A 42,196-nucleotide genomic window follows, 5' to 3' on the forward strand; every position below is an offset into this window, starting at 1 on the left:
CTCGGCTCGTCTGTCGGCTGGTACCCGCAGATATCATGTTGACGGTCCCTCCACCCTAGCTCTTACATACCTCGTAGGAGCCGGGAGGAACATACAAGCCATGCTCGGCTGGGGCGTTACCGGGAAAGCCTCTGCCGAGCATGGCTCGGCACTACGTTGGGTTTGCTTGTGAGGCCTCTGCCGAGCATGGCTCGGCACTACGCTGCTACGGTTTTCCTGCCTGGCGCTTGCGTTGCTGCCGGATGTAGGTCATTTCGTTTTCGGCGACCTTGTTGCCGGGTTCCAGTGCCAACGATTCTTCGTAAGCGGCCTGGGCTGCGTCCAGGTCACCCAGTTCAATCAAGGCGTATCCGGTTCCGCGTAGTGCCAGCGCCTCGGCGTGCGCCGCTTCAGGATGGCTGCGGGTCAATGCCAATGCCTGCTGGTAGCTGCTCAGCGCGCCGGACCAATCCTTGGTGATGTTCAATGCCGCGCCGCGTTCTGTCAGTGCCTCGGCTTCATAGGGTGCGCTGGCATGGGCCTTGTCCAGCCACCGTATTGCCTGCGTTGCATCGCGCAGTTCCACGGCGATGTATCCCAGTTGGACGTAGGCATCGGCACAGGCAACATCCAGCCAGTCGATGGGTTCGGCGTCGCCATGCTCACGCAGGTAGAGCTCGTATTGCCGCTGTGTGCGGAAGCTCAGCGAACGTCGCCCCGGTGCGGCACGGTAAGCATCACATTGTCGTGCGGCATCGAGCAGCAGGGCTTTGGCCTGCGCGTGCTCGCCTTTGAGATTCAGTGCCCCGGCTTCACGCACGGAGGCCCGTAGTTCCTGCCCCAGGGCTGGCTCGCTGGGGCTGGAGTAGATTTTGGTAGTGGTGAGCCTGAGTGGATCGACCGGATCCTCGGCCAGAGCGTCCGTGCAAGCCAAAGCTAGAGCGACACACAGCAGATAACGCATACGACCCCTCCGCAGCGATGTGGGCACCAGCGTAGCCGGAGCCGCAGCGGATCGGTAGGGGATGGGAATGCTTAGTCGCGCGGCGCCATTGCCAGGATTGCCAGCTGTTGCTGGGCTTCTTCATTGCCGGCTGCGGCGGCGGCCTGCACCTGGGCCAGGTCCGGGTGTTGCACTACCAGCAGCGGGTATTCGCATTCGGGACAGGCATATTCGGTCTGCTCGTCGTGCAGTTCCATTTCCATCTGCCGTGAGCTGCCTTTCCATTCGCAGGCGGGGCAGTTGTGCAGGTCTTCGCGCCAGCCGGTCTGGTAGTAATCGCTGACAGTGATGGTCATGGGCAAGGCCTGAAGCAAGGGCGGTGAAGTGTAGCTCGGGTAAGCGCAGCGCACCCGGGGCGTTGTGTAGAGCTCCAGGGTGCGTTGCACTTACCTGGGTTACGGTTCTGCGATCAGTGCAGCAGCACCAGCGTGGCCAAGCCGAGGAAGGTGAAGAAACCCATCGAATCGGTGACCGCAGTCAGGAAGATGCCGCTGGCCAATGCAGGGTCGAAACCCAGCCGCTTCAGCGTCAATGGCACCAGCACGCCGGCCGATGCGGCAAACAATAGGTTGAAGGTGAGCGCGATACCGATCACCAGCGACAGCCCGGGCATATGGAACCACGCCAATACGATCAGGCCGAGCACGGTGCCCAGCACTACGCCGTTGAGCAGGGCCACGCGCAGCTCTTTCCACAGCAGGGTGCGGGCATTGGAGGCGCCGACCTGGCCCAGCGCCAGGCCGCGGATCATCAGCGCCAGCACCTGCGTACCTGCATTGCCGCCAAGTCCGGCGACGATCGGCATCAGCACTGCCAGCGCGACCAGCTTGTCGATGGTGCCTTCGAAATGACCGACCACGCTGGAGGCGAGGAAGGCGGTGCAGAGGTTGACCGACAGCCACATCAGGCGCCGGCGCATGGCGCGCCAGACCGGGCTGAACAGGTCTTCGTCTTCGTCCAGACCGGCCGCGCCCAAGGCCTGGTGATCGGCCTGGCCACGGATGATGTCGACCACGTCATCGATGGTAATGCGGCCGATCAGGATGTTGTTGTCATCCACCACCGGTGCCGAGACCCAGTCATGATCGGAGAACTGGCGGGCCACTTCGTCGGCGCTTTCACCGACGTCGATGGCTGGCTGCTCGTCGTCGATCAGGCGGTTGATCGGGGTGGTGTCTTCGTGGGTGACCAGCGAGGCCAGCGAGAGCCGGCCCAGATACTGGTGGCGACGGCTGACCACGAACAGGTGATCGGTGTGGTCGGGCAGTTCGCCGCGCAGGCGCAGGTAGCGCAGCACCACGTCGACGTTGACGTCGGCGCGCACGGTGACCACATCCGGGTTCATCAAACGGCCGGCGGTGTCTTCCGGGTAGGACAGCACCTGCTCAAGCCGCTCGCGGTTCTCGCGGTCCATCGACTTGAGCACTTCGTCGATGACGGTATCGGGCAGGTCTTCGACCAGATCGGCAAGGTCGTCGATGTCCAGGTCTTCGACCGCGGCGATGATTTCGTCCGCGTCCATGTCCGCCAGTAGGCTTTCGCGCACGTCTTCACCGACATGCACCAAGACCTCGCCGTCGTCCTCAGGGTCGACCAGGCCCCACACCACCTCGCGCTTGCCCGGCGGCAGCGATTCGAGCAGGTTGCCTATTTCAGCCGGGGACAGGGTGTTGACCAGGCGACGCACCGGTCCCAACCGGCCACTGTCCAATGCATCGGAAAGCAGGCGCAGCTGGCGTGCGGTCTTGTCGTGGCGTACGGCTTCAGCCATGCGCAGCTCCCGGTATGGTGATGGCCGCTGTCCGTGGCGACTGGACGCCAACGGCGGTGTTTAGCCCGCCATTATCACGTGCCACGCGCGGGCTTGCATACAACCGTTGCGCCCGGAATCAGTTTCCGGCGCTGCCGGTGATCCAGCGTTCAATGCCGCGGCGGTCGCGTGCAGCCAGCAATTGCGGGGCCTGCAGGCGCAGCTCGGCCAGGTTCACCTCACGGATTGCGCGCCGCACTTCCAGCAAGGTGGCCGGGTGCAGACTGAACTCGGTCAGTCCCAAGGCTAGCAGCAGGGCTGTCATGCGCGCGTCACCTGCCATTTCACCGCAGACCGCCACCGGGGTTTCATGCCGCTGGGCGGTTTCAATCACCTGGTACAGCAGCCGCAGCACCGCCGGGTGCAGTGGCGAATACAGCTCGGCCACGGCGTCGTTGTTGCGGTCGGCGGCGAGCAGGTACTGGACCAGATCGTTGGTGCCGATCGACAGGAAGTCGACCTGGTCGATGAAGGTTTCCAGTGCGATTGCGGCGGCCGGCACTTCGATCATCGCCCCGACCGGAATGTTCTCCGCCACCTCATGGCCGTCATTGCGCAGGATCGCGGCCAGCCGTGACAGGCGCCGCCGTACCGCCATGATCTCCTCACGAGTGGTCAGCATCGGCACCAGGATGCGCAGTGGGCCGTAGCCGGAGGCACGCAGGATCGCCCGCAGCTGGGTGTCGGACACTTTGGGGCGGGCCAGTGACAGGCGTACGCCACGCAGGCCCAGGGCAGGGTTTTCTTCGCTGCTGAGTACCAGACCGGTGCGGTCGGCCTTGTCGGCGCCCAGGTCCAGGGTGCGGATGGTGACTGGCCGGCCGCTCATGCCCAGCACGGTGTCGCGGTAAACGCGGAACTGTTCTTCTTCGTCAGGCAGCTGGTTGCGCTGCATGAACAGGAATTCGGTGCGGTACAGGCCTAGGCCACGGGCTCCCAGCGCATGCGCCTGGGCGACGTCGTCATGGGATTCGGCATTGGCCAGCAGGGTGATCTCCGCGCCATCCAGGGTGCGGGTGGGTTTGGCCCGCAAACGGCCAAGCTCGCGTTGTTCACGCGCCAGCTCGCGCTGGCGCAGACGGTACTGGCGCAGATCGTCTGGGGCCGGATCGACCACGATCTCGCCGCTGACGCCGTCCAGGATCAATACATCGCCATCGCTGACTTTCTGCAGCACCGCGGTTGCAGCCACTACCAGCGGCATATGCAGGCTGCGGGCGAGGATGGCGCTGTGCGAGAGCACGCTGCCGGCACTGCTGACGATGCCGACCACGCCTTGCGCTTGCAGTTGGGCCAGCTCAGAGGGTGCGACGTTCTCGCAGACCAGGATCTCGCCGGCCAGCCCCTTCATGGTGGTGGTGCGCTTGTGCAGGAAGGACTGGATGCGACCGATCACGTGGTCCAGATCATCCATCCGACTTTTCAGGTAGGCATCTTCCATGCCTTCAAATACCTGGGCCAGACGGTCGCGCTGCACGCGCAGAGCATGGCTGGCGCTGTAGCGCTTGCTGCGCACCAGCTCATCCAGTGCAGCCAGCAACTCGGGGTCGTCCAGCAGCATGGCGTGCAGGTCGAGAAACTCACCTACTTCCGCCGGTAGTGCACCCTGTAGGCGGGTGCGCAGCTCGCGCATTTCCTGGCGCGCCGCATCGGTGGCGCGGTGCAGGCGTTCCAGTTCGTGTTCCACCGCAGCGGCGGCGACGCGCTTTTCACCAATGTCCTGCACATGCGGCAGGCGTACGCGGGCACGGCCGAGCGCGCTGCCACGGGAAGCGGGCAGGCCCGATAAACGGGTCATTGCTGCCGGCTCCACACGATGGCTGCAGCTGCGCGCGCGGCCTGTGGCATCAGCTGTCCTCGTCGAAACGACGCTCGAACAGCGCAGCAACCGCCTCCAGTGCGGCAGCTTCGTCTTCGCCATCCACGCGCACCGTTACCGGCGTGCCTTGGGCGGCGGCCAGCAACATCACGCCCATGATGCTTTTGGCGTTGACCTCGCGGCCCTTGGCCACAAGCGTGGCGTTGGAGCGGAAGGCGGACAGCACCTGCACCAGTTTGGCGGTGGCCCGGGCGTGCAGCCCCAGCCGGTTGGAAACCATGAGTTCTTGTTCAAGCATCGTCTGTGATGACTCCGTTGCGAGCGCCCGCCGCCGCAGTGGCGGGCAGTTGGTCCAATCCCTGTTCCGGATAGTTCATTACCCGCAGCAACATCGCCAGACTCAATCCCGATACACGGCGGGTTGGGGTGCCCAAGCGGGCCAGTTGCCCGGCAAGATTGCTTGGGCTGGCGCCGTACAGATCGGTCAGTATCAACACGCCGCCGTCGCCTTCCACCCTGCGCATCGCCGCCGAGGCGGCGGGCAGCAGGGCATCCAGGTCGGCGTCGAACGGCACTTCGAACGCTTCTGTTTTCAGCGGCAATTGCCGCAACAAGGCGGTCGTCACTTCCAACAGGGAAGTGCCGACACCGGTATGAGTAACTAGGAGAATGCCGCAGGTCATCCCTGAACGTTAACAGGTCAGGGCAAGTCCGCGATAGCGCTTAAAACTGTCTTCTGTGTGCCATTCAGGGCATGCGCGTTGAACGCGCGCGCCCATTCAATCCTGTTCGCGATGGAAGGTGGCTACGTCCTGCCAGCCTTGCTCGCGCGCATGCCGGGCCAAGCGTTCGGCCAGATAGACCGAGCGGTGTTTGCCGCCGGTGCAGCCAAAGGCCACGGTGACATAGCTGCGGGTCTCGCTGCCCAGCTTGGGCAGCCAGGTGTCGAGCAGATCCTGCAGTTGGGTGACGTAGCGCACCACATCGGGTTGCGCGTCCAGATACTCACGGACTTCACGGTCGCGTCCGGTCAGCGAGCGCAGTTCCGGGTCCCAGTGCGGATTGGGCAGCACCCGCGCGTCGAAGACGAAGTCGGCTTCGGCCGGCACGCCGCGCTTGTAGGCGAACGACTCGAACAGCAACGACAGTTTGCTCTCGTGGCTGAGGGCGAACTCGGTGATTACCCGGCGGCGCAGCTGGTGTACGTTGAGCCGGGTGGTATCGATGATGGCATCGGCTTCGCGGCGCAGTGGCGCGGTCAGCTCGCGTTCGCGGCTGATGGCCTCCGGCAGTGACAGGCCCAGATGACTCAACGGGTGTCGGCGGCGGGTGTCGGCGTAGCGTGCCAGCAAGGTGTCGTCGTCGGCTTCGAAGAACAGCAGGCGCACGTCAATGCCGTAATTCAGTGCGGTTTTGCGCCATGCAGCCAGCTGGCTGAGGTCGCTGCGACCGCGGACATCGATGCCGACCACTAGCCGCGGTGGGCGGTTTTCGTCGCGTTCGCCGAGCACGCCGCGCACGAATTCCGGCAGCAGGTTTACTGGGATATTGTCCGAGCAGTAGTAGTCCAGATCTTCAAAGGTCTTCAAGGCCACTGATTTGCCCGAGCCGGACAAGCCGCTGACGATGATCAGTACCGATGTCGGTTGCGCACTCATGGACTGCGTTGCTCCAGCAGGTTGCTATGGCGGGCGATGAACATCGCTGCCGGGTCGATGCCCTTGGTACGCAGGATATGCAGGCGGGTGGCGGCCTCGGTCAGTACGGCCAGGTTGCGCCCGGGCATCACCGGCAGGGTGATCAATGGCACATCCAGATCCAGTACGTGTCGCTTGCCGGAATCGCCGGTCAGGCGCTCATAGCCGTAGCTGCTGGGTTCGGTCATCGGCTTGGTCAGGTGGACGATGAGGCGAAGGTACTTGTTCTTCTTTACAGAAGTGTCACCAAACATCTGACGGACATTCAGTACGCCCAGCCCGCGTACCTCCAGCAGGTCCTGCAGCAACTCCGGGCAGGTGCCGTCGAGCACGTCTGGGGCGATCTGGGTGAATTCGGGGGCGTCGTCGGCGACCAGCCGGTGGCCGCGTGACAGCAGTTCCAGCGCCAGTTCGCTCTTGCCCGAGCCAGCTTCACCGGTGATCAGTACGCCGATGGAGTAGATCTCCATGAATACGCCATGCAGGATCACCCGCGGCGCCAGCGTGCGGGCCAGGTGGTAGCTGAGGTGGTTGAGCAGCTCGTGGCCACGGCGCGGCGACACCCACAACGGGGTCTGCGACTCGTCGGCGGCCGAGCGCAGGTCTTCCGGGCAGCCGTGGCTTTTGGTGATGACCATCGCCAGCGGCCGGGCCTGGATGATGCGCTCGATCACTTCCCAGCGCTGGCGCGCATCCAGCGAATCCAGCCAGGTCAGCTCCTCGGTGCCGAGGATCTGCACTTTGTTCGGGTAGATGGTGTTGAGATAGCCTGCCAGCGAGGGCCGTCGCGAGACGGTATTGCCGGCCTCCAGTTCACGTTGCGCACCGGCATGGCCGGCGACCCAGCGCAGGTCGAGCTTCTCGCGCTGGTGGTCGAAGAGTTCCTGGGCGGTGATGCTGGTATTCATCCGCTACGCGCCTGCTGCGGGTTGATGATGATGTTCTTGAGGGTCTGCGCATCGGGGGCAATACGCAGCGCTTGACGGATGTCGGGGTCGGAAAAAATCTCCGCCAGCTCGGACAGCAGCATCAGGTGTTGATGGGTGTAATGCGCTGGCACGGCCATCGCAAAGACCAGGTCGACCGGTTCGTCACCGCCGAAATCAACGGGTTGTTGCAGGCGTAGCAGGGCGCCGCGTGGCTCCTGCAGGGTTTCCGAACGCCCGTGGGGGATGGCGATGCCGTGGCCAATGGCGGTGCTGCCGACGTTTTCACGTTCGCGCAGGCTTAAAAACAGGCTGTCCGCACCGGCCTCACGACAGGCAAGCAGGCGCGAGGCGGCAATCAGTGTGCTGTCTCGATCAGCGACCGCGAGTACCTGGGTACTCACGGCCGCCATCAGGTCGGTCAACGGCATGTTGGGCTTACGGCTGGGTTAAAGATCAGCCATTGTCGCGCAGAGCATGCGATGCGTGGGGAAGATGCTTTTCCTTGTGCTTTATGACCAGTCGGTCGAGCTTGTCGGCGAGCACGTCTATGGCTGCGTACATGGTGGGTTCGGCAGCATCAGCGTGCAGGGTGCGCCCGGGTAAATTCACCGTGGCGACGACGAGGTAGTCAGGCTTGCGGGTGGACAACTGGACTCGTACTTCGCAGTGCTGGTCGAAGTGCCGACCCAGCCGCTCCAGCTTTGTTTCCACGTACTCCTTCAGGGCAGGCGTGACTTCAACTTGCTGGCCATACGTCTCGATACGCATCGGATTCCTCCTGTGGTTCGGGGTTGCCTAGATGAACCCTGCGCTGCTCAACGAATGCTTCAGGCGATGCGGACGCGTTCGTGAGAGGCACAGATGTTCATGGCCTCACGATACTTCGCAACGGTGCGGCGCGCTACCGGTATGCCACTTGTTTTGAGCATCTCAGCCAGCTTGGCGTCAGAAAGCGGTTTGCGCGGGTTTTCCGCATCGATCAGATTGCGGATCATCGATTGGATCGCGGTGCTCGAAGCCTCGCCGCCGCCTTCGGTATCTATGCCGGAGGCGAAGAAGGCGCGCAACGGCAGGGTGCCGCGTGGGGTACGCACGTACTTGCGGGCGATGGCGCGCGAAATGGTGGATTCGTGCAGTTCCAGTTCGCCGGCGATTTCACGCAGCGTTAGCGGACGCAGCGCCTGTTCGCCAAACTCCAGGAAACCGGCCTGGTGATGCAGCAGGCTGCTGACCACCCGCAACAGGGTTTCCCCGCGTGCCTGCAGGCTCTTCAACAGCCAGCGCGCCTCCTGCAGCTGTGCGCGCAGATAGCTGGCATCGGCGTCGCCGCAGCGGCGGATCAGTTGCTCGTAGCTTTGATTGATGACCACCCGCGGACCTGCGTGGCCGGCCAGCGCACAGCGCCAGATGCCGCGTTGGCGCCAGACCACGCAATCGGGCACCACGTAGGTGTCCGAGGTCATCTGCCCCAGCTGTTTGCCTGGACGCGGGTCGAGCGAGCGCAGCAGTTGGACGGCTTCTTCGACATCGGCAACAGGCTGCTTGAGCTCCTGCGCAATGCCATTGATGCCGGCGCGCGGCAGTCGCTCCAGCGGGCCATCGGCGATGCGCCGGGCCAGGGCAAGGGCCGGCGTTTGGCAGGGTAATACGTCCAGCTGCAGGCTCAGACACTCGCCCAGGCTGCGTGCGCCTACGCCGGCCGGGTCGAAGCGTTGGATCTGGCGCAGTACCGCCACGATCTCGTCTTCGTCGGCGCGGATTTCCGGCAGCAGGGTCTGCGCGATCGCCGACAAGGGCTCGCGCAGATAGCCGTCTTCATCCAATGCATCGATCAGGGCCACGCCGATGGCGCGATCACAGGGACCAAGATGGGTCAGGTGCAGCTGCCACAGCAGGTGATCGGCCAGTGTGTCGCCGTCTTCGGCCTGTTCGCGTTCGCCGTTGTCGCCATCGTCGTCGAACGAGCCGGAACGGCCACTGCTCCAGTCTTCATCACCGCCGTCCCAGTCTTCGCCTTCGGCGTTGATATCACCTTGCGCAGGATCGATCGGGGTTTCTTCGCTGGAGCTGCTGGGGGCTGCGTCGTCGCTGTCGCCACCTTCGCCATTCTCGGCCCACTCCAGCAGTGGATTGGTTTCCACTGCCTCGGTCAGTTCCAGTTCGAGCTCGGTGCTGGACATCTGCAGAAGACGAATGGCCTGACGCAACTGCGGCGTCATGACCAGATTCTGTCCCATCGATGTCTGCAGCCGAGCTTTCATGCCTGATCCGTTCGGGTAGGGGCCCGACGTGGCGCTGCGACTCAGAGGGTGAAAGCGTCCCCGAGGTAAACACGGCGTACGTCAGTATTGGCTAGCAGATCTTCCGGTGCCCCCTGCGCCAGTACGCTGCCTTCAGCGAGGATATACGCCCGGTCGCAGATTCCCAAGGTTTCGCGCACATTGTGATCGGTGATCAACACACCGATGCCGCGTTGCTTGAGGTGGGTCACGATGCGCTGGATCTCGCCGACCGAGATCGGGTCGACGCCGGCAAACGGTTCGTCGAGCAGGATCAGGCGCGGTTTGGCAGCCAGTGCGCGGGCGATTTCGCAACGGCGACGTTCGCCGCCGGACAGGCTGGCACCGGTTTGATCAGCAACGTGACTGATCTGCAGTTCCTCCAGCAGCGAGGACAGTTCGCGCTCACGGCCGGCGCTGTCCAGGTCGGTACGAAGTTCCAGCACCAGGCGGATGTTGTCTGCCACGCTGAGCTTGCGGAACACCGACGGCTCCTGCGGCAGATAACCCACGCCCAGCTTGGCGCGCTCGTACATCGGCTCGGAGGTGATGTCCTTGCCATCGAGCACGATGCTGCCGGCATCGGCGGCGACCAGGCCGACGATCATGTAGAAGCAGGTGGTTTTACCGGCACCATTGGGGCCGAGCACGCCGACCACTTCGCCAGCATCCAGGGTCAGCCCGAAGTCCTTGACGACTTCGCGGTTCTTGTAGCGCTTGCGCAGGCCTTGGGCAACGAGCATTACTTCGCCTCTCCCGCCGCTGCCGGCGCCTTGTTCTTGGGTTGGATCACGGTGCGCACGCGGGTGCCGTCGCCGCCGCTCTGCATCGCGCCGCTGCGGGTGTTGTAGACCATGCGCTGGCCAGCATTGGTGCCGCGCTCGGACTCAACCTTGTAGTTGCCGGTCAGGACGATGACTTCGCTGTTGATGTTGTAGTCCATGTTGTCGGCACGGGCATTCATCCAGGTGTTGTCGTCCATCTGCTGCTTCAGCGTGGCTTGTTTACCGGTGAGGATCACCCGCTCGGTTTCGCCGTTCTTGCGGATCACATCAGCGGTATCGGCATGGATCTCCATGGAGCCCTGGGTGATGATCACGTTGCCGCTGAACTGGCATTTGCCGTTGTCGCTGAAATTGCAGTCATTGTTGTTGGAATCGATGGTCATCGGCTGATTGCGATCCGATGCTTTGGACCACGCCAGGCCGGGTGCGAGCAGGGCGGCGAGCAGCGCGATCGACGCGAGCTTAGCGGGCAGCTTTGGGTTCATAGCGGGTCTTGACCTGGGAAAGGAGTGAATACTGCTGGGATTTGAGGTTGGCGCGGAAGCCGACACCGGTCTGCGACAGGCCCGGTCGGGTCAGCGTCACTTGTGCATCGGTGCGCGCCAGATCCTGCTCGGCGAGCACATCCAACGCGCTGGTACGGAAGGTGGTTGGCGGGGTCTTGCCGTCGGTGGGACTGTCACCAGCAACATTGCCGCGCAGGCGCAGCTCCTCACCCTTGGGGCTGACCCAGCCGGTATCGGCGCTTAGTCGCCAGTGCTGCCCGGCGGTGTCGGGCAGCAGGAACAGTGGCTTGGTTATGTTGGAGGTCTGGTCGGCGCGGTTGCGCACCATCGACGGTGCGCGCAGCGTCATCGACTCGCGGCCATCCTTGTCCAAGGTGACGATCTCGAAGTCGGTCAGGGTGAAGTCGGTGCTGCCTTCTTCAACAGCCGTTGGCGCGGTGTTGGCGCGATTGCGCCATGCCGACCAGCCGCTGAGCAGGGCGGCCAATAGCAGGCCTATACCAAGAACCGAACGCCAACTCATCAGGAAAACCTCGCCAGGACTGCATCCAGTTTGCCCTGCGCGGCCAGCAGGACGTCACACAATTCGCGCGCTGCGCCACGCCCGCCTTGGGCACGGGTCTGCCAATGCACGCGTTCGGCGATCCAGGGGTGTGCATCGGCTGGGGCTACCGCAAGGCCGACCGCGCATAGCGGCGCCAGATCGGGCAGGTCATCGCCCATGAAGGCGACCTGCTCCAGGCCGATGCCGTGCTGCTCGCACAACGCACGCACGCTGGCGAGCTTGTCGCCGACCGCGATCTGGGTGTCGATGCCCAGATCGGCCCCGCGCCGCTGCGCTGACAGGCTGTTGCGCGCGGTGATCAGCACCGGATGGATGCCGTGCTGTTGCAGCAGCTTCAGGCCCAGCCCGTCCTGCACGTAATACGCCTTGCTCTCATTGCCGGCATGGTCGTAGAACAGCCGGCCGTCGGTCAGGGTGCCGTCCACGTCAAAGCAGGCCAGGCGGATGGCGCTGGCGGTGGCGTGCAGATTGGCGGGGAAAAGCGCTAGCGGCGAGTAAGGCATTTGCAGGCAGTATCCGTTGCGGCAGGTCGAGCGTTGGCCCGAGGTCGTTGATTGTGCGGGGTTTAGACGACTTTTGCCCGCAACAGGTCATGAATGTTCAGGGCGCCGACGGGGTGATTGTCACCATCGACCACGATCAAACCATTGATCTTGTGGGTTTCCAGCAGCCGCGCGGCTTCTGCGGCCAGTTGGTCGGCACCGATGGTGCGCGGGTTGCGGGTCATCACCTGGGCGATGCTGGCGGTGCGAACGTCCAGATCGGTATCCAGGGCGCGGCGCAGGTCACCGTCGGTGAACAGGCCAACCAACCTGCCTTGGGCATCGACCACAGCGGTCATACCTAGCCGCTTGCGGCTCATTTCCATCAGCGCCTGGCTGAGGCTGGCGTCGTCACTGACGCTGGGCAGATCGTCGCCGGCATGCATCACGTCGGTGATATGCAGCAGCAGGCGCCGGCCCAGGCTGCCGGCAGGGTGTGAGCGGGCAAAGTCGTCGGCGGTGAAACCGCGCGCGTCCAGCAGGGCCACCGCCAGCGCATCGCCCATCGCCAGTGAGGCGGTGGTGCTGGAGGTCGGGGCCAGGGCCAGCGGACAGGCCTCATGGTCCACGTTCACGTCCAGATGCACATCGGCGGCCAGCGCCAGGCTCGACTGCGGCCGGCCGGTCATGGAAATCAACGGGTTGCCCTGGCGCTTGAACACCGGCAGCAGGGTCAGTACTTCGTCCGACTCACCGGAATAGGACAGCGCCAATACCACGTCATCTTCGGTGATCATGCCCAGATCGCCGTGCCCGGCTTCGCCCGGGTGCACATAGAACGAGGGCGTGCCGGTCGAGGCCAGGGTGGCGGCGATCTTGCGCGCGATATGCCCGGATTTGCCCATGCCGGTGGTGACCACGCGGCCGCGCGAAGCCAGTACCAGCCGGCAGGCGGCGGCGAATTCGGCACCGATGCGACCGCCTACCCGGTCCAGTTCGTCGCGCTCGATCTCGAACACACGGTGACCACTGGCCACCAGATCGGCGTCGCGCAATGTATCCAGGGAAAGCGGGGAAGCAGCCATACGGATGCCACTCGGAGAGTAGAATGGGGGTTCATTTTATTAGGAAAGTGCTTTGGACGCCGAGACCATCCGAAATCTGATCGAAGCCGGCCTGCCGGGCGCTCGCGCCGACGTGCAGGGCGACGACGGGGTGCACTTCGAGGCCACGGTGGTCTGTGAGGCATTTGCCGGCAAGATGCCGTTGGCGCGTCACCGCATGGTGTATGCGACGCTGGGCGATCTGATGGGCGGTGCGATCCATGCGCTGGCGCTGAAAACCATTACCCCGGGTGAAGCCGGCTGAGCCGGCGCACTCTCTTCTCCTTTATACCGGCCTTAAATCCATGGCAAAAATCGTAGTCACCGGCGGCAATGCGCTGAACGGTGAGGTTCATATCTCCGGCGCCAAGAACGCCGTCCTGCCGATCCTGTGCGCCACCTTGCTGGCCGATGCGCCTGTGGAAATCACCAACGTGCCGCATCTGCACGACGTGATCACCACCGTGAAGCTGCTCGGTGAGCTGGGCGCCAAGGTCACCGTCGATCAGGGCACCCTGTCGCGCGGCAGCGCGGTGGTGGTGGACCCGCGTACCGTCGATCAACACGTTGCGCCGTATGAGCTGGTCAGGACCATGCGCGCCTCGATCCTGGTGCTGGGCCCGTTGCTGGCCAAATTCGGCCAGGCCGAAGTATCGCTGCCGGGCGGTTGCGCCATCGGCTCGCGTCCAGTCGACCAGCACATCAAGGGTCTGCAGGCGCTGGGTGCGGAAATCACTGTTGAAAACGGCTTCATCAAGGCCCACGTCGATGGGCGCTTGAAGGGCGGCCGTTACACCTTCGACATGGTCAGCGTCACCGGCACCGAGAACGTGCTGATGGCGGCTGTGCTGGCCGACGGCACCACCGTGCTGGAAAACGCCGCGATGGAGCCGGAAGTGGCCGATCTGGCGCATTGCCTGATTGCACTGGGCGCCAAGATCGAAGGCGTGGGCAGCTCGCGCTTGGTCATCGAAGGCGTCGAGCGCCTGCACGGCGGCCGTCACGCAGTGCTGCCCGATCGCATCGAAACCGGTACTTTCCTGGTTGCCGCAGCGATGGCTGGTGGTCGTGTGACGGTGCGCAATGCGCGCCCGGATACGATGGATGCAGTGCTGCAGAAGCTGACAGAAGCCGGCGCTGAAATCAGCACCACCGAAGACAGCATCACCCTGGACATGCACGGCAAGCGGCCCAAGGCGGTGAACATCACGACCGCGCCGCACCCGGCCTTCCCGACTGACATGCAGGCTCAGTTCATGGCGATGAACTGCGTGGCCGATGGCGTCGGCGTGATCACCGAAACCATCTTTGAAAACCGCTTCATGCACGTCAACGAGCTGCTGCGACTGGGCGCCGACATCCAGATCGAAGGTCATACCGCGATCGTGCGTGGCGTTGAGAAGCTCAGTGGCGCGCCGGTCATGGCGACCGATCTGCGCGCCTCGGCCTGCCTGATTCTGGCCGGTCTGGTGGCTGCTGATGAGACCAGCATCGACCGCATCTACCACCTGGATCGTGGCTACGAAAACATTGAGGAAAAGCTCAGTGGGCTCGGTGCCAACGTGCGGCGGATCGCGTGATCCTCAAGGGCCGTTTCACCCCGCGTCGCAAGGCTCTGCTGGGTCTGGTGCTGCTTGCCCTGGCCTGGTTGGGCTGGGGCTGGTACAGCGGCGTGGCCATCACGAAGGGCGTTGAAAAGGAGCAGATGGACTGGAATGGCGATGGCCAGGTCAGTCGCGACGAGTTCCTGCAGGCGTTCTATGCAGTGCAGGTGAAGGACAGTGAAGAGGGCGATCGCCAGTGTCGTAGCTTCATCTGGCGCAGCAGCGGTGAAGAATTCCGTCGCGATTGCCGCACGGTGTTCAAGAAGGCCGCCGCCGAATAGCAGGTTTGCGCCGCAGTGTTGCGGCGCCTCTTGCTGGCAAAGCAACCCGGGTAGGCGCAGCGCACCCGGGATGATGCGCCCAGGCAGGGCGCAGCTCACGCTTGAGCCCTGCCGTTACTTATTACAACTGTTGCGTAGATCTCCGGTCCCGGGTTCGCTGTTGCTTGCCCGGGCTAGGCTTGGGTACCGCTGTGCGCTGTGCTTCAGCGCGACCAGGAGTTCATCTGCAGGCTGATCGTGGTGGTGCCGTTCTCGCGCTGGACGATGCGCACCGGTGCCGGAATCCCGGCCACGATCCAGGCGATGGTCTGCTTTTCAGCGCCGCCCTGGGCAACCTTGGTGGCGTCGTAGTTGCGGCCGGCGATGGTGACCCGCTCGCGACCAATCACCCGATAGTTCATTGGCCGCGCGCGCCCGTTTTCGATCATGCGGTAGGACAGGGAGTGGCCAGCGGGCACGTCGCGTGCCAATGCCAGGTTGATCAGCAGCGCATCCATGTCGCCAGCGCGCAAGGCTACCGGTCCGGCGCGGCTGGGTTTGACGTCGCCGCTCCAGCGCGCCTGGCCAGCGGCCCAGTTGTAGTTGGTGATGACACCGCGCTGGACCGAGGCATAGTTGGTCCGGTCGCTGCCGCCCAATGGCCGGTACTGCGTTCCCATGTCCTGGAACACGGTGGCTTGGCTCAGCTTGGCCAGCATGTGATCCACGGTCAGCAGGTACATCCAGGAGCCATTGCGTGCCGGGGTCAGGGTCATCCGTGCGGAAGCACTGAGGCCCTTGTAGCTGGCGGTGTAGCGGCCATCGAAACGCTGTACGGCGGCATCGGCAGTTGCGGTCATGGATACCAGCAGGCCAGCTGCAAGCGGGAGTAGGGCGAATTTACGAACAAGGGTCACGGCGGCTCATCCATGAACGCGCCCGGCATCAGACCGGGCGCGTCGGGGTGGGGGGCTAGGGTCAGTTGATCGAGCGGATGGTCAGGTCCAGTGCGTCCTGGCCGTTCTCGCGCTGCAGCAGGCGTGCCGGTACCGGCATGCCGGGGACGATCCAGGCGATCTGTTCCTTGTTGCCATCCACGCGTGACACCTTGGTGGCTTCCTGCTGCTTGCCGGCGATGGTCATGTTTTCCTTGCCGATCACCCGGTAGGTCATGGGCTTGATGCGGCCATCGTCGACCATGCGGTAGGTCAGGGGCTTGCCGGCGGCGACATCGCGGGCAATGGCCAGATTGATCAGCAAAGCATCCATGTCGCCGCTTTGAAGGCGGATCGGGCCGCTGCGTTCGGGTTTAACATCGCCGGACCAGGTGGCTTGGCCGCTGTTCCAGTCATAACGCGCATCCACCTGCTTGCGCTTGATCAGTACCACCGAGCGGTCATGGCTGCTGAGCGGGCGCAGCTTGCCGCCCTGTTCGTCGAACACAGTGGCCTGGCTCAATTCCGCCATCGGGTTCTTGATCTGCAGGCTGTAGCGCCACTGGTTGTTGCCGGCAGGAGCTACCGACATCACGCCATTGGCCTGCATGCCCATGTAGCTTGCCTGGTAGTCGGCGGTGAACGGCTCAAATGCCAACGCTGGCAAACTGGCCGCGACCAGCGCGGCGGCGGCGAGGTAACGCAGGGGGCTACGGGTAAGCTTCATGCTCAGGCTCCTTGATATTCGATCAGGCGCAGGTCGATTTCGTCCTGCCCGTCTTTGCGTTGCAGTATGCGCACCGGGGTGGGCACGCCGTTGGCAATCCACAGGATGGTTTCATCATTGCCGCCATTGGTGCGGTAGACCCGCAAGGCGTCATAGCTGAGATCGCCCACCTGCACGTTTTCGGTGGTGTCGGCAGCACGGTACTCGTACTGGCGCACCCGGCCGACATCGACGTAGCGATACTGCAATGCCTGTCCCGGCCGTGCATCACGCATCAGCGACAGGTTGAGCACCAAGGCGCTCTGGTCGCCGCGCTGCAGGGTAATGGGTCGCTGCCGTTCTTCCTTCAGGTCGCCGTGCCACTGCGCGGTACCTGCCTGCCAGTTATAGACGCCGGTGACCTTTTTGCTCATGAACAGGGCTTTCTTGACCGTGCTCTGGCTCAGTGGCGTGTAGACGCTGCCTTCGTTGTTGAACACGTTGCTCTGTTCAATGTTCAGCCCGAGGATGCTGGCAAAGCCGCGCTTGCCACGCACCGCCATGTCCACCCGCCACTGACTGTCGCTGTTATGGACCACGCGCATGGTGGCATCACCGGCTTCCTTGCCCTTGTAGAAGGCTTGGTAGGTGGCGACGAACGGCTCCAGTGCCGGCGGAGTCCACTCCAGCGCCGGCGGCGCCAGCGTAACCGGTGCCTGTGCCTGTTCCGGCGCGGTCGCAGCTGCAGGCGTTTCCTGAGCGTGGCTGACCGCTGATACCAGCAGTGCGGTCAGAACCAATGGTTTGAGAAGCGCTATGGCCATGTGAGGACTAGGGCAGAAGAAAGAGGGGATCTTGCCAAACCACACATCAGCAGCATGTGCGGATCAGCGACGGAGGGTTCCGGCGGAATCTAGGCGCAGTGGACTAAACACAGACTGACCGTCGTAGTGGACCACGCCGTCCTGTTCAGCAAGTCGGCCGGCGACCAGCAACTGTACGCTGGCCAGCAGCAGCGGATGTTCGACCGCCAGCACCCGTTTGGCCAGCGCTTCAGCACTGTCCTCGGTCAGCACCGGGACCCGTGCCTGGGCGATGACCGCGCCTGCATCCAGTTCAGGTACGACGAAGTGCACGCTGGCACCGTGCTCGGCATCGCCGGCCTCGATGGCGCGGGCGTGGGTATGCAGGCCCTTGTGCAAGGGCAGCAGCGAGGGGTGGATGTTCACCAGACGGCCGCTGAAGCGTTGCACGAAGGCGGCGCCGAGGATGCGCATATAGCCGGCGCAGATGATCCAGTCCGGCTGGCTTGCGGCCACCGCATCGGCGAGCGCGCTGTCAAACGCTTTGCGCTCGGTGAAGTCCTTGGGTGAGCGCGCCCAGCGCTGTCCGGGTGCCACTTTTTCCAGTGCGGCGGCACCCGGCTTGTCGGAGAACACGCCGACAATCTGCGCATCCAGCTGGCCGGCGGCAATCGCGTCCTGCAGGCATTGCAGGTTGCTGCCGCGCCCTGAGGCAAGCACGGCGAGACGGGGCAGAGGGCTCATGCGCGCGATTTCCGCAGCAGTGGCCATAGCGCCAGACTGCCAAGGGTGGCCAGCAACATATCGGCATGCGCGTCCCAGATGTCGCCCTGCTGGCCGTTATAGGCTTCCGCAGCTTCGGGGGACAGGGCCAAGGCGATGCCCCATTCCAGCCATTCGTAGGCCAGGCTGGAGCACATGATGGTCATCACCGCCAGCGTGAACGCCTGGCCCTGGCGCAGCGCCGGCCAGCCATGGCGGGCCAGCTGGGTCAGCGCCGGGGTGAAGCAGATGCCGTACAGCAGGTGGATCAGGCGATCAAAATGATTGCGTTCCCAGCCGAATACAGCGTTCGGCGACCAGCCAAACAATGCCTGCGCCCATTGGTCATAGGGAATGTTGGAGTACAGCCAACGGGCGCCAATGCTGTGCAGGATGATGAAGCCGCAGATCGCTGCGAAGGCGCCGCTGCTCAAGGGCCAGCGGCGGTCCACCCACCACAGCGCCAGCAGGCCGAGCACGGTCAGCGAGCTGTGCAGGGCCTGTTCCACAGGCCATAGCGGTTTGATCCAGGTAAGCGCGAATACAACAAGCACGCCGATGAAGGCGGCCTTCTTGGCGGCTGTCATGTAGTCGTTGGCTCAGCCGATGTGGACGCGTTCGGCGCCGTTTTCAGCCACCACTTCACCAATCTGCCAATGCGCCAGTTCCAGCGACTCCAGCGTGGCGTTGATGGCAGCGACCTGGTCGGCCGGTACCAGCAGCACAAAGCCGATGCCGCAGTTGAAGGTGCGCCACATCTCGCTGTTGGCCACATTGCCTTCGCGCTGCAGCCACTGGAACACCGGCGGCAGCGGCCAGCTGCTGGCGTCGATGGTCAGGCCCAGGCCTTCGGGCACCACGCGGATGATGTTTTCGGTCAGGCCGCCGCCGGTGACGTGGGCCATGCCGTGCACGGCTGCGCCATGGGTCTTGAGCAGCGACAGGATCGGCTTGACGTACAGGCGGGTCGGCGCCATCAGCGCATCGACCAGCTTGACGCCGTTCTCCAGCACCAGATCGGCCGGGCTGCCGGCACGTTCATAAATGCGACGGACCAGCGAATAACCGTTGGAGTGCGGGCCGGAGGAGGCAATGCCGATCAGCACGTCGCCGAGGGCAACGGCCGAGCCGTCCTTCAATTCGCTTTTTTCGACGCCGGCGACAGTGAAGCCGGCCAGGTCGTACTCGCCCGGGGCGTACATGTCGGGCATTTCAGCGGTTTCGCCGCCGATCAGCGCGCAACCGGCCTCGGTGCAGCCATTGGCGATGCCGCCGACCACGGCCGCAGCGGTGTCGATGTCGAGCTTGCCGGTGGCGAAATAATCCAGGAAGAACAGGGGCTCAGCGCCCTGTACCAGCACGTCGTTGACGCACATGGCGACCAGGTCGATGCCGATCGTGTCATGGCGGCCGAGCTGTTGTGCCAGCTTCAGCTTGGTGCCGACGCCGTCGGTGCCGGACACCAGGACTGGCTCGCGGTACTTGTTGGAGAGGTCGAACAGGGCACCAAAGCCACCCAGTCCGCCCATCACCTCCGGGCGGAAGCTGCGCTTTACCAGCGGCTTGATGCGCTCGACCAGTTCGTTGCCTGCGTCGATGTCGACACCGGCGTCACGGTAGGTCAGGGGGGAGTTGGCAGAGGTCGAGGGGCTGGTCACTGGCGGCTGCACTGGCGGGGTGAACGGTCGATTTTAACAGGCCACGTTGGCGTGAAGGCCCCATTCGGGCAACAATTCCCTCCGGAATCGTCGAGCAATGGAAATTTCAATGCGCCGCAGCCTGGTCACAATCCTGTTTCTGGCGCTCTGCCTGCCTGTTTCACTGGTGCAGGCACAGTCGTCCGGCATGCGTACCGAAGGGGACGTGGCCGGCGCCAGCAGTGCCTATGAGGCCGAGGTACCGGTCAACAGCCAAAGCGAGGTCGATCGCAACGGCGGGCTGGCACGCGCGCTGGGCGCGGTGCTGGCCAAGCTGTCCGGCGACCGCAGTGCGCTGGCGCGCCCGGGCGTGGCGCAGGCCCTGCGCAGCGCCAAGGACATGGTCGAGAGTTACGACTACCGGCAGGATCAAAGCGTCAGCGCCAGTGGCGCGCCGAGCTTCCGCACCATGCTGGTGGCGCGTTTCCGCCAGGATGACGTCGACGGACTGGTAGCCGCGCTGGGCTTGCCGGTATGGCCGCAGCCGCGCCCGAAGCCGGTGGTGTGGCTGGCGATCGACGATGGCAGTGGCCCGCGTCTGGTCGGTGTGCCGCAGTCCAATGCGGCGCGGCCCTTGCTGGATCGGGCGGTTGAACGTGGCTTCAAGCTGGGGCTGCCGGCCGGCGGCGCGGCTGAGCAGGCCTTGGTCGGTGCGATCTGGCGCCAGGACACCGCAGCGGTAGCGCGGGCTTCGTCACGCTATTCGCCGCCGATGCAGCTGATCGGCAAGTTGTACCGCGGCAAGGGCGGCGGCTGGGTTGCCGACTGGGTGTTTGTCGACAACGGCCGCGAGCTGTCCAAGTGGACCACCAACGACGCCGATGCACGGCGGGCGATGATGGCCGGTGCCGATGGTGCCGCCGATGCGCTGGTACGGCGTTATGCCAAGGCGCCGGTCGGCGGCGCGGCGGGTGTTTACCGGATCGTGGTCAGCGGCATCCGCAGCGCGGATGACTATCTGCGCCTGGCGGCCACCTTGCAGAGCGTGGCCGTGGTGAAGGCCATCACGCCAATCCAGGCCTCGGGCGACCGGCTGGAACTGGATGTCGAGCTGATGAGCGGTCTGCCCGGCTTCAACCGCATGCTGGGCCGTGATGCCGCCTTGCAGCCAGTGGGCGCGGTGGACGATGGTGATGCGGACGCATCAACGGATCAGAACAGCGGCAGCCGCCGCGCGGAGTACCGCATTCGATGAGTACTGATACAGCGGAAATGGAAATCGCGCTGTTCCTGCGCCGCCTCAAGTGGGTGGTGTTGAGCGCCTTCGGGCTGTGGGTGATGTGGCTGCTGGCACCGGTGTTGACCCCGTTCGTGGTCGCGTTGATGCTGGCCTGGCTGGGCGATCCGCTGGTTGACCGGCTGGAAGCCCGGGGCCGCTCGCGCAACACCGCGGTGGTGCTGGTGTTCGTGCTGATGATCCTGCTGCTGGCCTTGGCGCTGCTGATCCTGGTGCCCTTGATCCAGCGCCAGATCATTACCTTGGTTGCCGCCTTGCCCCAGGGGCAGGAGTGGCTGATGAACACCGCGATTCCGTGGATCGAGCTGAAGACCGGTCTGGAAATCATGGCCTGGCTCGACCCCGGCCGTCTGTTCGAGTGGGTGCGCAGCCATTGGCAGCAAGCCGGTGGCGTTGCGACCACGTTCTTTGGCTACGTGTCGCGCTCGGGCTTTGCGATGGTGGCCTGGGTGATCAACCTGGCCTTGTTGCCGATCCTGGCCTATTACTTCCTGCGCGACTGGGACAAGTTGGTCGAGCGGGTTGCATCGATGATCCCGCGCAACCATATCGAAGTGGTTACGCGCTTGGCGCGCGAGTCCAACGACGTGCTGGGCGCCTTCATCCGCGGCCAGATCGTGGTGATGATCGCGTTGGGTGTGGTGTATGCAGCCGGCTTGACGCTGGTGGGCTTGAACCTGGGCCTGTTGATTGGCCTGGTCGCGGGCTTGATCAGCTTCATCCCCTATCTGGGGGCGACCACCGGCGTGGTGATGGCGGTGCTTGCGGCACTGGTGCAATCGCAGGGCGTGGACCTGCAGTTGCTGGTGTTGGTTGGTGTTGTTTTCACCGTCGGCCAGTTGCTGGAAAGCTATGTGCTGACGCCGCGCATCGTCGGTGACAAAATTGGCCTGCACCCGGTCGCGGTTATTTTTGCAGTGATGGCTGGTGGCCAGTTGTTTGGATTTTTGGGAATGCTGTTGGCCTTGCCAGCGGCGGCGGTGATCAACGTGCTGTTGCGCTATGCGCACCAGCGTTATCGCCAAAGTGAGTTGTATGCCGGCCACGGGCCGACGATTGTGTTGGACCCGCGCAGCATTCAAGTGCCGGCGGATCTGAGCATCGTGTCGAAGGATGTAGAACCTAAGTGAGTGTGCCGCAGTTACCGCTGGCCTTGCGTTACCCGCCAGACCAGCGCTTTGAAACGTTCATCGGTGCGCCGGAAGGTGCGCTGCCGCAGTTGCGTGCCGTTGCCAATGGCAGTAGCCAGGACTGGATCTATCTGGTTGGCGCCGGTGCCACCGGCAAGACGCATCTGGCCCTGGCCACCTGTGCTGCCGCGTTGCAGGCCGGGCGCCGACCGGCTTACCTGCCATTGCAGGCCGCGGGGACGCGCCTGCAGGACGCATTGGAAGCGCTGGAAGGCCACGATGTGCTGGCGCTGGACGGGCTGGAATACGTTGCAGGCCGACGCGAGCAGGAAGTGACCCTGTTCGAGTTCCACAATCGCGCGCGTGCTGCCGATGTGACCGTGATCTATACCTCGCGGCTGCCGCCTGATGGTCTGGGGCTGGTGCTGCCGGATCTGCGCTCGCGGCTGTCACAGTGCAGCCGCATCACCCTGGAGCCGCTGGATGCCGAAGGGCGTGGCGCGGTGCTGCGTGAGCGTTCCGTGCGCCGTGGATTGGTGATGGATGAGGCGACGCTGGATTGGTTGCTGACCCGCACCGGCCGCGACCTGAGCGGGCTGGTGACCTTGCTGGAGCGACTGGATCGCGAATCGCTTGCGGCAAAGCGGCGGATCACCGTGCCGTTCCTGAAGCGGGTGCTGGAGAACGGGCCGGGTTGATTGTGGTTTTGTAGGAGCGGCGTCAGCCGCGAAGCAGATGTCATATCCGCAAAAAGAGATGCCTGCAATTGCAGGCATCTTTGTATCCGAGCTTTCAGCGGCTTCGCGGTTTACACCGCTCCCACAACGGATGCGACAGCGCGGCTTTTGTAGGAGCGGCGTCAGCCGCGAAGCCAGTGCCGCACCAGCAGACAAAATGCCGCAATTACAGGCATTTTGGTGTCTGATCTTTCGTCAGCTTCGCGGCTTACGCCGCTCCTACAAGTTCGGCTTCAAGCTGCTGCAAGCGCTCGGGGGTGCCTACGTCGGTCCAGCGGCCTTGGTGATGCTGGCCGCTGATGCTGTCGCTGACCATCGCCGCGCGCAACAATGGCGCCAGCTTGAAGCGCGGCGGTGTTTCCGTGCTGCCATCGGCATCGCCAATCACTGCCTGCCAGCCCTGCAGCAGCTGCGGTCGATACACGCCGATGCCAGCAAAGGTCAGTCGCGCTTGTTCGCCGTTGTCGTGCAGCAGACCATCGGCATCCAGAATGAAATCGCCACGCGGGTGCTGCACTGGATTGTCGACCATGACCAGATGCGCGCTGCCCTTCGGTTCCTGCGGCAAGGCAGCGAAATCAAAATCGCTCCAGATATCGCCATTGACCGCCAGGAACGGCGCATCGCCGAGCAGCGGCAGCGCGTTGTGCATGCCGCCGCCGGTTTCCAGTGGCACCGGGCCTTCGTACAGATAGTGCAGGCGCAGGTTCCAGCGGCTGCCATCGTCCAGTTTTTCCGGGAACTGCGCGGCCAACCAACTGGTGTTGATCACCACATCGCGGATGCCCAGCGCAGCCAAACGCTGCAGATGCCATTCAATCAGCGGCACACCGGCCACCGCCAATAGCGGCTTGGGTGTGTGATCGGTAAGCGGGCGCATGCGCTCGCCCAGTCCGGCGGCGAAGATCAGGGCCTTCATGCTGAAGCCTTGGCAGCCATCGCCGGTTTGAAGCGGCGTTCGAACAACTCCTGCAGCGGCGCCAGTTCCGGATAACGCGGCAGCACTTCATCCAGGTAGCGGATGAAACGCGGTGCGTCCTCGAAGTAGTGGCCCTTGCCGTCGCGATCGCGCAGGCGCACGAAGATGCCGAGGATTTTCAGATGGCGCTGTACGCCCATCCAGTCGGCATCGCGCAGGAACTGCGGCCATGGCCGTACCTGCAGGCCCGCGGCCAGTGCCTGTGCGTGATAGCGCGCAAGCCAGGTGTCCACTTTTTCCAGCGGCCAGCTCAGGAAGGCGTCCTTGAACAGGCTGGCCGGATCGTAGGCAATCGGTCCACTGACCAGATCCTGGAAATCCAGCACCGCCAGGCCGCCTTCGACCGGCATCAGGTTGCGCGGCATGAAATCGCGATGCGTAAGCACCTGCGGCTGGTTCAAGGCGTTGTCCATCAAACGCCGTTGCACCAGCTGCAGTTGTTCGCTCTCGCCACAATCCAAGGTCAGGCCCAAGTGGCGTTGTACGAACCATTCTTCAAACAGGCCAGCATCACGCTGCAGCAGCGCCTCGCCGAACGCGCCCATGCCTTCGGGTACCGGGATCGACTGCAGGCGGATCAGCTGCGCGAAGGTCGCATCGAACCAGGCGTCGGCATTGTCGTCGCTGATGAAGCGGGCAAGGGTTGGTCCGCCCAGGTCTTCCAGCAGCAGGAAACCGCTGTCGACATCGCGCGCCAGCACCTGTGGTACGCGCACGTCGTTGGATTCAAGCAGGTCGTGCATGCGCAGCCAGGGGCGTACATCTTCCAGCGCGGGCGGTGAGTCCATAACGATGTGGCTGCCGCGCGCGCTGGTGCTGCGCCAATAGCTGCGGAAACCAGCATCGACCGATGCGCGTTCGAGAGTGGTGGCAGGGTCGCCAAGTGCGGCGGCGGCCCACTGCAGGCGTTGTTCGGTGCGCAGTGGATCGGAAGCGGGATCGTTCATGGACACTACAAGTAAAGCGGCGCCCGCAGGCGCCGTTGGATGGAGTCAGCGCTTGCCGCCGCTGATCAGGCGCAACAGGCCGAGCAGGGCGATCGCACCGATGATGGAGCCAACGAAGCCGGCCGGCTGACCTGCCGAATACCAGCCCATCTCACGGCCGAACCAGCCAGCAAATACCGCGCCGGCCACGCCGAGCACGATGGTCAGCAGGCAGCCCATGCGGTTGTTGCCGGGCATGAAGAAGCGACCCAACAGGCCTACGAAGAAGCCGATCAGGATGATGTACAGCCAGCTGTCGCTGCCAAACAGTCCGCTCATGTTCTTGTCCGTGGCAAAGAAAAACGCAGCCTAGCAAGGCCAGGCTGCGTTCGTCATCAAACCATCAACATTCGACCAACCGCGTCGGACCGATCAGCAGCAGCCGTGGCCACCGTGACGGGTGCCGCTGTCGGCGGCCACCGGCGAACCGCTGGTTTCGCCACGCAGGCTGGCGGCGTAGTGGTCGAACAGCACCTTGGACACGCAGGAGGTGACGCGCTTGCCCATCGGGATGTGCAGGAACTCGTTCGGGCCATGTGCATTGGAATGCGGGCCGAGCACGCCGGTGATCATGAACTGCGCACCCGGGAACTTCTCACCCAGCATGCCCATGAACGGGATCGAGCCGCCTTCGCCCATGTACATCGCCGGCTTGCCGAAGAAGGCCTGGCTGGCGGCGTCGATGGACTGCTCCAGCCACGAGGCCATCGCCGGTGCGTTCCAGCCAGTGGAGGCTTTTTCAAGGTCCAGGGTGACGTGGGCGCCGTTCGGCGGATCGCGCAGCAGGGCTTCCTTCAGCAGCTCGCCGCAGGCCTTGCCATTGGCGGTCGGCGGCAGGCGCAGCGACAGCTTCACCGAGGTTTCCGGACGCAGCACATTGCCGGCCGATTCCAGCGGCGGCATGCCGCCGATGCCGGTGACCGACAGGGCAGGGCGCCAGGTGCGGTTGAGCACCAGCTCGGTCAGTTCGTCGCTCATCGGCTTGAGGCCGTCGACCAGCGGGAACTTGTCGAAGATGGCGGTATCGACCACGTCGGCAGCACGCTTGGCCTGCTCCAGACGCTCGGCAGGCACTTCCACGTGCAGGCCATCGAGCAGGATACGGCCGGTCTTCTCGTCTTCGATGCGCGACAGCAGCTGGCGCAGCAGGCGGAAGCTGGACGGCACCACGCCGGAGGCATCGCCGGAGTGCACGCCTTCGTTGAGCACCTTGACGGTGAAGTTGCCGCCGGTCAGGCCGCGCAGCGAGGTGGTGCACCACAGCTGGTCGTAGTTGGCGCAGCCCGAATCCAGGCACACCACCAGCGACGGCTGGCCGATGCGGTCGGCCAGATGGTCGACATAGGCCGGCAGATCGTAGGAGCCGGATTCTTCGCAGGCTTCGATCAGGATCACGCAGCGGGCGTGCGGCAGGCCTTGTTCCTGCAGCGCCAGCACCGCGGCCAGCGAGCCGAAGATGGCGTAGCCGTCATCGGCGCCGCCGCGGCCGTACAGCTTGTCGCCGCGCAGCACCGGAATCCACGGGCCGAGGTCGTCGTCCCAGCCGGTCATTTCCGGCTGCTTGTCCAGGTGGCCGTAGAGCAGCACGGTGTCGTCGCCGGTTTCCGGGCCGGTGGCCGGGATTTCCAGGAACAGCAGCGGGGTGCGGCCTTCCAGACGAACCACCTCGACCTGCAGGCCGGGGATGGTCTGCGCCTTGGCCCAGCTCTCCATCAGGGTTACGGCTTGTTCCATGTAGCCGTTGGCGACCCAGTTGGCGTCGAACATCGGCGACTTGTTGGGGATGCGGATGTAATCGACCAATTGCGGGACGATGTCGTTGTCCCACTTGTCGCTGAGAAATTGGCCGATCTTGGCGCTGTCCATCTGGATCTCCGGTAGCAATGTCAGGTGTAACCATTCTACGCCGCTCCCTTGTTGAGGGGGCTTGCGGCGGTTTCATCAATGAATTTTGTAGGGCTTTTCCTACAAGAGCTCGGGGGGTTGGCTGGCTGCCCGCCCGACCTGCTCCGGATATTCTAGGTTCATGTGGCGCGGGACACTGATTCGACCGGCGGGATAGCCAGCCAATCAGCCAACAAGCCACAAGGAGTACAGCGATGAAGCTTTTTACCGTAACGCTGCAGTCTCTGATTCTTGCATTGATGTTGACCCTTACGGCGCAAGCCAAGGACAAGGACAAGGTCGATATCAATACCGCCTCCGCGGCGGAGCTGAATCAGGTGTTGGTGAACGTGGGCCCTTCCAAGGCGCAGGCGATCATCGAACACAGACAGGCCAACGGGCCCTTCAAAAGTGTCGAGGAACTGGCGCTGGTGAAAGGAATCGGATTGAAGACGGTCGAACGGAATCGTGACCTGATCGAAGCGAGGGCTGGAACTGCCCCCGCCAAGAGCGCTACCGGGACGGTAGCTGCGCAGCCGGTTGAGAGGCGCTGAGCGGAAGGAATCGAATAGTGAACCGCCAGGATTGCGGATCACCAGGAACCCGGAAAGGGCAGGATGCTGGGGGCTGGCAGGAAGCCAACAAGGATGTGAGGTCGTCCGGTGTTGCACAGTGACGTGCAGCCGGGCGATTTTTCTGTCTGTGCTCTTTGGAAACGGCAAGGCCCGGGGAAACCCGGGCCTTGCTGGTTTCTGGGTGTTGAGCAGGAAATCAGGATGGGATATCCGGATCCGTAAAAGCCGTGATTCAGGCTTTTCGGGTCCGCTGCGCGGTTGCTGCCGGGGCTGCGGCTGTTTGTGGGAGCGGCGTCAGCCGCGAAGCTGATACAAAATCAGATCGCCCAACTGCCAATTGCCCCAGTACTACCAGCTTCGCGGCTGACGCTGCTCCTACAAAAAGTGAGTCCGTGCGTAGTCTATTTGGTCTGGTTGATTCGGCTGCGAAACGGTATCGCAGTTGACTGCCTCGGTTTTGGGCCAGGGCAAGCCGCTGCTTAAACCAAGCCGGTTGTGTAATACACGCCGATGATCGCGAACACCGCCAAGGTCTTGATGATGGTGATGGCGAAGATGTCCTTGTAGGACTGGCGGTGGGTGAGGCCGGTGACGGCCAGTACGGTGATAACCGCGCCGTTATGCGGCAAGGTGTCCATGCCGCCGGAGGCCATCGCCGCCACGCGGTGCAGCACTTCCATCGGAATGCCGGCCGCCTGCGCGTTGGCGATGAAACTGTCGGCCATTGCTGCCAGCGCGATGCTCATGCCGCCCGATGCCGAGCCGGTGATGCCGGCCATGGCGGTGACCGAGACTGCTTCATTGACCAGCGGATTAGGAATCGAGCCCAGCGCATTGGCTACCACCAAGAAGCCTGGCAGGGCGGCAATGACCGCACCGAAGCCATATTCTGAGGCGGTGTTCATCGACGCCAGCATGGCGCCGCCGATGGCTGACTTGGTGCCCTCGGCAAACGAAGCCACCACCGGCTTCCAGGCGAAGGCGATGACGCTGAGGATGCCCAGCAACAACGCGCCCTGCACGGCCCAGATTGCGCCCAGCTTGGAGACTTCCTGCACCACCGGTGCCGGGTTGCCGATCACCGCCGGGATGAAGGACTGGGTTTCGCCATAGAAGCCGGGAATCCAGCGGGTCAGGAAGAAGTTGGCAACGCCGACCAGGATCAGCGGGGTGATGGCTACCAGCGGGTGGGCGAGATTCTGGCCTTGGAAGGGTTCCGGCTCGTTGCGTAGTTCCTCGTTGGCACCGGCATAGCCCTCGCCATTGCGCACGGCGACGCGGCGGCGCCATTCCAGATAGCTCATGCCCAGGATCAGGATCACCACGGTACCGATCACGCCCAGCCACGGTGCGGCCCAGCTATTGGTGCCGAAGAACGCAGATGGAATGATGTTCTGGATCTGCGGCGTGCCCGGCAGCGCATCCATGGTGAAGGTGAAAGCGCCCAGCGCGATGGTGCCAGGGATCAGGCGCTTGGGGATGTTGCTCTGACGGAACAGCTCGGCGGCGAACGGGTAGACCGCAAATACCACCACGAACAGCGACACGCCGCCGTAAGTGAGCAGCGCGCAGACCAGCACGATGGACAGCATCGCGCGCTTGGCACCGACCAGCTTGATGGTGGCGCTGACGATGGACTTGGAGAACCCCGAGACCTCGATCAGCTTGCCGAACACCGCGCCGAGCACGAACACCGGGAAGTACAGCTTGAGGAAGCCGACCATCTTGTCCATGAACAGGCCGGTGAACATCGGCTGCACCAGACTGGGATCGGTCAGCAGCACCGCGCCCAGCGCCGCAACCGGCGCGAACAGAATCACGCTGTAGCCGCGGTAGGCGACAAACATCAGGAAGCACAGGGCCGCCAATACGATCAGAAACGACATTCACAGCTCCCCGGCCAATACATTGCCGGCGAGTATCGGGATCAAGGACGGCCCGGCCCACTGTACGAAGGGACTATACGCGGCCGGCTAACGCTCCATTAACGTGCGCTCCATGGCGACATTCGTGTGTCGCAACGTCATACCCGGGAGGAGGGAGACCAATGAAGCGCAAGTATCTGAGTATCGCCATCGGTGGCATTCTGTTGGCACCGGCCGCCTTCGTGCAGGCCCAGGAGCAGCAGGCGGTGCCGGCCGGCACCAAGGCTACGCAGCTGGACGAAGTGACTGTAACCGCGCGCCGTCGCAGCGAGTCCATCCAGGACGTGCCGGTGGCGGTCAGCGCCTTCGGTGAGGAGCAGATCAAGGATCTGCAGGCCTCGACCGTGGAAGGCTTGCAGGGCGCCGTGCCCAACATGAACATCGCCCAGGGCCGTGGTTCGGCCAACAGCGTCAACGTCTTCATCCGCGGCATCGGCCAGCCCGACGCGCTGCAGACCTTCGACCCGGGCGTGGGCATGTATGTGGACGATGTCTACTACTCGCGCATCAATGGTGCGCTGTTCTCGCTGTTCGATATCCAGCAGCTGGAAGTGCTGCGCGGCCCGCAGGGCACGCTGTACGGCAAGAATTCCACCGGCGGCGCGATCAAGCTGACAACCAAGAACCCCTTCGACAACGAAGGCGGCGCAGTGGAAGTAACCGCCGGTGACTACGGTCGCCTGGAAGGCCGCTTCTATGTCTCGGGCAAGCTGAGTGACACGCTGGCTGCGAGCATCGCCGGTGCCAAGATCACCAACGACGGTTACGTCAAGGATGCGGTCACCGGCAAGCGCTACAACGACGACGATACCGAAGCGCTGCGCGCCAAGCTGGCATTCCAGCCGACCGACAACTTCAGCGCGGTGCTGTCGCTGGATACCACCAAGCAGGATGCCGCACTGACCCTGGGTCGGCCGATGGCGCCGCTGCTGCAGACCAGCCTCGCACCGACCGGAGTGATCGTGTTGCAGCCGGGCGAAACCGGTGAGTGGAACCGTCGTGCACAGACCTCGTTCCAGAACGGTGAAGGCCAGTACTTGAAGCACTCTGGCGCATCGTTGTCGATGAGTTGGGACATCAATGAACAGTTCACGCTGAAGAGCATCAGCTCCTACCGCAAGCTCAAGACCAAGTCCTACATCGACATCGACGCCTCCGAGTACGAGCTTGGCGACGTGCTGGTGGCGCTGGACCAGAACCAGAAGAGCCAGGAATTCCAGCTGCATTACGACAACGGCTCCAATCTGCATGCCACCTTTGGTGCGTACTACATGAAGGAGAACGTGCCGTCCTACCAGGAAGCCTACGCCGACGATCTGTTCTCGTTCCTGGGCGGCAAGGTGCCGTTCCTACGCACCATTGAAGATGACCTGACCACCACGTCCACGGCGGCATTCGCGCACGTGAACTGGGAGTTCGTACCGACCTGGACCGTGGCTGCTGGCGTGCGCTGGACCAAGGACAAGAAGGATTACGATCGTTCCACCAGCACCTTCTGGGGCGCTCCGTTCACCGGGTTGAACGGCACGGTTGCGTTTGATGCGAAGGCATCGTGGACTGCGGTAACGCCGTCGATCAGCCTGCAGAAGGAATTCAGTGACAACCTGATGGGCTATGTGTCGGCCAACCGTGGCTTCAAGTCCGGTGGCTTCAACGGCCGCGCCAACACCGTGTATGACACCCAGCACGCCAAGTTCGATCCGGAGTACGTGTGGACCTACGAGCTGGGCCTGAAGGGCAGTTCGGCCGATCACCGTTTGCGTGGTACCGCCACCGCGTTCTACAGCAACTACAGCGACTTCCAGGCACGCGTATCGCAGGACGTGGGCACCTTCCCGGTGTTGAACGCGGCCAAGCTCAACATCAAGGGCATCGAGCTGGAAGGCAGCGCGTTGCTGGGCGAGTCCACCACCTTGAGCGCACAGCTGGGTTGGATGGACGCCAAGTACGACAGCTTCGAAGACTTCCGTCTCGATCCGTCCTACGCCGGCTACGATCCGACCGTGAACCACGACCACGTGCCGTTCTCGCCGGACGTGACCGCCCGCGTGGCCCTGCAGCACGTGTTTTCGCTGGGAGACAACGGCAGCCTGACCTTTGGCGGCGATGTGTCGTATCGCAGCGACACCTGGTTGTCGGTGGACAACCGCAAAGTGCTGAGCCAGGACGCATACACGTTGGTGGGCGCATACGGCGTGTGGGATTCGTCGCAGCTGACCTGGCAGGTACGTGCAGGCATTCGCAATCTCACCGACAAGCAGTACAAGACCGAAGGCCAGGAGTTCGCCAGCGTTGGCAACATCCAGACCGCGTACTACGGTCTGCCGCGCAACTGGTATGTGTCGGTGCGTTACAACTTCTGATGATGGAGCCCGTGACGGCTAGCTGACAGATACGCAAAACAGCCCTTTCCCGCTTCGCGGGGGAGGGTTTTTTGCGTTTGTTGCTGGTGCTCTGGTTGTATCTGCGGCGGTTGCCGGAGCAGATGCTGTTGCTTCGGCTTCGGCTTCGGCTTCGGCTTTGGCTTTGGCTTTGGCTTTGGCCTTGGCTCTGGCTCTGGCTCTGGCTCTGGCTTTGGCTGTGGCTGTTGCTGTGGCTGTTGCTGTTGCTGTTGCTTGAAGCCCCTCTCCCGCCTGCGGGAGAGGGGTTGGGGTGAGGGCAGCCCTTGCTGTTGGCTTTTAAGCTCTGGCTTTTGATGCAAAAGCTAAAAAGCCAATTGCTAGCGAACCACACCCTCACCCCAGCCCCCGCGCTAGCGCGAGGGCGCTCGAAGACTCGCGAACCAATGGTTCGCAAACGCCTCTCCTCGCCCCGGAGGGAGAGGTGCTTTGAGCATCCACCGCTTCATCCCTATCGCTTAACTCCGTATCCTGCCAAGCAGCTTCCGGGAAACGCATTCCATGTTGAGTCTGGTAACAGTGGCCTTGGCGGGTCTGGCCTGGCTGGCCTTGATGTTCGGTGTGGCCCTCTACGGCGAACGCCGGCCAGCCGCATTTGCCCGTCACTGGCGGCATATCTATGCACTGTCACTGGCGGTGCACTGCACCTCGTGGACCTTCTACGGCACCGTCACCCAGGCCGCGCGCCATGGCTGGCCGCTGCCGCCGACCTTCGTCGGCGCGATCCTGTTCTATGCGTTGGCCATCGGCGTGATGATGCGGCTGGTGCGGCTGGCGCGTGAAACCAATGCCACTTCGCTTGCCGATTTGATCGCCGCGCGGCTGGGCCGTGATGCCTGGTTGGCGGCAACGGTGACGTTGGTGACCGTGCTCGGTTTGATTCCATACATCGCGCTGCAGCTCAAAGCGGTGGCGATGAGCTTCGGCATGATCACCTCGCGAGCGGTGGAAGCCGGGCAGGCCGGCTCAATCTGGCAGGACAGCGCTTTGTATGTGGCACTGGCGATGGCTTTGTTTGCCATGCTGTTCGGTGCGCGCCGCGCCGATGCCTCCGAGCACAACCGCGGGCTGGTGTTGGCAATGGCGGCCGAGTCGGTATTCAAGCTAGGCGCGATGCTGGCGCTGGGTGTGTTCGTCTGGTTTGGTTTGAAGGGTGTGCCCGCGGCTCCGGTGGCGTCTGTGAGCGCGCCAGAGGGCGGCTTCATCCCGCTGGTGATACTCGGTGGACTGGCGATGTTCCTGCTGCCGCATCAGTTCCATATCGGCGTGGTGGAGTGCCGCGACCCGGCTGATGTGCGCACCGCGCGCTGGTTGTTCCCGCTATACCTGCTGCTGATCGCGCTGCCGATCCTGCCATTGGCGCGCGCTGGCACCGCGTTGCTGGGTAACAGCGTTCCCTCGGATATGTACACGCTGGCACTGCCGTTCTCGGCCGGCCATGAAGGTGTGGCCTTGTTCGCCTTCCTCGGCGGCCTGAGTGCGGCCACCGGCATGGTGGTGGTCAGTACGCTGACCTTGAGTCTGATGATCGGCAATCACTGGTTCGCGCCTGGTCTGGTGCGCAGCGCCTGGGCGCGTGCCGGCGGCGGCGATCACCGCCGCGAGCTGGTGTGGCTGCGCCGCGCGGGCATCTGCGTGATCATGCTGCTGGCCTGGGCTTACAGCCGCTTGATTGGCGGCAGCAATGTGCTGGCCGATATCGGCGCGGTCTCGTTCTCGGCAATGGCCACCTTGGTGCCGGTACTGGCATTCGCCATCTGGCGTCCGCAGACGCCGCCGCGCGCCGCCATTGCTGGCGTACTTGCCAGCTTCGCCACCTGGGCGTGGGTGTTGTTGCTGCCTTCCTTGCTGGAAAGCGGTGGTCGTACGCCGACCTGGCTGCTGCAAGGACCGTTCGGTTGGCAATGGCTTGCGCCGCAGGGCCTGTTTGGCCTGACCGGCTGGACGCCGCTGGGACGCGCGGTCGGCGCGAGCCTGTTTGTCGGCACGGCAGTGACCTTGCTGGCGATGGCATGGCGTCGCGATACGCCGGATCGCACCAGTCGCAATCTGGATGCCGATACCTTGCGCAATGCTGGCCGTCGCTTCCTGCCTGACGAGCGCGTGCAACAGTTGTTGACCGATGCGCCACGCAGCGGTGCGGTGCCAGCATCGATCGAGGCCAGCATCGAACGTGAGTTGTCGGCGGTCCTCGGTGCTGCGTCCGCACGTTTGCTGCTGGATGCCGCACGGCGCGAAGGTAACGAACTTGCCACAGTCGCAGCCATCGTCAGCGAAGCCTCACAGGATCTGCGCTTCAGCCAGCAGGTATTGCAGGCCGCACTGCAGAACATGAGCCAGGGCATCAGCGTGATTGATCGCGAGCAACGGCTGGTGGCGTGGAATCGCCCGTATGCGCGCATGTTCGGTTTCCCGGATGAGTTGTTGCAGGTTGGCCGGCCGATCATGGACCTGACCCGCTGGGCGCTGCAGGCGATGCCCGCGCGTGGCGGCGATGAGCGTGCGGTGGACCGGCGTCTGGCGTTCATGCGTGCAGGCACGGCGCACCTGACCGAACGCGTATTTCCTGACGGCAGCATCGTCGAGATTCGTGGCAATCCGATGCCGGGCGGTGGTTTTGTGGCCACTTTCACCGATGTCACCGAATTCCGCCGCAGCGAGCGCGAACTCAAGCGTAGCAACGAGACGCTGGAGCAGCGCGTTGGCGAGCGCACCGCCTTGCTGGAATCGGCCAAGCGTGAGGCCGAACGGGCAAACGATGCCAAGAGTCGCTTCCTTGCTGCCGTGGGTCACGACCTGCTGCAGCCATTGCATGCCGCGCATCTGTTCACCGATACGCTGGCGCAACAAGTGGAATCCAGCCAGCAGCAGCAGGCGGTGGTGCAGATCCGGGGCGCCTTGGATTCCACCACCGATCTGTTGACCGGGTTGTTCGATATGTCGCGGCTGGAGGCCGGTGGTCTGGTGCCGCAACCACGCGATCTGCCGCTGGCTGAAGTGCTGGATCCCCTGGTCTCCGAATTCCGCGCGCTGGCCACCGAACGTGGGCTGGCGTTCCACTACGTGCCTACTCATGCATGGGTGAACAGTGATCCGCAGCTGCTGCGGCGGGTGCTGCAGAACTTCTTGGCCAACGCGGTGCGCTACACAAACCAGGGCGGCGTGTTATTGGGCGTACGCCGCGAAGCCGACTGTCTGCGAGTTGAGGTGCACGACACCGGTCCAGGTATTGCCAAGGAGGAACAGCAGCGCATATTCGAAGAGTTCCGGCGTGGCGAGGACAGCAGTGGCCAAGGACTCGGCCTTGGTCTGGCGATTGCCGATCGCATCGCTGGCTTGCTGCACGCACCGCTACGCCTGCGTAGTGAGAAGGGGCAGGGCACTGTCTTCTCGGTGACTTTGCAGCGAGTGACCTCACCGCAGCTGGCGAACCTGCCACGCATGCGCAACGCGGCAACCTCGGGTGGCGTGCCGGTGCTGGTGGTCGACAATGATCCCGCTGCTTTGCAGGGATTGGCTGGGCTGTTGCGCGGTTGGGGTTACAGCGTGGCCGAGGCTTCGGGCGAAGCGCAGGCGGTAGCGGCGTTGCAGCAAACACCTGCGAGCTTGTGGCTGTTCGACTACAACCTGGACGATGGCGATACCGGTACCGCGTTGCAGTTGCGGCTGGGCGAACGTTTTGGCGCAAGACCGACTTTGATTCTCAGCGCCGATGACAGTCTGGCAACGCGCCGTGAAGTGCTGGAGCAGGGGCTGACGCTGCTGCACAAGCCAGTGCGACCGCTGGCACTGAAGTCGATTTTGGATCGGCTGTTGGCGGCGGATGCTTTGAGACCGGGAATCGGCAGCAAGGAATAGCTGCCTATCTCGACGAGCACGGCTGTCAGGAACTCCGGATCTCGGCGTTTCCGCAATACGCTGTATGCAAAGCCTGCATCACGCCCAACGCCGGGCTGTCCGCCAGCGCGTAGAAAATGGTCTGCGCTTCGCGTCGGGTGCTGACCAGAGCGGCTTCACGCATTACCGCCAGATGCTGTGACAGCGCCGACATCGACAAGCCAACCTGTGCCTGCAATTCGCCTACCGATGCTTCGCCTTCTACCAGACGGCACAGTACGCGCAGCCGAGCCGGATGGGCCAAGGACTTGAGCAACTGCGCGGCCTGTTCGGCATGTGCCTGCATCTGTTCCATGTTCATCTCTGAAGGACGCATCTAAGGCTATGGCTCGGGCTTGTGCTTTGCAGGGGACTAGTTTAGTTTAGAAAAAGCTAAATTAACAGCGAGGCACCCCATGAGCCAGGCGCAGATGTCATCAACCTTGGTCGAACCGTTCTACGACAAGGACACCGGCACCTTCAGTTACGTGGCCTATGATCAGATCGGCGGCATGGCAGTCATCATTGATCCGGTGCTGGATTACGAGCCGGCTGGCGCGCGCATCAGCACCGCATCGGCCGATGCGCTGTTGGAACTCGTGCGTAGCAAACTGCTGACGGTGGCGTGGATTCTGGAAACCCATGCGCACGCCGATCATCTCAGTGCTGCTGGCTATCTTGCCGATCAGCTGCAGGCGCCGGTCGCCATCGGTCGCGGCATCGTGCAGGTGCAACAGCACTTCAAGACGGTCTTCGGGCTGGGTGATGAATTCATTGCCGACGGTAGCCAGTTCGACCGACTGTTCGATGATGGCGACACCTTCAATGTTGGCGGCTTGAGCGCGCGCGTGATCGCCACGCCGGGGCACACAGACGACAGCCTGACCTATGTGATCGGTGATGCCGCGTTTGTCGGCGACACGGTGTTCGCCAGCGACACCGGCACCGCGCGCTGTGATTTCCCTGGCGGCGATGCGCATCGCCTGTATGCGTCCATCCAGCGCATTCTGTCGCTGCCTGCCGATACCCGCATCTGCCTATGCCACGACTACCCCGGCAACCGGCGCGAGGCACAGGCGCAGACCTCGATCGACGAGCAGCGACAGAACAACGTGCATCTGAAGGGGGGCACCGATGAGGCGGCGTTTGTACAGATGCGCCAGCAGCGTGATGCAACCCTGCCGGTGCCGAAGCTGATCCTGCCCGCGTTGCAGGTGAATATCCGCGGCGGCCGGCTGCCGGAGCCGGATGCCAATGGCGTGCACTATCTGCGCTTGCCCTTGGATCAGATCGGAAAGGCGCAATGAACAGTTGGATGCTGGCCTTGGCCGGTGGTGTATTGATCGGCACCGCTGCCACCTTGCTGCTGTGGTTGACCGGTCGCATCGCTGGTATCAGCGGCATTCTTGGTGGTGTGTTGATGCCACGCAATGGTGAAGTCGCTTGGCGTGTCGCGTTCCTGATTGGTTTGATTGGCGCAGGTGCTGCGTATCTATGGCTGGTGCCGGGGGGCTATTCGCCGAGACAGGGCTTTTCACCGTTGTTGCTGGTGATTGCAGGCCTGCTGGTGGGCTTTGGTACGCGCATGGGCAATGGTTGCACCAGCGGTCATGGTGTCTGCGGTTTGGGACGGTTGTCGATGCGTTCGTTCGCCGCCGTGCTGACCTTCATGGCTACCGCGATTGTGACCACTTACATCGTGAGGCATGTGGCATGAGCACCTTGCGCATCAGCTTGGCTGCACTGGTTTCTGGCGCGCTGTTCGGGCTTGGGCTGGCGGTGTCGGGGATGACAGATCCGCAGCGCATCCTGGGTTTTCTGGACGTTTTTGGTGACTTCAATCCGGCGCTACTGTTTGTGCTGGGCGGCGCGGTGACTACGACGATGCTGCTGTTTCGCTTTGTGCTGCGGCGGCCGACACCGGTGTTGGCCGAGCGCTTCCAGATATCGGATCTGCGCAGTATTGATCGGCGGCTGCTGGTCGGTGCGGCTTTGTTTGGTATTGGCTGGGGATTGGCTGGCTATTGCCCGGGACCGGCCTTGGTTGGCCTGGGTGTGTTGTCACCGGAAGCGTTGTGGTTTGTGCCGGCGATGGTGGCCGGCATGTTGCTGCACAAGCTGACCAACAGGAACAGTGTGGGAGCGGCGTGAGCCGCGAAGCCGACATTGATTCCGACGCCGGAATAATTGCAATCAGGAATGCGTGGGGTTGATCTGGCCGCGGCTTGCCAGTTCGATAGCTTCGCGGTTTACACCGCTCCCACAAGAATCAGAAGCGTCGGCTACAGCGCTTGCCGCGCCGGGTCGCTCAATTCCAATTCACGCAGCACCACGCTGGCCTGGGTGCGGTTGCGCACGCCCAGCCGCTCGAAGATGGCCGATAGATGCGCTTTGACCGTGCGCTCCTGCACATCCAGGCGGTCGGCGATCTGCTTGTTGAGCAGGCCTTCGGCAACCAGCGCCAGTACGCGGAACTGCTGTGGTGACAGACTGGCCAGCCGCGCGGCCAGCTCGCTGTCATGGGTGGAGGATTGCGCGCGCGATACCGAAGCGCGCAGCGAAGCAGGCAGCCACTGCTCGCAGGCCATCACACAACGAATGGCCTCGCGCAGTTCGTTCAATCCGGAACTCTTGGGCAGATAACCCGCAGCGCCATGGTCGAGTGCACGCCGTACCACGCGAGGGTCGTCGTTGGCCGAGACCACGATCACCGCCACGCCAGGATGCTGGGCGCGGATCGCCGCCAGGCCGGCTAGACCGTGATTGCCCGGCATATGCAGGTCGAGCAGGATCAGGTCGGTATCCGGTGCCGCATCCAATGCGGCCAGCACGCCTTCCAATGATTCGGCTTCGCGTACCGATAAATCGCTGACGGCCTCGCTGGCGGCCTGCCGCAGGGCGGCACGGAACAGGGGATGGTCGTCGGCAATCAACAGGCTGGGCATGGCAGTGCTAACTGGATGGAAGGAAGCGGGCGCCCGCTCGTCTGCAGCGTGCGCCCGGGGCAGTATGCCGTGGATTTCAGCCATTGCCCGCTTCCTCCTGTTTTTCCAGACCTACTGCGCGGTCCAGCCGCCGTCCATCGGCATTGCCGCACCGGTCAGGTTGTGCGACTCGCGGCGGCACAGCCACACCACCATTGCGCCGATATCCTCCGGCAGCGACATGCGCAGGCTGGGCTGCTTTTCTTCCAGCAGGGCGCGTACGCCGTCGTCGCGGCTGCCGCCATTGCGGTGGGCCTGGATCTGCGGCTCGATCAACGGGGTTTCCACCCAGCCCGGGCACACACAGTTGACGGTGACACCGCCGCTGTCGCGGCTGCCGGCAGCGGCATATTCCAGCGCGGCTACCTTGCTCAGGCCAACGATTCCGAACTTGCTGGCGACGTAAGGAGCCTTATTTTTGGAGGCGACCAGGCCGTGCACCGAGGCGATGTTGACCACCCGGCCGTAGCCACGCTCGGCCATGCCCGGCAGCGCTTGCTGCATGGTGTGGAAGGCCGCGCTGAGGTTGATGGCGATGATGTCGTCCCACTTCTGCGGCGGCTGTTCGGCCAGCGGCGCGGCGTGCTGGATGCCGGCGCAGTTCACCAGGATGTCGATGTCGCCCCAGGCCTGCACGGCTTCGAGCATGTGCGCGATCTGGTCGGGTTTGCGCAGGTCGGCATCGAAGTGCTGTGACTCGCTGCCTGCGTCGGTGACGCTCTTCAGCGCCGCCTCGATCTGCTCAGCGCTGCCGAGGCCATTGATGGCCACGCGCGCGCCGGCGCTGGCCAGCGCCTGGGCGATGGCCAGGCCGATGCCGGAGGTGCTGCCGGTCACCAATGCGGTGCGGCCTTGCAGGAAGCGGTCCATGGGGGACTCCGATTGCTATGGGGGATGGTGGAAACGTAGCAGCCGCCGCGCTAAAAGCGTGTGGTACTTAAGTACGATGAGCCGGATCACGGCGCTCTGCTAGGGTGCGTCCATGAGCCAATCCCTATTGCGCGCCGCCTGCGGCCTATTCGTCGGACTGAGCCTGGCCTCCTGTGCCAGCGGCCCAGCATCCAAGTCCGTGGAGCCTTCCATGTTCAGCAACGAACTCCGCAGCGAGCATCGTGGCAGCGATGACCTGCTTACCGCCGGCCTGGGCCTGGCCGGGCTGCGCAGCATGGCTCCGCCTGCCTTTGCCGACGCCAGTGCACCGACCGTCGACGAACTGCGCCGACGCGCGCTGTGGGGCAGCTGGCGTGGTATCGCCGATCTTGCACCAGGCGGTGGCTACGGCGAACTGTTCGGCAGCCTGCAGAGCGTTCCCGGTCGCGAGTATTCGGCGTTCGCGCGCCTGCCCGGTGCCAAGCAGCCGCATCGCGTACTGGCGCAGATTCCGGACAACTTCGACACCGACAAGCGCTGCGTGCTGGTAGCACCGGCATCGGGCTCGCGCGGCATCTATGGCGCAGTGTCGGTTGCGGCAGCATGGGGTCTGCCCAAGGGCTGCGCCGTGGTCTATACCGACAAGGGCGCTGGTAGCGATTATTACGACCTCAATGCACAGGTCGGCGTGCGTGCCAACGGTACGGTCGGTGCATTGGGCGAAGTGAACGATTTGGCGTTCGTGCCGGATGCGCCTATCAATGCATCGGGTGTGGCGTTCAAACATGCACACTCCAAGGACAATCCTGAGGCGGACTGGGGCCGACACGTAAAACAGGCGGCCGAGTTCGCGCTGCTGGCGCTGGCCGAAGCCTATCCGCAGGCTGCGCCTTTCACCTTTGAAAACACCCGCATCATTGCCGTCGGCATCTCCAACGGTGGCGGTGCGGTGCTGCGCGCGGCCGAGCTGGAAGGTGATTGGCTGGACGCCGTGGTGGCGGGCGAGCCCAGCATCTACTCCAGCGGCGCGGGCGCACGCGCGTTGTACGACTACACCACCGAAGCCGCGTTGTTGATGCCGTGTGCGCAGCTGCACATGAGCAACCTGCCGCAGCCGCCGATGGCGGCTGCATTGCAGGCTGGCGCAGCAGTGCGCTGCGCAACGTTGGCGGTCGAAGGCGTGATCAGCGGTGCGACCCCAGCCGCACAGGCCAAATCAGCCTACGATTTGATGTTGAGCAAGGGCTGGACCGATCAGTCACTGCGCGCAGGCGCCTTGTCCACCGGCTTCGATCTGTGGCGCGCGATTGCCGCGACCTATGCTTCGGCTTATGGCCGCTATGGCGTGGGCGAGCATCCTTGCGGATTCAACTTTGCCGCACAGAATCCTGACTTCTCGCCGCGTGCGGCAACAGCAGTCGAGCGTGCAGCGTGGATCTCCGACGGTAGCGGTATTCCGCCGGGCGCTGGCGTCGGCCTGCTCGACAGCAAGGTCGCCTTGCCGGACCTGACCTACGCCGGCCTGAAGTGCCTGCGTGGTTTGTGGGATGGCCAGAGCGAAGACGCCAAGCGTGTGCAGGCGGGCATTCAGGCCACCCATGCTGGTTTGCCGCGCAAGGGCCTGCCGGTGATGGTGGTGCACGGTGCTGACGACGGTCTGATTCCGCCGGCTTTCAGCAGCGCGCCGTATGCCGCAGCGGCCAAGGCTGCCGGACGTGAAGTGAGCTATTGGAAGGTGCAGAACGTGCAGCACTTCGATGGTTTCCTTGGCCTGCCGGATTACGGCTCGCGTTACCTGCCGCTGTTGCCGTATGTGTACGAGGCGTTGGATCGGGTGCAGGCGCGCTTGGACAAGGGCACGGCATTGCCGGCTGATGCGGTGATTGCGACCACGCCGCGGGCGGGCAAGGCGTTGACGGCTGAGAATCTGGCGATGCCGAAGTAAGTGCTTCTACCCCCTCCCTTGCGCGAAGCGCAGGGGAGGGTTGGGGAGGGGTTGCTTCGAGCCCCCTCCCTTTGCCGAAGGCAAGGGGAGGGCTGGGGAGGGGTTGCTGTTGCCTTGCGCTGTTGGATCTGTGGCTTCGCGGCTCACGCCGCTCCCACAAAAGCCCGATCAACGCCGCGGTCAAAAGCCGGTAATGGCATCATTGGCTGATGCATACCTTGAACTCTCCTTCCCGCGTCATCCCCTCCGCTCTCTACCAGCGCGAGCGCTGGCGCAATGGTCTGGGCTGGACGCGCGAGATCCTGCGTCTGCCGGAGCAGGGCGATTGGCAGCTGCGCCTGTCCATCGCCGAGATCGAGCAGGATGCGGCCTTCTCCGCATTCCCCGGTGTCGAACGTGAGCTAGTGCTGCTGCAGGGTGAAGGCCTGCGCCTGCGCTTTGCCGATGGCCGCTGCGAAACCCTGCTGCCGCCGTATCAGCGCCTGCGTTTTGCCGGCGAGGCGGAGCTGGTGGGCGAATTGGTCGATGGTGTGACCCAGGACTTCAATCTGATGTGGCGCCGTGATGCCTTGCAGGCTGAACTGCTGCATCGGCCGCTGGTCGGGCCCATGCTGTTTTTCACTGAGCCGCAGGCTGCATGGGCGATCCATTTGCTGGCCGGGCAGGCCGAGTTCGAAGGTGGTGTGCTGCCGGCAATGGCGGCGGGCGATACCGCGTGGTTGGCTGCCGGTGAACGGCAGCGCTATACGCTCAGTGGCGGCGGTGAGTTGCTGGCGATTAAGGTGGCCCCGGCTGTTGTAGGAGCGGCGTAAGCCGCGAAGCCACAGAACCAACAACACAAGGCTTCACCTGTAGTGGGGGGGGGGGGGGGGGGGGGGGGGGGGCGGCGGGCGGGGGCGCCGCGGGGGGGGGGCCGCGCGGGGGGGGGGGGGGGGGGGGGGGCGG

The 42,196-nt window shown here is 63.7% G+C and carries 44 protein-coding genes; 14 read left to right on the plus strand and 30 right to left on the minus strand.

Features of this window, described 5'->3' with window-relative positions:
* Positions 1-205: 205 nt before the first annotated feature.
* From ACVOLR_RS14140 to ACVOLR_RS14215, 16 genes are all read right to left on the minus strand, one after another.
* Positions 206-799, minus strand: a complete 594-nt coding sequence (locus tag ACVOLR_RS14140) for a tetratricopeptide repeat protein (RefSeq protein WP_481536987.1) — start codon at positions 797-799, stop codon at positions 206-208.
* A 215-nt stretch (positions 800-1,014) separates the two neighbouring features.
* A complete protein-coding gene (locus tag ACVOLR_RS14145) occupies positions 1,015-1,278 on the minus strand; it encodes a hypothetical protein (RefSeq protein ID WP_481536988.1) in 264 nt (87 codons plus the stop codon).
* A 113-nt stretch (positions 1,279-1,391) separates the two neighbouring features.
* A complete protein-coding gene (gene mgtE, locus ACVOLR_RS14150) occupies positions 1,392-2,753 on the minus strand; it encodes a magnesium transporter (protein ID WP_481536989.1) in 1,362 nt (453 codons plus the stop codon).
* Positions 2,754-2,871: 118 nt separating this feature from the next.
* The gene (gene ptsP / locus ACVOLR_RS14155) at positions 2,872-4,590 is read right to left on the minus strand and encodes a phosphoenolpyruvate--protein phosphotransferase (RefSeq protein ID WP_481536990.1); all 1,719 of its coding nucleotides are present in this window, start codon (positions 4,588-4,590) and stop codon (positions 2,872-2,874) included.
* A gap of 49 nt (positions 4,591-4,639) precedes the next feature.
* Positions 4,640-4,909, minus strand: coding sequence for an HPr family phosphocarrier protein (locus ACVOLR_RS14160; protein WP_282267872.1), 270 nt, complete (start codon positions 4,907-4,909; stop codon positions 4,640-4,642).
* The gene (locus tag ACVOLR_RS14165; RefSeq protein WP_481536991.1) at positions 4,902-5,294 is read right to left on the minus strand and encodes a PTS sugar transporter subunit IIA; all 393 of its coding nucleotides are present in this window, start codon (positions 5,292-5,294) and stop codon (positions 4,902-4,904) included. The genes ACVOLR_RS14160 and ACVOLR_RS14165 overlap by 8 nt, the downstream gene beginning before the upstream one ends.
* Positions 5,295-5,390: 96 nt before the next feature.
* Positions 5,391-6,269, minus strand: a complete 879-nt coding sequence (rapZ, locus tag ACVOLR_RS14170) for an RNase adapter RapZ (RefSeq protein WP_481536992.1) — start codon at positions 6,267-6,269, stop codon at positions 5,391-5,393.
* A complete protein-coding gene (hprK, locus tag ACVOLR_RS14175) occupies positions 6,266-7,216 on the minus strand; it encodes an HPr(Ser) kinase/phosphatase (protein ID WP_481536993.1) in 951 nt (316 codons plus the stop codon). Before hprK ends, rapZ begins: the two co-directional genes overlap by 4 nt.
* Positions 7,213-7,665 carry a PTS sugar transporter subunit IIA gene (locus tag ACVOLR_RS14180; protein ID WP_282267864.1) on the minus strand — a complete coding sequence of 151 codons (453 nt, stop codon included), beginning with the start codon at positions 7,663-7,665 and terminating at the stop codon, positions 7,213-7,215. The genes hprK and ACVOLR_RS14180 overlap by 4 nt, the downstream gene beginning before the upstream one ends.
* Before the next feature lie 25 nt (positions 7,666-7,690).
* Positions 7,691-8,005, minus strand: a complete 315-nt coding sequence (gene hpf / locus ACVOLR_RS14185) for a ribosome hibernation-promoting factor, HPF/YfiA family (RefSeq protein WP_282267862.1) — start codon at positions 8,003-8,005, stop codon at positions 7,691-7,693.
* Between the two features lie 59 nt (positions 8,006-8,064).
* Complete coding sequence (locus tag ACVOLR_RS14190) at positions 8,065-9,498, minus strand: RNA polymerase factor sigma-54 (protein WP_481536994.1); 1,434 nt, start codon at positions 9,496-9,498, stop codon at positions 8,065-8,067.
* Positions 9,499-9,539: 41 nt separating this feature from the next.
* Entirely contained in the window at positions 9,540-10,259 is a 720-nt protein-coding gene (gene lptB, locus ACVOLR_RS14195) for an LPS export ABC transporter ATP-binding protein (RefSeq protein ID WP_481536995.1), read from the minus strand.
* Positions 10,259-10,786: a lipopolysaccharide transport periplasmic protein LptA gene (gene lptA, locus ACVOLR_RS14200; RefSeq protein ID WP_481536996.1), complete on the minus strand. Its 528-nt coding sequence runs from the start codon at positions 10,784-10,786 to the stop codon at positions 10,259-10,261. Before lptA ends, lptB begins: the two co-directional genes overlap by 1 nt.
* A complete protein-coding gene (lptC, locus tag ACVOLR_RS14205) occupies positions 10,764-11,330 on the minus strand; it encodes an LPS export ABC transporter periplasmic protein LptC (RefSeq protein ID WP_481536997.1) in 567 nt (188 codons plus the stop codon). Before lptC ends, lptA begins: the two co-directional genes overlap by 23 nt.
* Positions 11,330-11,875 carry a KdsC family phosphatase gene (locus ACVOLR_RS14210; RefSeq protein ID WP_481536998.1) on the minus strand — a complete coding sequence of 182 codons (546 nt, stop codon included), beginning with the start codon at positions 11,873-11,875 and terminating at the stop codon, positions 11,330-11,332. The genes lptC and ACVOLR_RS14210 overlap by 1 nt, the downstream gene beginning before the upstream one ends.
* Positions 11,876-11,937: 62 nt before the next feature.
* Positions 11,938-12,939 (minus strand): KpsF/GutQ family sugar-phosphate isomerase, encoded by a 1,002-nt coding sequence (locus tag ACVOLR_RS14215; protein WP_481536999.1) that lies wholly within the window; start codon positions 12,937-12,939, stop codon positions 11,938-11,940.
* 52 nt (positions 12,940-12,991) lie between these two features.
* Between ACVOLR_RS14215 and ACVOLR_RS14220 the strand changes: the two genes are divergently transcribed.
* Genes ACVOLR_RS14220 through ACVOLR_RS14230 form a run of 3 tightly spaced genes read left to right on the plus strand, consistent with a single transcriptional unit; the run spans position 12,992 to position 14,842 of the window.
* Complete coding sequence (locus ACVOLR_RS14220) at positions 12,992-13,222, plus strand: BolA family protein (RefSeq protein ID WP_296251001.1); 231 nt, start codon at positions 12,992-12,994, stop codon at positions 13,220-13,222.
* A gap of 40 nt (positions 13,223-13,262) precedes the next feature.
* Positions 13,263-14,537: a UDP-N-acetylglucosamine 1-carboxyvinyltransferase gene (gene murA / locus ACVOLR_RS14225; RefSeq protein ID WP_481537000.1), complete on the plus strand. Its 1,275-nt coding sequence runs from the start codon at positions 13,263-13,265 to the stop codon at positions 14,535-14,537.
* Complete coding sequence (locus ACVOLR_RS14230; RefSeq protein ID WP_481537001.1) at positions 14,534-14,842, plus strand: EF-hand domain-containing protein; 309 nt, start codon at positions 14,534-14,536, stop codon at positions 14,840-14,842. The genes murA and ACVOLR_RS14230 overlap by 4 nt, the downstream gene beginning before the upstream one ends.
* A gap of 203 nt (positions 14,843-15,045) precedes the next feature.
* Here ACVOLR_RS14230 and ACVOLR_RS14235 read toward each other — a convergent pair whose 3' ends face one another.
* From ACVOLR_RS14235 to purM, 6 genes are all read right to left on the minus strand, one after another.
* On the minus strand, positions 15,046-15,681 hold the full coding sequence (locus ACVOLR_RS14235; RefSeq protein ID WP_481537002.1) for a DUF3108 domain-containing protein: 636 nt from the start codon (positions 15,679-15,681) through the stop codon (positions 15,046-15,048).
* A gap of 118 nt (positions 15,682-15,799) precedes the next feature.
* Positions 15,800-16,483, minus strand: a complete 684-nt coding sequence (locus ACVOLR_RS14240) for a DUF3108 domain-containing protein (RefSeq protein WP_481537003.1) — start codon at positions 16,481-16,483, stop codon at positions 15,800-15,802.
* A gap of 2 nt (positions 16,484-16,485) precedes the next feature.
* The gene (locus ACVOLR_RS14245; protein WP_481537004.1) at positions 16,486-17,286 is read right to left on the minus strand and encodes a DUF3108 domain-containing protein; all 801 of its coding nucleotides are present in this window, start codon (positions 17,284-17,286) and stop codon (positions 16,486-16,488) included.
* 63 nt (positions 17,287-17,349) lie between these two features.
* Positions 17,350-18,009: a phosphoribosylglycinamide formyltransferase gene (gene purN / locus ACVOLR_RS14250; protein ID WP_481537005.1), complete on the minus strand. Its 660-nt coding sequence runs from the start codon at positions 18,007-18,009 to the stop codon at positions 17,350-17,352.
* Positions 18,006-18,614 carry a DUF2238 domain-containing protein gene (locus ACVOLR_RS14255; protein WP_481537006.1) on the minus strand — a complete coding sequence of 203 codons (609 nt, stop codon included), beginning with the start codon at positions 18,612-18,614 and terminating at the stop codon, positions 18,006-18,008. Before ACVOLR_RS14255 ends, purN begins: the two co-directional genes overlap by 4 nt.
* Positions 18,615-18,626: 12 nt before the next feature.
* Entirely contained in the window at positions 18,627-19,685 is a 1,059-nt protein-coding gene (gene purM, locus ACVOLR_RS14260; RefSeq protein ID WP_481537007.1) for a phosphoribosylformylglycinamidine cyclo-ligase, read from the minus strand.
* Between the two features lie 97 nt (positions 19,686-19,782).
* Between purM and ACVOLR_RS14265 the strand changes: the two genes are divergently transcribed.
* Genes ACVOLR_RS14265 through hda form a run of 3 tightly spaced genes read left to right on the plus strand, consistent with a single transcriptional unit; the run spans position 19,783 to position 22,789 of the window.
* Positions 19,783-20,919, plus strand: a complete 1,137-nt coding sequence (locus ACVOLR_RS14265; protein WP_481537008.1) for a DUF2066 domain-containing protein — start codon at positions 19,783-19,785, stop codon at positions 20,917-20,919.
* Positions 20,916-22,091, plus strand: a complete 1,176-nt coding sequence (locus ACVOLR_RS14270; protein WP_481537009.1) for an AI-2E family transporter — start codon at positions 20,916-20,918, stop codon at positions 22,089-22,091. The genes ACVOLR_RS14265 and ACVOLR_RS14270 overlap by 4 nt, the downstream gene beginning before the upstream one ends.
* On the plus strand, positions 22,088-22,789 hold the full coding sequence (gene hda, locus ACVOLR_RS14275; protein WP_481516402.1) for a DnaA regulatory inactivator Hda: 702 nt from the start codon (positions 22,088-22,090) through the stop codon (positions 22,787-22,789). Before ACVOLR_RS14270 ends, hda begins: the two co-directional genes overlap by 4 nt.
* 247 nt (positions 22,790-23,036) lie before the next feature.
* Here hda and murU read toward each other — a convergent pair whose 3' ends face one another.
* The 4 genes from murU to ACVOLR_RS14295 form a co-directional block, all read right to left on the minus strand.
* Entirely contained in the window at positions 23,037-23,747 is a 711-nt protein-coding gene (gene murU, locus ACVOLR_RS14280; protein ID WP_481537010.1) for an N-acetylmuramate alpha-1-phosphate uridylyltransferase MurU, read from the minus strand.
* Positions 23,744-24,754, minus strand: a complete 1,011-nt coding sequence (locus tag ACVOLR_RS14285) for an aminoglycoside phosphotransferase family protein (RefSeq protein ID WP_481537011.1) — start codon at positions 24,752-24,754, stop codon at positions 23,744-23,746. The genes murU and ACVOLR_RS14285 overlap by 4 nt, the downstream gene beginning before the upstream one ends.
* A gap of 45 nt (positions 24,755-24,799) precedes the next feature.
* Positions 24,800-25,072, minus strand: coding sequence for a GlsB/YeaQ/YmgE family stress response membrane protein (locus ACVOLR_RS14290; protein WP_481516405.1), 273 nt, complete (start codon positions 25,070-25,072; stop codon positions 24,800-24,802).
* 93 nt (positions 25,073-25,165) lie between these two features.
* Entirely contained in the window at positions 25,166-26,659 is a 1,494-nt protein-coding gene (locus ACVOLR_RS14295; protein WP_481537012.1) for a M20 family metallopeptidase, read from the minus strand.
* Between the two features lie 233 nt (positions 26,660-26,892).
* On the opposite strand from ACVOLR_RS14295, the gene ACVOLR_RS14300 reads away from it, so the two are divergent.
* On the plus strand, positions 26,893-27,231 hold the full coding sequence (locus ACVOLR_RS14300) for a ComEA family DNA-binding protein (protein WP_481537013.1): 339 nt from the start codon (positions 26,893-26,895) through the stop codon (positions 27,229-27,231).
* 500 nt (positions 27,232-27,731) lie between these two features.
* On the opposite strand, the gene ACVOLR_RS14305 is transcribed toward ACVOLR_RS14300, so the two are convergent.
* Positions 27,732-29,138: a GntP family permease gene (locus tag ACVOLR_RS14305; RefSeq protein WP_481537014.1), complete on the minus strand. Its 1,407-nt coding sequence runs from the start codon at positions 29,136-29,138 to the stop codon at positions 27,732-27,734.
* Between the two features lie 161 nt (positions 29,139-29,299).
* On the opposite strand from ACVOLR_RS14305, the gene ACVOLR_RS14310 reads away from it, so the two are divergent.
* Both ACVOLR_RS14310 and ACVOLR_RS14315 read left to right on the plus strand, forming a co-directional pair.
* Complete coding sequence (locus ACVOLR_RS14310) at positions 29,300-31,540, plus strand: TonB-dependent receptor (protein ID WP_481537015.1); 2,241 nt, start codon at positions 29,300-29,302, stop codon at positions 31,538-31,540.
* A gap of 537 nt (positions 31,541-32,077) precedes the next feature.
* Positions 32,078-35,434, plus strand: a complete 3,357-nt coding sequence (locus tag ACVOLR_RS14315) for a hybrid sensor histidine kinase/response regulator (protein ID WP_481537016.1) — start codon at positions 32,078-32,080, stop codon at positions 35,432-35,434.
* Positions 35,435-35,459: 25 nt separating this feature from the next.
* Here ACVOLR_RS14315 and ACVOLR_RS14320 read toward each other — a convergent pair whose 3' ends face one another.
* Positions 35,460-35,768: an ArsR/SmtB family transcription factor gene (locus ACVOLR_RS14320; RefSeq protein WP_481537017.1), complete on the minus strand. Its 309-nt coding sequence runs from the start codon at positions 35,766-35,768 to the stop codon at positions 35,460-35,462.
* Between the two features lie 100 nt (positions 35,769-35,868).
* Between ACVOLR_RS14320 and ACVOLR_RS14325 the strand changes: the two genes are divergently transcribed.
* From ACVOLR_RS14325 to ACVOLR_RS14335, 3 genes are read left to right on the plus strand one after another with little or no spacing between them, the layout of a single operon-like run.
* Positions 35,869-36,759, plus strand: a complete 891-nt coding sequence (locus tag ACVOLR_RS14325; RefSeq protein ID WP_481537018.1) for an MBL fold metallo-hydrolase — start codon at positions 35,869-35,871, stop codon at positions 36,757-36,759.
* Positions 36,756-37,169, plus strand: coding sequence for a YeeE/YedE family protein (locus tag ACVOLR_RS14330; RefSeq protein WP_481537019.1), 414 nt, complete (start codon positions 36,756-36,758; stop codon positions 37,167-37,169). Before ACVOLR_RS14325 ends, ACVOLR_RS14330 begins: the two co-directional genes overlap by 4 nt.
* Positions 37,166-37,603, plus strand: a complete 438-nt coding sequence (locus ACVOLR_RS14335) for a DUF6691 family protein (protein ID WP_481537020.1) — start codon at positions 37,166-37,168, stop codon at positions 37,601-37,603. Before ACVOLR_RS14330 ends, ACVOLR_RS14335 begins: the two co-directional genes overlap by 4 nt.
* 131 nt (positions 37,604-37,734) lie before the next feature.
* Here the strand turns inward: ACVOLR_RS14335 and ACVOLR_RS14340 are convergent, their stop codons facing one another.
* Together ACVOLR_RS14340 and ACVOLR_RS14345 are read right to left on the minus strand one after the other, a co-directional pair.
* Entirely contained in the window at positions 37,735-38,397 is a 663-nt protein-coding gene (locus tag ACVOLR_RS14340) for a response regulator transcription factor (protein WP_481537021.1), read from the minus strand.
* 111 nt (positions 38,398-38,508) lie between these two features.
* The gene (locus tag ACVOLR_RS14345) at positions 38,509-39,306 is read right to left on the minus strand and encodes a 3-hydroxybutyrate dehydrogenase (RefSeq protein ID WP_481537022.1); all 798 of its coding nucleotides are present in this window, start codon (positions 39,304-39,306) and stop codon (positions 38,509-38,511) included.
* 112 nt (positions 39,307-39,418) lie between these two features.
* Here ACVOLR_RS14345 and ACVOLR_RS14350 point away from each other — a divergent pair, with 112 nt between their 5' ends.
* Positions 39,419-41,251, plus strand: coding sequence for a 3-hydroxybutyrate oligomer hydrolase family protein (locus ACVOLR_RS14350; protein ID WP_481537023.1), 1,833 nt, complete (start codon positions 39,419-39,421; stop codon positions 41,249-41,251).
* A 218-nt stretch (positions 41,252-41,469) separates the two neighbouring features.
* Entirely contained in the window at positions 41,470-42,063 is a 594-nt protein-coding gene (locus ACVOLR_RS14355) for a HutD/Ves family protein (RefSeq protein WP_481537024.1), read from the plus strand.
* Positions 42,064-42,196 lie beyond the last annotated feature (133 nt).

The organism is Stenotrophomonas sp. STEN030 (genome assembly GCF_056759995.1).

What these genes read in the sequence shown, in the direction of transcription:
- ACVOLR_RS14145 (WP_481536988.1), bottom strand. Translation starts at nt 1,278, where the DNA reads ATGACCATCACTGTCAGCGATTACTACCAGACCGGCTGGCGCGAAGAC.
- mgtE (WP_481536989.1), bottom strand. Translation starts at nt 2,753, where the DNA reads ATGGCTGAAGCCGTACGCCACGACAAGACCGCACGCCAGCTGCGCCTG.
- ptsP (WP_481536990.1), bottom strand. Translation starts at nt 4,590, where the DNA reads ATGACCCGTTTATCGGGCCTGCCCGCTTCCCGTGGCAGCGCGCTCGGC.
- ACVOLR_RS14160 (WP_282267872.1), bottom strand. Translation starts at nt 4,909, where the DNA reads ATGCTTGAACAAGAACTCATGGTTTCCAACCGGCTGGGGCTGCACGCC.
- ACVOLR_RS14165 (WP_481536991.1), bottom strand. Translation starts at nt 5,294, where the DNA reads ATGACCTGCGGCATTCTCCTAGTTACTCATACCGGTGTCGGCACTTCC.
- rapZ (WP_481536992.1), bottom strand. Translation starts at nt 6,269, where the DNA reads ATGAGTGCGCAACCGACATCGGTACTGATCATCGTCAGCGGCTTGTCC.
- hprK (WP_481536993.1), bottom strand. Translation starts at nt 7,216, where the DNA reads ATGAATACCAGCATCACCGCCCAGGAACTCTTCGACCACCAGCGCGAG.
- ACVOLR_RS14180 (WP_282267864.1), bottom strand. Translation starts at nt 7,665, where the DNA reads ATGCCGTTGACCGACCTGATGGCGGCCGTGAGTACCCAGGTACTCGCG.
- hpf (WP_282267862.1), bottom strand. Translation starts at nt 8,005, where the DNA reads ATGCGTATCGAGACGTATGGCCAGCAAGTTGAAGTCACGCCTGCCCTG.
- ACVOLR_RS14190 (WP_481536994.1), bottom strand. Translation starts at nt 9,498, where the DNA reads ATGAAAGCTCGGCTGCAGACATCGATGGGACAGAATCTGGTCATGACG.
- lptB (WP_481536995.1), bottom strand. Translation starts at nt 10,259, where the DNA reads ATGCTCGTTGCCCAAGGCCTGCGCAAGCGCTACAAGAACCGCGAAGTC.
- lptA (WP_481536996.1), bottom strand. Translation starts at nt 10,786, where the DNA reads ATGAACCCAAAGCTGCCCGCTAAGCTCGCGTCGATCGCGCTGCTCGCC.
- lptC (WP_481536997.1), bottom strand. Translation starts at nt 11,330, where the DNA reads ATGAGTTGGCGTTCGGTTCTTGGTATAGGCCTGCTATTGGCCGCCCTG.
- ACVOLR_RS14210 (WP_481536998.1), bottom strand. Translation starts at nt 11,875, where the DNA reads ATGCCTTACTCGCCGCTAGCGCTTTTCCCCGCCAATCTGCACGCCACC.
- ACVOLR_RS14215 (WP_481536999.1), bottom strand. Translation starts at nt 12,939, where the DNA reads ATGGCTGCTTCCCCGCTTTCCCTGGATACATTGCGCGACGCCGATCTG.
- murA (WP_481537000.1), top strand. Translation starts at nt 13,263, where the DNA reads ATGGCAAAAATCGTAGTCACCGGCGGCAATGCGCTGAACGGTGAGGTT.
- ACVOLR_RS14235 (WP_481537002.1), bottom strand. Translation starts at nt 15,681, where the DNA reads ATGACCGCAACTGCCGATGCCGCCGTACAGCGTTTCGATGGCCGCTAC.
- ACVOLR_RS14240 (WP_481537003.1), bottom strand. Translation starts at nt 16,483, where the DNA reads ATGAAGCTTACCCGTAGCCCCCTGCGTTACCTCGCCGCCGCCGCGCTG.
- ACVOLR_RS14245 (WP_481537004.1), bottom strand. Translation starts at nt 17,286, where the DNA reads ATGGCCATAGCGCTTCTCAAACCATTGGTTCTGACCGCACTGCTGGTA.
- purN (WP_481537005.1), bottom strand. Translation starts at nt 18,009, where the DNA reads ATGAGCCCTCTGCCCCGTCTCGCCGTGCTTGCCTCAGGGCGCGGCAGC.
- ACVOLR_RS14255 (WP_481537006.1), bottom strand. Translation starts at nt 18,614, where the DNA reads ATGACAGCCGCCAAGAAGGCCGCCTTCATCGGCGTGCTTGTTGTATTC.
- ACVOLR_RS14265 (WP_481537008.1), top strand. Translation starts at nt 19,783, where the DNA reads ATGGAAATTTCAATGCGCCGCAGCCTGGTCACAATCCTGTTTCTGGCG.
- ACVOLR_RS14270 (WP_481537009.1), top strand. Translation starts at nt 20,916, where the DNA reads ATGAGTACTGATACAGCGGAAATGGAAATCGCGCTGTTCCTGCGCCGC.
- murU (WP_481537010.1), bottom strand. Translation starts at nt 23,747, where the DNA reads ATGAAGGCCCTGATCTTCGCCGCCGGACTGGGCGAGCGCATGCGCCCG.
- ACVOLR_RS14285 (WP_481537011.1), bottom strand. Translation starts at nt 24,754, where the DNA reads ATGAACGATCCCGCTTCCGATCCACTGCGCACCGAACAACGCCTGCAG.
- ACVOLR_RS14290 (WP_481516405.1), bottom strand. Translation starts at nt 25,072, where the DNA reads ATGAGCGGACTGTTTGGCAGCGACAGCTGGCTGTACATCATCCTGATC.
- ACVOLR_RS14295 (WP_481537012.1), bottom strand. Translation starts at nt 26,659, where the DNA reads ATGGACAGCGCCAAGATCGGCCAATTTCTCAGCGACAAGTGGGACAAC.
- ACVOLR_RS14300 (WP_481537013.1), top strand. Translation starts at nt 26,893, where the DNA reads ATGAAGCTTTTTACCGTAACGCTGCAGTCTCTGATTCTTGCATTGATG.
- ACVOLR_RS14305 (WP_481537014.1), bottom strand. Translation starts at nt 29,138, where the DNA reads ATGTCGTTTCTGATCGTATTGGCGGCCCTGTGCTTCCTGATGTTTGTC.
- ACVOLR_RS14310 (WP_481537015.1), top strand. Translation starts at nt 29,300, where the DNA reads ATGAAGCGCAAGTATCTGAGTATCGCCATCGGTGGCATTCTGTTGGCA.
- ACVOLR_RS14315 (WP_481537016.1), top strand. Translation starts at nt 32,078, where the DNA reads ATGTTGAGTCTGGTAACAGTGGCCTTGGCGGGTCTGGCCTGGCTGGCC.
- ACVOLR_RS14320 (WP_481537017.1), bottom strand. Translation starts at nt 35,768, where the DNA reads ATGGAACAGATGCAGGCACATGCCGAACAGGCCGCGCAGTTGCTCAAG.
- ACVOLR_RS14325 (WP_481537018.1), top strand. Translation starts at nt 35,869, where the DNA reads ATGAGCCAGGCGCAGATGTCATCAACCTTGGTCGAACCGTTCTACGAC.
- ACVOLR_RS14330 (WP_481537019.1), top strand. Translation starts at nt 36,756, where the DNA reads ATGAACAGTTGGATGCTGGCCTTGGCCGGTGGTGTATTGATCGGCACC.
- ACVOLR_RS14335 (WP_481537020.1), top strand. Translation starts at nt 37,166, where the DNA reads ATGAGCACCTTGCGCATCAGCTTGGCTGCACTGGTTTCTGGCGCGCTG.
- ACVOLR_RS14340 (WP_481537021.1), bottom strand. Translation starts at nt 38,397, where the DNA reads ATGCCCAGCCTGTTGATTGCCGACGACCATCCCCTGTTCCGTGCCGCC.
- ACVOLR_RS14345 (WP_481537022.1), bottom strand. Translation starts at nt 39,306, where the DNA reads ATGGACCGCTTCCTGCAAGGCCGCACCGCATTGGTGACCGGCAGCACC.
- ACVOLR_RS14350 (WP_481537023.1), top strand. Translation starts at nt 39,419, where the DNA reads ATGAGCCAATCCCTATTGCGCGCCGCCTGCGGCCTATTCGTCGGACTG.